The organism is Moorena sp. SIO3E8 (genome assembly GCF_010692445.1).
In the GTDB taxonomy this organism is placed as follows: domain Bacteria; phylum Cyanobacteriota; class Cyanobacteriia; order Cyanobacteriales; family Coleofasciculaceae; genus Moorena; species Moorena bouillonii.
The window spans coordinates 1-40,682 of the sequence record NZ_JAAHHM010000065.1 but is presented as its reverse complement, the minus strand read 5'-3'; the positions used below and the strand labels follow the sequence as shown (position 1 = coordinate 40,682).

Genomic DNA, 40,682 nt, shown 5'->3' with positions numbered 1-40,682 from the left:
CTACCATCGTTACCCCAAAAGCATCTATTAGCGGAACCGGAAGGACGGGATACAGCACCAGCAGTGGCTTGGGCAACTCTAGAAATTGCCAAGGCTTACGGAGAAGATGCGGTAGTGGGCTTTTTCCCTGCTGACCACTGGATTGAAGATGAGCAAGGGTTTCAGCAAACTATCAAGGCGGCTGCTCAATTGGCTGCCGCTGAGTCATCGATTGTGACCTTAGGCATCACGCCCCAATACCCTTCCACGGGCTACGGTTACATTGAGCAAGGTGAGAAGACTGGCACGTTTGAGGGATTGCCAGTGTATCAGGTCAGTCGGTTCACCGAAAAGCCAAACCAGGAGACCGCTGAGGAATTTTTGTCTACTGGTCGATTCAGCTGGAACAGTGGGATGTTCATTTTCCGGGCTGGGGTAGTTTTAGATGAATTGCGCACCTATGCACCAGAAATTATTGCCCCTTTAGAAGAAAAAGGTGTGGCGGCTTATGCTGAGCTAGAGAAGAAAAGTATTGACTACGCTTTGATGGAAAAAACACAGCTAGCTTATGTTTTACCAGCCTCCTTTGGTTGGGATGATTTGGGAGATTGGAATGCTTTAGAACGCCTGCATAATGGCGATGCTAAAAATGTGGCAATGGCTAATCATGTGGAACTGGATACTCAAGGAGCAATTGTCTACTCCAGTAGTGATGATGAGGTGATTGTTACTATTGGTTTAGACGATGTGCTGGTGGTACGCGATCGCAATGCTACGTTAATTGCCAAAAAAGACCGTACCCAGGACATAAAACAAGCGATAAAAATTCTCAAAGATAATTCACTTTTACAAGATTTTTTGTGATTAATTCCTTGTAATAATTCCTAGCTTGAGCCACATTATAATTACGATTAAGGTCAGAGTGCTTCAGAATATATAGTTCAGAGTTTGATCATTATTTATGAGTCAGTGGTGCTCTTAATTTCCTGACTAATTTATCTAATCTGAACTAGAAAAAAACTATAAATTAAAAATATACAAAGTTAGGCGATCATCAATAAAGTGTATAAACAGCGGATCTGGGAACAGCGGATCTGGGAACAGCGGATCTGGGAACAGCGGATCTGGGAACAGGGAATAGGGAACAGCGGATCTGGGAACAGCGGATCTGGGAACAGGGAACCGAAAAAGTATGGATTTTTAGGAAATAGTTAACAGCTCCTATAAATACCTAACAAACTATAACCAATAATCATCTATTCTTGTAAAGAATATCAACGCAATCAATAAAAGTAAGTATTTAATTTTTTTTGATTGAGGTTTTTTTGCGGCATAGGTTAATAAATTTTATGTCTGCTTATTTTAAATTATGTGTTTTGAATAGCGGAAGGTCTCTGGCTAGATTACTAACGCCTTTTTTATTTAAAAAAGGTTATCCCACTGTCAATCCTTAGCCATACACCTTAGTCATACAGATTTTTGTTTATTTGTTAATGATTAATAGAAAGTATTAATAGATAGTAAACAAAAGAATGCGATGCTCGGTACGAGCCGCTACGGTATGAAGCGTTTCGGCAAAGCCGACGCTACGCGAACGCGTAGCGTGGCCAACGGCCTCAGCTTCCGCGCTTATGCGAACGCAAAAACCTTGGAACACAACTAACCCTGAACATAAAGTAATCTTGACAAAAACAGAAATAATGCTTTGGTATTGTGGCAGGCTGGAAAACTTGTCCGGCGGTTAAACCTTACCCCAATCTAACCTAAGGTAAAAAAAGAATAATGTTATCGTAATTGAGCGCACTGACGTAGACTAGAGAATGGCTGCATCTCAATCCATGCAATTAGGGGAAAATTACCGCGCAAATTCCCACGCCAGTGCCCGACACTTGCCACACTTGCCACACTTGCCACACTCCCCACACTTCCCCTTCTTTTTTACAAATATCAGATGCACCCCATCTCCCCATCTCCCCATCTCCCCATCTCCCCATCTCCCCATCAGCCCCTATTCACAATTTAAATGTGTGAGATAGGGGTTATGCGATGAAGCGAAGCTTCTGCTAAAAGCGATGAAGCGAAGCTTCCGCTAAAAGCGAACGCATCTAGTCACTTTTCTCCCTGCAACAGAAAATTGCCAATATGAGGATACTGTGAAGCCATTGCCCACTATAATAAAGTCTTGTTAAAGAGCAACTCCTATAAAAAATGGCAATTTGAGGCTCAATCCTGATTTAGATATGCAAACCGGGAATATTCCTTTGCTAAACCCAATAGCAAGCCATTATCCTGCCATTGGTTGCTAAATTGAGCAAGAGAAGTAGTTCTGCTAAGACTAAAATCAACTGTAAAATCTATGCCAACTTTTCGTTATATATTAGCTGTAGGTGTGGGGACGGCAATTGCCTTGAGCGGCATGGAATCCGGAGCCTCAGAAGATTTACCATCACTTACTAAGCCTCAGAATAACTCAGTAGCTACACCTAACCAAGAATCCTTAACAGAAGCAGCCCCAAACCCAGAGGGAGGGGAGCTAGTGCTAGAAGTCATCAATAACACTACCCCAGCTCCCAAGCAACCAGAGCAACAGGAGTCTATTTCCTCTGTAGATTCCTCACCTTCAGAAGCAGAATTAGTCCAAGAAATTATTGATCAAACCATCCTGCCTAGTGATCAGGCAAACCAAGAGGAGTCGATTCCTGCTGTGGCTGAGCTGGCAGCGCCATCGGAATCCGTAGACGTTGGTGAGGATACGGTAGTTGAATCTGCCACAGGGGAAAACCCTGAGTTAATGTCACAAACCTCTGGAAGCTCAGGAACCTCTGGAACCTCAGCGCCAGAGTTTCTTGATCCTGACCCCAATCCGTTATCATTTCCCACCCAAAGCCAGGAAGTGCAGATAGATGTCACACAGCCAATTACCCTCCAACAGACCATAGAATTGGCAAAGCGTAATAATCAGGAATTACAGCAAGCGCAACTGAACTTGGAACGTAATCAGTTTGTTCTTCAAGAAGCCTTAACTGCTTGGTATCCCAGTTTGTCAACAAGTGCACGAATTGATTATGGACAGGGTGCAAGAGGCCAGATAAGTGCTCAGGCAACACGTGACGCTCAAGGTCAAGAGACTGTGCCACCAGCTCAGCGTACGCCAAACCCTGGGCCGTCAGGAAGTTTCACTGCAACCCTAAGTTTAAATTATAACCTATACACTGGTGGGCAACGACCAGCACAAGTCCGTCTAGCTGAGGAACAGCTAAACTTACAGCAGCTGGAGGTAGAACGCCTCTCTGAAGAGATTCGACTTCAGGTCACCCTTGCCTATTACAATTTGCAAGAAGCTGATGCTCGAGTTGAGATTTCCCAAGCGGCAGTCACCGAATCCGCTCAGATTCTACGGGATACCGAGTTACTGGAACAAGCTGGTTTAGGAACCCGATTTGAGGTCTTGCAACAGCAGGTTGAGCTAGCCAATGACTCTCAAGGGTTGACCAACGCTCTGAGTGACCAACGTATAGCCCGACGTCAGCTGGCGGAGTTATTAAACTTATCTCAATCCGCAGAAATTACCGCAGCCGATCCCATCGAAATTGCTGGAAGTTGGGATTTATCTCTAGAACAGAGCCTGATCCTGTCTTATAAAAACCGATCTGAGTTAGAACAGCAACTGGTACAACGAAAGATCAACAAGGAACAGCGCACCATTGCTCTGGCTGCGGTCAGGCCCCAGTTGAGTGTATTTGGTCAAATCGACCTATTGGATGACTTAAATGATACTTTGGGTTTTGGTGATGGTTACTCGGTAGGGGCACAATTCCAGTGGAATTTCTTTGATGGCGGAGCAGCCATGGCCAGAGCAAAGCAGGAAGATATTGATGTTGCCGTAGCTGAAAGCAGTTTTGCTAACCAACGGGATCAAATACGCTTTGAGATCGAACAAGCTTATTCTCAATTAAACTCCAATGAAGAGAGTATTGAAACCGCATCCTTTGCCCTAGAAGTAGCAGAAGAGAGTCTCCGGCTAGCTCGGTTACGATTTCAGGCAGGGGTTGGTACCCAAACCGACGTAATTAACCAGCAAACTGCCCTTACCCGGGCTAGGATTAACCAACTTACTGCAATTCTGGGCTACAACCGCGCTTTGGCCAACTTGCAACGGGCAGTGAGTAATCTACCAGACAGTAAAGTTACTGATATTCCGTAGTATTCCATCAAAATTGAATGAAGGGGTAAACTAGACTCCTCCCAATTAGACACTAGGTATTAGATCCTAAGGATTAGGCACTAGGTATTAGACCTTAGGTATGAGAGCCTAAGTATTAGACCTTAGGTATGAGAGCCTAAGTATTAGACCTTAGGTATGAGAGCCTAAGTATTAGACCTTAGGTATTAGCCATTAAGGACTAACCTTTAACATCTAATACCATTAACCATGCCCTAACTCTCACAACTCAATTGACAGAGTACCTCATCTGGTTTAAGGTTAATGGTTTATGGCCAACTTAGCCATGAACCATTAACCAGGGATGCTTATTTTTTTAACATTCCTTAATAAAATAGAAATACTATCAGAAAATAAGATCAGACTTGGGACAAATCATGGCTAATATCAAATTTGTCAAGGAAGACCAAGAAGTCATTGCTGCCAATGGAGCGAACTTACGAGAGAAAATGCTGCAAAATCGCATAGATCTCTACACGTTTCGGGGCAAACTGGTGAACTGTGGCGGCTATGGTCAATGTGGTACCTGTATTGTGGAAATTGTGGCAGGGATAGAAAATTTATCCCCTAGAACTGAGGTGGAAAATCGGAAACTAAAGAAAAAGCCAGATACTTACCGATTAGCCTGTCAAGTCTTGGTGAATGGACCGGTGAGTGTTAAAACTAAACCAACCCTGAAGAGCAAATCCCCATCTGCTGCCATCTAACCATAGCAAGAGATTTTAAGGGCTAGCTGGCGAGAGATTGTCAGTTGAATTCCCACTCCTTGTATAGAAGCTTACATAGGGTTTATAACAGGGTTTATAACATTTATCAATTGGGTGAGGTGGTTTCTTCTTGGGTTTGTTCCCGTAGCGTAGCCCAAAGGGCAGGGAGTAGGGAGTAGGGACTAGGGAATAAAGCTAAGACAATGGAATGTATCTCACCAGGATTTTCAACCCGCTTATCTACCATGAGCCGGATTTCCTCTTGCCAGGCTTATATTTCAATCTTCTATTTCGATTCGCCGAAGGCGACGCTTCGCGAACAGCCGTGTTAATGGTATCCTATAGGGCGTGGGTTAAAAACGATTTAGAGGAACTAATAATCATGCAAGTTAACGATCTAGGGTTTGTTGCCAGCATTTTGTTTGTGCTGGTGCCTGCGGTTTTCCTGCTAATTCTTTATATCCAAACCGCGAGCCGTGAAGGCTCAGGAAACTAGTTAGCTTCATCCGCCAGAAGCCCCACTTCCGAATCGTTCGAGCCGCACGGCGACCTAGGAGCAAGATCGGCGTGGGATGAATGGCGGAGGCGGAACTTTGATACTTTGCTATCGTCTATAATCGTCTATAATGGAAGTAGTAGGGAAATAAATTAAGAGCTAACCGCCACCTACTAATTAAAAAAAAAGAACCTTTTGTATTGTTCCGGTGCGGAGGGGCATCCCGTGTCGTTAATAAAGCTTGCCGTTCGCGTAGCGTGGCCTACGGCCTTGTATCCTAACCGTTGGGTGGAGTTGGCAAGAAGCCTACACTGAAATCGTTCCCGTAGCGTCTGGCACTGCCAGTAACAGTCAGTGTAGGAGTATGTCACCTAAAGGTCAGCGTGGGATTCTTACCAGGATGAAAGTCCAAGGGGTTTTTTGTCTAACGTTGTCTAACGTTGTCTAATTAATTTCAATTAAATAACGGTGAAGTTGACTTATCACGCCACTAAAGTAGGCGGGATAAGTCAGCTATTGTTACTCGATTTATGACTCTCCCTCCCACCACTAAAGTATGTGAAATCTCAAGTAGGTGGAAGTTTAAATAATTAGTCATTAACCCTTTGTCATTAAGCCTTGATCATGAACCCTTTTTAAGCAAGTTGTAACCAAAAAGAGGTTTACTAGCAATACTAATCACTAATGACTAATGACTAATGACTAATGGCTAATGGCTAATAACTTACTGCTTCTTACTGCTTCAAGTAGTTGTGCGTGATAACAACACTGGGCAATTGGCTTTGACTCTGACGTAGTCTGATAAAGAATTCCCCAGTAATCGATCTAAATCTACTAAACTCTTGGCGATAGAAGGGCGACGGTCAGGAGAACCGAGAATCAGCAAGTCGATGTTCTTGTCCTCTGCTAACTCGCAGATTCCTGGTCCGGCCTTACCGCCACTTAGAACACAACGGTAAGAAACACCTAGCCTTTTGGCTTTTGCTGCTGCGTCTGCCAGAACTGGGTCTGCTTCTGCATTGCTCATCAGTTGGTCAGGTTTGGCTTCGGGGATGACACGAGCTAGATATAGTTGAGCATTCTTCATATCTCGCACTAGGGATAGAGCCAACTCGAAGGAATTTTGAGCAGCATCAGATTTATCCATTGCGACCATAACCCGTCTGATTTGTTTGACGTAGACATCGTCTTTGACCAACAACATTGGGCGGGAGGACAATTGGAACACATATTGGCTAACGGAGTTTTCTAAAATCGCTTCTAGGCGAGTTAGTCCTCTCGAACCCATAATAATCAGGTCGGTTTCTTCTTCGTCTGCCACTTGGGTAACGATATTTTTAGGGTCTCCTTGTTTCAGTCTGGGAGTGATTTTGCTGGGGTCAACCTTTAACGACTTGACCGCATCTGCTAAAATTTTACCCCCCTCTTCTAACTTAGCTGACATGGCTTCTGCTGTGACTTGAGGAGGCACTACATGTAGGACTGTGACCGATGCCTGTTGTATGGCAGGAATTTCGGCCAACATGTTGAACATTTCTTCACACAGTCCCCGACCAGCTACAGATATTAAAATTTTTCTTATCATTGGGCAATTCTTGCTGGAGTTACTAAATTATGATTGGTTACTGACCATTGAGATGAAAAATTGAGTTGCAAAATTGACTTGCAAAATTGACTTGCAAAATCTAACAATTAACCCTTAAAAATTTTGGGTAAATTGTCTGGCACTTACTTAAAACTCAACTCAATGGTATTAAGCTGTGGTACATCTAATTGCCACAGCCCGAATCATGATTTTCTGTTAATTGTTAACCACCAAAAGTTAACGAACAGAAATCAAGTTTAGATATGCCAGTTCAATCCCCAGCAACCCGTGACATCAGATAGTTGTCCGGTAGGGGTTGGGGGTTTGACTTTACCTGGTATATACTGACCAGGATACTGATAATGAGGCTAGAAAATTTTGAAAATTTATTAACGGCGCTCAGAAGACAGCACTCCTTGATAAGTGAGGACTATCACGCCTAGCTTCAGTATTAGCTTCAGATCTATTAAGCTAGGTAAGTAGCTTGGAGACTCGAAAGTCTCAGAGGTGTTAGGGCAACAGGGTGTATAGCGCTTTGTCTTCGTGATACCTAACCCACCGGAACCATGGGGAAAAAGCGATACGCCGTCCGAAGCCCGGTGGGGAGTAGTAAACCTACTCTTCGTCTTCTTCTTCCTGTGTTGGATAAACAAAGCTAGAACGCCCACTCAGGACTGCTTTACCGAGAGAGAGGGCTTTTTGTGCTTCCAGATGCGCTTTGCGCTTCCAGTTAGCTTTACGTTTATCCCGTTTGGATTTTGAGGTTTTCTTCTTAGGAACAGCCATAAGTATAAATTATTTAATTTGTTAGACAGCTTTTCTATCTTATTTTATTGTCTTGTATCTCGGTCTTCTATCTCGTTGTCAGGTGATGATGACTCAGGAGCCTGGTTGTTGGCTGGCGGCTCAGGAGCCTGGTTGTTGGCTGGTGGTGGCTCAGGAGCCTGGTTGTTGGCTGGCGGCTCAGGAGCCTGGTTGTTGGCTGGTGGTTCCTGAGGACTTGGGGAAGCTGGTTCCAGTGACTGTGGTTGACTTTGAGGGGAAAAATCAGGTTCCTCAACTCGCAGTAGGAACTGGGTATTGGGAAAATAAGTTGCCCAATACTTGGCATCCGGTCGTCTTTGCCAGGATGGACGGCTGACTTCTAACAACAAGACTGGGGCAATTTCTCCTTGATTTTGCCCTAGAATAGTAATCGCTACCTTTGTAGTCAAAATATCACTATCGAAGCTGCGTTGAGCTGCTGCTCTAGCAACTACTTCAGCACGGCGCATAAAGCCTTGGTAAGTTTCATCAGGCTCACGATTCAGGGTAACATTAATACGGGCTGTCTTGGCTTCGGCGCTTTGGGGAACAATGGCAACTGTCGTCAACCAACTAACCCCTACTAAGCCGGGTAACACCAATAGCCGGATTACTTTGGATAACATAGTCTTGTATCCTCTGATTAGGCTGAAAAAAGGTCAATTCTTATCATGAAGGAAAATCTTTACATCCACTAGATTGACAGAAAGTACTTCGAGAGCCTTGAAAGGTGGACTAGGTTCGATAGTGTTATAATTAATTAATTAATAAAGTTAAGCCGTTAGGTTAAGCTAAACAGGGTTAAATTAGAATTTGCCTGTAAGGGGAAACTAAAGCAATAGTAATAAATTTAGGCATACCTAAAATTAGGTATAAAATTTACGAGTTTCAGGCGCTAGGGTATGGGGTAAATGGCAAATTACGCTGGTATAGCAATTGGCATCAACCACTATCAGTTCTTACAACCTCTAAACTATGGTCAAGCAGATGCTCAAAGACTACAAGGTTTTTTTGTAGACCAAGCTCATCTGCAACCCAGTGAGTTTCTTTTATTAACTGATACTTCACCACCGATTGATGATGTTTTAACCTACCCCAACCGAGAAAATATTTTAAGATGTCTCGACAGGATTCGCCAGAGTCCAGCTTCCCGAGAAAGTTGGCGTTGGTTCTTGTTCAGTGGCTGCGGGGTCAGTTGGGATAACGTTGACTACCTCATGCCGATTGATGGCAACCCAGATGACATTCCAGGAACAGGTATACCAATAGAATGCCTGTTTTCCTCTCTCAAGACTATGGGGAGCAATAAAATCCTGGTATTGTTAGACATAAACCGATCACCGGGAATGCCATCTGGTGAACCGGTTGGTGCTGAAACAGTGGAATTAGCCTACCAAATGGGTATTTCCCTGATACTTTCTAGTCAACTCAACCAGTTTTCTCACGAAGCTTCGGCTCTAGGGAATGGCTTATTCACCTCAGCACTTCTAGAAGCACTGCGTTACTATCATACTGACATTACCCTTGAGAATCTTGAAGAGTATCTCAGGGAGCGCTTACCGGAGTTGAGCCAACACCATTGGCGACCAGTTCAGATTCCTCTTACGGTGATTCCTTTACAGGAGTATCGACAACAACACATTTGGCCTGAAGGGGCAAGCTCACCACCAGAAAATCAATGGGCTGACCCGATCACTGACTCAAAAGCTACTAAGGTCGTTTTTTCGGAAGATGGCAATAATCTTGAGGTGCCACCCAAGGCGGGGTTCCCCGGCCTTGGAGGCGCGCACCTTGAGAGTGAATTTACAAAAAAACCTTTATCGGTGGTAACGCAAAACCCGAATAGTTATTCACCCACTAACACTGACAGCTCAAACCAAACCTTATCTGACTCAGTAGCTTTAGTTTCTTATTCAGACAGTCAGCCTCAAACTGATACAGAAGAGTTATCCTCATGGCGAGAATGGTTGTTTTGGGGTAGTGGTATAGCTTTGTTGTTAGGACTAGTGAGCTTAACTGTTGTCCGTAACCAGGAAGGCTTGATTACTCAGCAGGTTATCAAAAACACAGAGACTACCAGATTAACTACCACAGTACCAGAGACTAATCAGGTCAGGAATTCCCCAGTAACATTGCCTACAGCGTCAAAATCCCAGGCAACTCCAGCTCCCTTGCCAAATTCTAAGAGTAAACCCCTGGAAACTAAACCACAGAAATCCCTGGAACCGAGTCTGATCAAGGCGAATCAAGCAGCTTTGGACCAGGCAAGACAATTAGTTGAACCGAAACAGGCATCTGTGTATAGCGATGCGATCGCAATTGCCCGTCAGGTAAAACCTGGGGATCCTCTTTATGAGCAGACACAAAAATATATCACTCGTTGGAGTCAGTCAATTTTGGCTCTAGCCACGAAACGGGCAAAAAAAAGTGATTTTGAAGGAGCGATCGCAGCTGCCCAGCTAGTTCCTGAAGATAACCCTTCTGTTTATGCTTTGGCTAACAATGCTATTAAACAGTGGCAGATTCTCTCTCAACAGAAGTCCCAGAATCAACAGATTATCCAAACAGCCATCAAACAAGTGCAACGTAATCAAGCATCTAGTTATAATCGTGCGATCGCAACCCTGCGTAAGATTCCACCGGGTCAACCGAAGTATGCCACAGCACAAGCGTTAATTGCTCAAGCTAGCGATAAGATTTATGGGATTGCTAAGTCCCGTGCCTCGCGAGGCAAGTTTCTCTCCGCAATTAACACAGCAAAATTAGTCCCAAAAGATACCCCTTACTATGGGGCTGCCCAAGAAGCGATCGCTAGATGGCAGCAAGGTAGACCTTGATAGTCATTTGGGTTGAAGGTTTAAGGTTGGTTGAAGGTTACAGGTTGGTTGAAGGTTACAGGTTGAAGGTTACAGGTTGAAGGTTACAGGTTGAAGGTTACAGGTTGAAGGTTACAGGTTGAAGGTTACAGGTTGAAGGTTACAGGTTGAAGGTTACAGGTTGAAGGTTACAGGTTGAACGCGCACGGGTGGCCGAAAGGCCAAGGTTGTTCGCCTTTGGCGTTCCCGTAGGGTAGGTTGAAGGTTACAGCTTGCCAGTTATAGGTTGCAAATTATACATCCGGCTTTGAGTTGTTAAGGCTCTAATGTTCAACCTACCCTACACCGGACCCCTAGGGCGAACAACCATCTAACCTTCAACCAACTAACCTTCAACCATCTAACCTTCAACCAACTAACCTTCAACCAACTAACCTTCAACCTTCAACCTTCAACCTTCAACCTTCAACCTTCAACCTTCAACCTTCAACCTTCAACCAACTAACCTTATAACTGTCAAAGGTTACTCTATGGTATAATCTCAAATAACTAAGCCAGAGCGGAGGGCACGGACAGCTGCTTGGGTACGGTCATCCGCACAGAGTTTATTCAAGATATTTCGGACATGAGTTTTGACAGTTCCCACAGTGATATATAACCTTTCTGCAATCACAGCATTGCTGCAACCTTCTACAATCAACTGCAAAACCTCTAATTCCCTTTCCGTTAAAGGATAAGCTTCAATCATTTGATTGTATTCATTGGGAGCAGCATGGATAGCGATCGTTTCACTAGCGTCAGCATGCTGAGTATGTTTACTTGGTTTGATCTGCTCAAGTACAATTCTGGCAATGGCTGGATCAATCCAAGCATTACCTTCATAGGTCACTTTCAGAGCTTCTACCAATTGATCAAAAGTTATATTTTTCATGCAGTAAGAGTCAGCTCCAGCAGCGAAAGCTGCTAGTACAGCTTCTTGATCATCCTGCAAGGTCAGTACCATAATCTTGGTGGGGAAATCATCCTGTTTAGAATCATCCTGTTTAGCTTGAAACTCTTTGAATTGTCTAGTTAATTCAGTTCCATCCATGTCAGGAAGACCAATATCGACAATTCCGATATCTGGTCTAGATTCCGCGAGTAACTTTAGTCCTTCAGTAGCATTGGCTGCTTCGCCCACCAATTCAATTTCACCGTTTTGTTGGAGGGCTGTTCGCAGACCCATCCGAGTCAGATCATGGTCTTCAATGAGAGCCACACGAATTTTACCCATCATTAACGTCTAGGGGGGTGAGATTTATAGTTTATTGATTTTTAGAGTAACTTTGTAAAGTTTTGGTAAAAATCCTCATTATCTCCACCTATTGGTAGTTGTAGATATTTATGAGTTTGGGATAGAGTTTCCAAAAGAGCATCTCTTGGCAACGATCACTTAAAGTTAGCTGGAATGAAAGCATTTGTCAAAAACTATTACGGTATCAGATATAAAGTTCTTGAGAAGTTACAGGAGGTGCGACCCGTGGCGAATTTAATTCGCCAAGTAAGAGCGCACCTATGGGTAGTTACTTATTATAATCTTTACACTTTATGAGTATAAGGGGTTAGTGGTGCCAAAACCACTTGTCATAGGGGTTGGCACGATTTCCCATTCCAACGGTTAGAGGAAATTCTCAACAGGTGCGCGCCCGTTCGCGCCCCGGGTCGGCTTTGCCGAAAGGCGCACCGACCCGGGAATTTGATTCTTAATGCAGAAGCGGTGCGACCCCGGCGAGGTTTCCTCGCCAAGGGAACGCGCACCAAGAGAAGCGCACAAACAGCGGAAAGCTCACCTATCACGTAGCGTAGCCATTTGCTTAGCATGGCCCACAGGCGGATCAAATGCGCTTATTAAGTAACGCGCGGTAGCCTCACCAGCAGAAAATGACTAATTCCCATAAATCCTACTCTTTATGGTCATCTGCAGAGCATCCTACGAACCGTGATCCAACAGCAGGATAGAATAGGCGGTAAAACCCCATAAAAAATCTATCTCAGGGAGTTTGTTTCTCAGGAAATACCATTGGAAAATTAGCATTGATTCATTGCAATCGGATTGCTTCATCCCCTAGGTCAGTGAAATTACTAATCAAGGCAGTTTTTAGACAAGTATACTCATGGGTAGTCGATTATCATCGACTAGTCAGATGTTCTGGTGATACTAAACAACCTTGGGATTTCCTCTACCTAGTCAGATCAGTATTTTTACTGAAGCCCTCTGACTAGTACGGAGGTAAGGTAGAAGCCTACAATTTAAAGCGACGTGGAGACATTGTCAAGTCCTAATGGTTGACTAAATTTGGGGAATACCTAAACTGAATCAATATAGTCGGCTAAATATAATTAATTAGCATCTTCAGGTGTCGGTTGTCAGTCAAGAACTGTTACTACCAACTATCCACTAATCATTAGCCAATAATCAATCACAACAGCTCAACCGCTAAATCATGGACGAGATTATCAGACTACTTATCGTAGAGGATGATCAAGTTAACTGCAAAGCCATCATTAAAGCTCTTAACAGAGGGGGTATACCCGTAAAAATAGCTGTTGCAGTTGACAGCAAAAGCGCCTTGTCGATCATCGCATCACGCTGCGCCAACTCTACCCTTACCCAACCGAGTTTGGACTGCATTCTATTGGACTATAACTTACCGGATGGCGACGGATTGACTCTGGTTCAACAAATCCGTGATGCTGGCATTGAAGTGCCTGTGATTGTTTTGAGTAACCAGGGGAACGAGCAAATTAACGAGCAAATTGCGGTTGAGCTGATCAAATCTGGAGCATCGGACTATCTGACCAAAAGCCAAATCTCACCCGAAAAGCTTTTACGTAGTATCTCTAATGCGGTTCGCCTCTACCGCGCAGAACGGGAAGCGCTCATAGCTCATCAGCGGCTCAAAGAAAGCGAAGAACGCTACCGCTTGGTGCTAGAAGGTTCCAATGACGGGATCTGGGACTGGAACCTGATCACTAAACAACTGTATTGTAATGACCGCTTCTATGAAATTACTGGCTTGTCGGCTGAACAGATAGGGAAGTACCACCATAACTTTTCTCCTGATCTGTTATTTAAGTTACTAAATTCCTCAGATCTACTCAAAGTTACTAAGGCGGTAGCTAGTTACCAACAAGATTATCTTGAACTGGATGTAGAATTTCACCTACCCTTTGCTTTTGGAGAAGATCGCTACTGTACTGCTCGTGGCAAAGCCCAGTTGAATGATCAAGGAGTACCATTCCGGATGTCTGGTGTAATTACTGATATTACTCAGCAGAAGCGAGCAGAACAATCCCAGCGATTTCTGGCGGAGGCTTCTGCTGTACTTTCAGCTTCCCTCGATTACCAGACTACATTGGACAATGTAGTGCAGCTGGTAATCCCTCGCTTTGCTGATTGGTGTGCCATTGATGTAGTATCGCCAATTGATAGCTATGATACTCCCGAGTCTTACCAGCGTCTTGCGGTTGCCCATGTTAACCCAGAGCAAGAGGAGTTGATTTGGAAACTGCACCGTTGCTACCCTCCCCAGGGGGATGAAGAGTATGGCAATGGCAAGGTTTTACGTACAGGTTGTACGGATACCTATTTTGAGGTTTCTGATCAATTCCTAAGTGCTGCTGCTGAGGATCCTGACCATCTCAGGATGTTACAGGCATTGAAAATTAAGTCTTACATTTGTGTACCTTTACGAATGGGTTCACAAATCTTGGGCTCAATTTGGTTTGTCAGGAGTGACTCAGGTCGCCGCTACAATGAGCTCGATGTCAAGTTGGCTGAGGATTTAGCTAGTCGCGCTGCCCTAGCCACTGAAAATTCGCGGTTATACCGAGAGGCAAACCAGGCGAGTGATGATCTCAGGCAGGTAATTAGAATTCTCAATGAACAGCAAAACCAATTGAGAACCCTACACCAGTTGACTAATCTCCTCAATCAACGGCTGACTAACCTTCCAAATCTATTGCAAGAGATCGTATCGGAGGTAGTTAAAGCGATTGCTGGGGTTGAATTTTGTTTCATCATTCTCAATAATTCCGTCGGTAACCCTGAGGTTTTAAGGGTTACCGACGGAATGGATACACAAAATTTCCTCTGGGAAGACATCTTGCCCCTTGAGGAAGGGTTACTCTCTCAAGTCTTTTTAACTGGAAAATCTCAGTTAATTCAGCGCAAGAGTTGGGATTACCGGCATCCGGAAGAGGAAGTACCTACAGCTATTTACGCTGTGGCGATTGAGTCTGTGCAAGCAGGACGCTTGGGAGTACTAGCTATTGGCAATTGGGAAGACCCAGAGGCATTAGACCAATCAGGTCGGAATCTGCTAGGAGCAGTGGGTGAACAAGCTGCGATCGCAATTGATAATGCTCGCATGATTAATGAACAAGCCGCGATCGCAATTGATAATGCTCGTATGATTGAAGCCTTAGAGGAGCAAGAAGCACGTTTAGAGTTTCAGAACACTATGCTGGCTCGCCAGAATCGGGAACTCGAAAGGAGAGATGCATCCCTCAAGCTACAGAACCTGCAATTGTTGGAAGCAGCACGATTGAAATCCCAGTTTGTTTCTACGATATCCCATGAGTTACGAACTCCCATGAATGCCATTATTGGCTTTTCTCAGCTGCTATTGCGTCAGCGTCAGGGATCCTTGACCCACCAACAAGCAGATATAATCGAGCGCATTGTGAATAATGCTCAACATCTACTGACTCTAATCAAGGATATGATTGACCTGTCCAAAATTGAGGCAGTTTGTCTGGAGTTAACCTTGGAAAGTTTGCATTTGGACAGGTTGATCAAAGAAACTATTAATGAATTCCGTTGCCTAGCCGATCAGAAGGATTTAGGGTTATATATCCAAACCAATTTACAAAATCCCATCGTAATCAATGATAGCCTCCGCCTGCGGCAGATTTTGGCCAATCTGGTTTCCAATGCCATTAAGTTTACCGAAATTGGCAGGATAGAGGTGGTAGTCAAGGAAATTTCCACCGACTGGCTGATTCTCACTGTTAGGGATACAGGAATTGGAATTGCCCAGGATAACTTAGAGCATATTTTTGAGGAGTTCCAACAAATTGATCAAACCACAACTCGCAAATACTCGGGTACCGGCTTAGGACTGGCAATTACAGAATCTTTAGTCAAGTTGATGCAAGGAACGATTACGGTAGAGAGTAAGGTGGGTAAGGGGTCTACCTTCCATGTCAAGTTTCCTCGACGAGTAAAAGTTTCTACTCCCGATTGTCTTGATTGCGATCTACCACAATCTAAACCCCTAGGTTGTTCGTTTTTGCCCCAGACTCTTAAAGGATTTCGTGCTGGAAGGGTAATTTATTAGGTTGCAGGTTGCAGGTTGCAGGTTGCAGGTTGCAGGTTGCAGGTTTCAGGTTGCAGGTTGCAGTCAGATTATAGCGGTTCTGTTGTTGGATGAGGTAGACCCAAATTTCTTCAACCTCCTCCCCCTATTGCCACTCTCCCGGTAGTAGCGCTGATCCTGATGTAGGTTACTCATGGAACCGCTATATTTAGAATCGCTATATTTATCAGTGGGATCAGGAACATGATCAGCGACTCAACCAAGCGATCGCTTCTCGAATCCAATCTTCCGCATTCTTACTTTTAGCTACCTGAGCATCCTCACTAATAGCATGGAGTGCTTGAGCGATTTCATCATTTTCATATCCCAAAGCTAACAGGGTCATCTCCACATCTTCCTGAATTCCTGGTGAGAGTCTATTAGCAGATAGTGGGGACTCTACTTCCGATACCTTATGCCATTGAGCCAACTTCGTTTTCAGTTCTAGAGCAATGCGTTCAGCGGTTTTGCTACCCACACCAGGGGTTTTGGATAAGGCACGAATATTACCTGTGACAATCGCTTGGACTAAATTAGGCAGTCCCAAGGTGTCCAGTAGTGCGATCGCTAATTGAGCACCAATACCGTTGACACTAACTAACTGACGAAACAAATCCCGCTCAGCGGCTGAAGCAAAACCGTATAGCACCTGTTGCTCCTCCCGGATTTGCAAATGGGTGAAGATTTGCACGGTTTTTTCCGATAAAGCTACGGGCAACTCCTGGGACAAACGGCGAGTGATTTGTATTTCATACCCAATGTAGTTGACATCTAGAATCAGAGTGACGCGATTACCAGTGCTTTTTTGAATGCTAGCTACTGTCCCCTTGAGATAGCTGATCATTAGTTGAAGGTTGAAGGTTAGTTGAAGGTTGAAGGTTGGTTGAAGGTTGAAGGTTGGTTGAAGGTTGAAGGTTGGTTGAAGGTTGAAGGTTGGTTGAAGGTTGGTTGAAGGTTGGTTGAAGGTTGGTTGAAGGTTGGTTGAAGGTTGGTTGAAGGTTGAAGGTTGGTTGAAGTCCCGCAATCGAGCGATCGCGTGGCCTATTGGCCAAGGTTTAAGGTTTAAGGTGATTTGGTTGTTCGCCTTTGGCGTCCGAAGTAGGGGAGGTTATTTGGTTGAACGCGATCGCGTGGCCTATTGGCCAAGGTTGGTTTAAGGTTTTACTCCACCACGAAAATAGTGAAGGATAGTTGAGAGCATAACCTGCAACTTACCAACCTGCAACTTGTAACTTGATTAATCTGCAACCTACCAACCTGCAAGTTGTTAACTCGATTAACCTGCAACTTGTAACTCGATTAACCTGCAACCTACCAACCTGCAACTTGTAACTCTAACAACCAGCAACTTGTAACTACTTCTTAATTATTGGCGACCATTACTGACACAAAAAGCTAAAATAATTCAAACCTTCGATTATACCACCTGCACAGTTAGCTTTAGCCAGGTAATGGTAATCGGCTGAGTTGTTTTCGTACCACTGGCGAAGTTCTGGTCGGGCGTTACCCACTATAATTCCTCGGGAAAAGCCAACGCTAAATAAGGCAATGTCATTTCCTGAATCGCCACAAACCACTGTCCGTTCGGACTCAATTCCCCACTGTTGTCGTAAAAACTCTACTGCTAGACCTTTATCGCTATTGCTGGGTAGAATGTCTAAGTCTTTCCCACCACTATAGATCAACTTGAAATTAACACCCCTTCCTTGAAGCTGAGAGTCCAGTTGAGGTAGCACCCTCAAAGCTGCTTCTTCGGTCAGGTGATAGCTGACTTTAAAGGGACGTTGTTCTGATTCTACTTGGGGAATTAAGTCAGGATACTGGGCAGCCGTTTCCACAATCATGTCCCGATCCCAGCCTTCAGATAACTTGGACCACCAGTCTGGATTGGGCGTATCTTGGCCATCATTATCATAAATTTCTGTACCCACAGAGGTGATCAGAGCATCTGGATCAATAAGTGGCTTCTCGGCTTTCAGCTGGTGGTAGGAACTATGGGATCGCCCTGTAGCATAAACGATTCTTGTACCATGTTCTTGGCGATGCTGACTTAGCAGAGGGTTCAGTTTAAGCAGAGCCTCATCATCCCCTACTAGAGTATTGTCAAGGTCAGTTACAAACAGAAATTTAGTCACGAGATGCTAAGAGGTTCGGGTATTGCCTTATTGTCCTACATAGTTGGGTTAAAAATCATAGTTGGGTTAAAAATGCGCTTTGGTTAATCCCGTTTTGGCTACAATTGAAATAGCTATATCCCCTGGTACCAAGCGCAATCCCTATGACCTAGACAGTTATGGCTAATCTCAACCAACGCCGCGCTCAAAATATCACTGGTGACTTTTACGTGGATAGCAGCTGTATTGATTGTGATGCCTGCCGTTGGATGACTGCGGAAGTGTTTCATCGTGCTGATCAGCAGTCTGCGGTTTATCATCAACCTGCTAATGATACAGAACGATTGAGAGCTCTTCAAGCCCTATTATCTTGTCCTACCTCTTCTATTGGTACTGTTGAGAAACCTATAGAGATTAAAGACGCTCAGCAGAGTTTCCCGATACCAGTGGCAGACAAAGTCTACCATTGCGGCTACCATTCAGAAAACTCCTACGGTGCGGCTAGCTACCTGATCAAACGCCCCCAAGGCAATATTTTAATCGATTCTCCCCGCTTTACACCACCACTGGTCAAACGTCTAGAGGCAATGGGTGGGATTCGTTACATTTACCTGACCCATCGCGATGATGTGGCAGATCATCACAAATACAGACAGCATTTCCAGTGCGAACGCATTTTGCATAGAGATGACATTACCACTGATACCCGTGATGTGGAAATTCAGCTCACTGGTTCTGAGCCTTATCCCTTAGACAAAGACCTGTTGATTATCCCAGTTCCTGGTCACACCAAAGGTCACACTGTTCTACTGTACAACAACAAATTTCTCTTCACCGGTGACCATCTTGCTTGGTCTGATCAACTTCAGCAACTGATTGCCTTTCGTCGCCACTGCTGGTACTCCTGGGAGGAATTAATCAAGTCAATGGAGACGTTAACCAACTACTCCTTCGAGTGGGTATTACCAGGACATGGACGCCGGTATCATACTGATCTTCAGACTATGCAAGATCAGCTGAACCAGTGTCTTGTCTGGATGAAGCATCAAGGATGAAGCATCAAGAATGAAATTAAGTCACCACCTAAAATCTTCCCCCTGATCTCCTTGATGCCCCTACTTTGGGAAAACATACCCAAGTCTTGGGTTGATCCCTGATTACCATCACATTTCAGCCATCCAATCAATCACTCTAGCTCAACACTTTTGCCAAAAGGTTTTTGATCTCGTCCCCACCTTGGTTTTGAACGAAAGACAGGACAATCGGTAGAAATTTGGAAATCATACCACTATCCATTTTTAGTTGAGAAAAACCTCCTACGAGGCTAGCTAGAGTGCCTAATTGTCCAACCTCACCACCCATTGATGCTGCTAATCCTCCCAAGGCTCCCATCATGCCACCACTTTTTGGTGCTGCTTGGAGCAAATCATTTATCCCTGGAATATATTGCGCTACTTGGGCAAAACTCTCATCTCCCAGCTTGTCCTTTGCCAGTTGGAAAATAAGTCCAGCTCCGCCTTGGGCTTGATTTTCTTGCACTCCCAGGCTTTCAGTTAACAGTTGAATAAGTTCCATAGATGCTCTCTTATTGGATTGCGATATCGTTGCCGCCTTAATTTAACATCCGATAGCAAAAATAATCATTTATTTACATTTTTTTAACATAGTTATCTATTACTATTTATAGTTTATAGTTTTTAACACAACCCATAAAATTTATACACAACTAGTGACTTAGAGCAGTAAGTTCCTTTTTGCGCTATAAGCTAGGTGAATTTAAGGGTTAAGGAAATTAACAAAAAATTAATCATTAATCTATAACAATCCGATTCGATTCGTAAACAGTAACAGCTTTTAATCAGGATTGCTGGAGCTATCGGAGTCAGGGCGATTTTCAAGAAAAAATTGCTAGATTACATTTGTTAGATTACATTTGATTACAGGAAACCGCTGCAATCTTAACTAAATTACTAAAAAATCTAAAGTATTGATAATATAAATAAAATATCGCGCTTAAGCTGAATAATTGTTTTCCAAGTTACGTAAAATAAAATCCAGATAAAAGACTTTGACCTATCTGGAGGTTTCTATGGTCAGCTACGCATCACCAATGGGAATGGGAGTTAAGTTAACAGCTAACCCAGGGGATAGAATTGCCACTGAACCCCAAACTATTGAGGAAAAAGCGAAGCAGGTTGCTGTCGATACGATTGATATTACAGGGGATCACATCAAAGTTCCCACTTACTTCGTAGTGAAATACCCTGATGGTGACACCAAGGCACTACACCATGTCAAGGATGCTGAAGCAATTTCCGATGTGATTCGGCAGATGCAACTGCAGCAAGAAGAATGGTCTCAAGGATCACAGGAAGTTAAACATTGGTTGAACCTACCTGGTATGGTTCTGATATTGGCTGGTTTCTTAATGACTTCCATTGTTCTAGTCGGTATTTTCTAACTGCACTAATCCTGCACGAGTAATGATGGATAATGAGTGATGAATGATGAACCTTAGAGAATAGCTAGGGTTGTATCATTCATCCTTCATGGTTCATGATTTGCAGATTAGATTCGATTAGATGCCATGGGTTCCATTTTTAACTTACCTAACCATCATTTGAGGCGGTGTTGTGCGCCACAATTGCTCTAAACCAACTGCTGGCATAGTTAGATACAAAAGATCACCAGCGGCTAGGTTAATTTCCAATAAATCCCAGCCATGAATCGTTTGATACTTAGTTTCTAGATACAGTGGTACAAAGTCAGCGGACCTGGCAGCATCTTTAACACGGCGTCCACAGAACGGATGTTCGATGGTAATTTTAGTGGCTAAGGCAACCCAAAGCGTATCACCAATCATACCATTGCCTAACACTTGTCCACCTAATGCGGCAGCTGCAAAGGAAGGGGTGGCTAATTCTGTGGGAGACAATACTGCTTCAAATTCAAACACTTGCTGTACCATGTGGGAAAAGTGCGGGTCTTGATTGCGGACAACCACTGACAATTTTGAAGCTAGACTTTTGGCACTAAGAGCAATTTCTAAATTGGCTGTATCATCACTAGTAACTGCTAAAAGGGCTTCTGCTCGTTGGATGTGTGCTGCGGTGAGTGTAGCAGGTAAACTGGCATCTCCGTGAATGACTGCAATACCAAGAGAACGAACAATGTTCAGGAAACGATTGTTGGGGTTACTTTCAATCACCACCAATTCATGGCCTTGGGCATGAAGTTGGTAGAGGATTTGGACTCCTACATTTCCCAGTCCACATACAACATAGTGATTTTTGTAGGGAACTCTCGCAGCATCCCAAAACTGTTTGAGTCGGGTACCTAAGACAAAATCGTTTAGTAGAGCATAGCAAATCCCAATCACACCAGCCCCTACTAACATCATCACAGCAGTAAATACCTTAATAGTGTCCGGGGACTTTTCTGCTACTTCTTCTTGACCACCAGCACCCGTAATCATACCCACAGAAAAATATAGAGCATCAACAATAGAGGTTTCTAAGTTGACACACACATAAGTCAATGTGGCTGTAAAAATTATCAGGAGTAGGAAAAGGGTCACTACTAACATTGGTTGAGCATGATGCTGAAACTGTTGTAAGTTTGTGAAAACTTTCAGCAGTTTCTGTAGCCAGGATTGGCGTTTAGGACGAAACCGAGGCTGAGTACCAATAATTAAGCGATCGCCAGGTTGTAACTGTTTGCCCTGAGCTACTGCGGAAACTAGATCTAAGTTCGAGTCCATCGGTAGGTAGTAGATCAACATTCGCGTACGCTCATCCCACAGGTCACTCAACTGTGTTCCCATCCAAGGGTGGCTTTCGGTGATAATCTCTTCGTGTATCGGCCAGGTTTGATTGTGTAGCTTGAGTTGCCCAATGGCTCGATTCCCCATTGCTGCGAAGGCAAATACCGGTGCTGCTAGAGAAGAAACACTCATGCTGACATGATCCGGTAGGGTCTGATCTAAACGAGTACCCAAGCTGCTATTAAACAATCGGTTAACGATCCGAATCCGGGGATTAATCACTCGTGCCTGAGTCAGGATTGCCAGATTGAGAGCATCGTCATTACAGGCGAGAACTAGGGTTTGGGAATATTCGAGTCCAGCGGCAAGTAGGGTAGAAACAGCCCGCAAGTCTCCAATAATAATATTGTTTTCGTCACCAGGCATTACTCTGTTGCTGATTCCAACAACAGCTACTCCCTGCTGCTTCAGTAAGCGGAATATTTTGTATCCAGTGCGACCCAAGCCACAGATAATAATGCGGGGTTTCATGTGTCAACCTTGTTGACCGAAATAATTGTTGTCGTTTTGCATCTAGCTAAGTGTTCTTTTACAATTCTTATCCAAGATAGCTCAAAGAACTGTAGCCGAAGACACTGCTGCTGGGAAAGAAAGGGTAAAATCTCGCCCTGTAAGCCATAGAGGTTAGCTCGAAATACCGATTAACCTTATCCCCTGCTCCTCTGCGTGCCTGCTTCGCAAGCCGATTCAATATATAAATTAAAATAAAATCAATAAATTAGATATATAAATTAGATGATGTAGATGCCTCAGAGCTTATCACTCCCTCGACCCATCACCCCCTGATCACTTCATCTTCACAGGAACTGGCTATAAATATCTACCAAGGTTTACTAGGAAAGGGGTAGCCTCTCAATGGCTGGAACCGTGTATTGACTTAATAGGGCAACCTCCTGCTCGTATATGAACTCGCTGTAGTCAGCTAGATTGTCCAGCCCCAGAAAGTTGAGGATGATCTCAGCTGCTAGCCAAATTGTTATTCTAACCAATAATTGCCGCCATCGTATTATCATTGCATCAGACCTCCTGAGTATAGGTGAGGGAGGTTAGGTTTATAGTTGTAATAATCTGTTCAATTAAGTTATCAGCCTCAATTTTGTCTTTTATGCGCGCGGTATGGAGCAATTCCGTCCCGGTGTGCTTACAGTCGTCGAATTAAATTCGCCACGGGTCCGGTCCGCGTGGGTGTTCGATTCAATTGAAACTTGATAGGGCACGCTTCGGCAATTTTAGGACTACAGTAGTAGTCAAACATAGCGTTATAAGCTATTTTGGGGCAGATAAACTAGGATTTAGGAAAGAGGCAGCAATGGGATATCACGTTATTTACGATGGCGACTGTAATCTTTGTGTGACTCTGGTACAGCTATTAGAAAATCTGGATCAGGGCAAGCTATTTAATTACATACCCATGCAGGATAAAGAAGCTTGCGGCAAATTACGGGTAACACCTCTTGAGTGTGAGATGGGTATGATTTTGATCGATGCTTCTTCTGATGATTGCCGATGGCAAGGAAGTGATGCCGCTGAAGAGATTGGGCGTCTATTGCCATTGGGGAATATCTTTGTATCGGCTTATCGGGCAATGCCTGGGGTGAAGTCGTTAGGCGATCAGGTTTACGAGCAGATTCGGGATAATCGTTACACTTGGTTTGGTAAGCGTTCTACTACGTATAAATCGGTTTACCCAGTAGGTTGCAAGGCTAATCCCAGTTGAGGCTAGACTAGAGACTCAATAAACCTTTATCCACACTTCTTGTAGGAATAAACACATCATCCCCTATTATAAACTGTGGGGATAAGCTTAACCTATAGGAAAGTTCAATGTAATGTATTAGAATACTTATTTTCCTGGACTGATCATCTGATCGTGATGGGTTTTCCATCACGGATATTGTTCCATAGGAATAGTTATATCAATACCATAAACGGCAATTGAGTGATATTCAGCCATGTCGATCGAAAAACTTAAGCCTGCCGACAAAGGAGCTGTCGGGATTTATGTTCCCTACTACCAGGGTAATAAACGCAATCTTTTACCTATAGCAATTAGCCTCTACCAACAAGGGTCTTTGGAAGGTCGTCGCCAGATAGAAGGCGGTGATAGTATTCCCTTCGTTGCTACTTGGTTTGTATCTAATCTTCCTTCGGAACTAACTCGTTGCCGATTACAATTTGATGGTAACGCGGATCTCAGTTACGAACTGACTATGCAAAATTCTGAGTTTGTGAATTATTTAATCGAAGTAATTATGAACTTTAAGCGATTGCGTATAACGGATTTTTCCAAGGCATTCTACCGCAAACTGCTACGCATTGATGAATAAACAACCAGTTCTCTAGTTATAGGAGTGTAAATAAGGGGTGGCAAAATCCGCTAAGTATTTACTAATTGGGTCAACAGAAGCTTACAGCGGTAAGTCAGCAACGATCCTGGGAATTGCCGATCAACTGCAAGCAAAAGGGATAACGATTGCCTACTGTAAACCACTGGGTAACTTTTTGAGTAGCAATCAAGGGTCAACCATAGAGGAAGATGTCCAGTTTATCACTGACATACTTAAGTTGCCAGAGAACATGGTGCGATCGCCTTTGCTGTTTATGGATGCTGAAACCATTGAAAAACGTTTGGGAGGACAAGACTCAACCGATTACCGTCAGTCTCTTCAAGACTATCTCCAACCACTAAATAGTGATGTAGTTTTGGTGGAAGGAGCAGCAACCTTGAGTGCAGGAACTCTGTTTAACTTATCATTACCAAAAGTTGCTCAGACAATTGATGCTGCTGTCTTATTGGTGGCTCGTTTTCACTCAGTTTTACTAGCAGATGCGTTGTTATTTGCTAAGCAACGTCTGGGAGAAAGCTTACTGGGAGTTTTAATTAATGATATTCCCCAAGACAAGCTATCAAGGGTAAAAACAACATTGAAACCGTTTCTGGAACGGCAAGAAATCCCAGTATTGGGAATGCTGCCTAGAAATAATCTGTTGCGCAGTGTTAGTGTTCGGGAACTAGTAGATCAGTTGCAAGCTAAAGTGCTATGCTGCCCTGACCGTTTGGATTTGATGGTGGAAACCTTGACCATTGGGGCGATGAATGTCAATGCTGCTCTGAAGTATCTACGCAAGGGCGTTAATATGGCGGTGGTGACGGGAGGGGATCGCCCAGACCTTCAGATGGCTGCTCTAGAAACCTCAACCCACTGTTTAATCCTCACCGGTCAAGTTCAGCCTCAATCGGTTATTCTCAGACGTGCTGAAGAGTTTGAAATTCCAGTACTTTCCGTTGATTTAGACACCCTAACTACTGTTGAGATTATTGACAAGTCTTTTGGTCAAGTACATCTCCATGAAGCAATTAAGGTGGAGTGTATGCAACAGATGATGAATGAATATTTCGACATTGAGCGGTTGCTCAAGCTACTTGGTTTGAACCCAGCTTTATAGATGCAAGATGCATTAGTTGAAGGTTCAAAGGTTAGAAGGTTCTTCGCCCCGTATTCGGTGTAGGGTAGGTTGGTAGGTTGGCAGGTTGGCAGGTTGGCAGGTTGGCAGGTTGGTAGGTTGGCAGGTTGGCAGGTTGGCAGGTTGGCAGGTTGTTCGGGTAGCGTGGCCTATTGGCCAAGGTTGGCAGGTTGGCAGGTTGGCAGGTTGGCAGGTTGGCAGGTTGGCAGGTTGGCAGATTGGCAGCTTGTTCGGGTAGCGTGGCCTATTGGCCAACGTTTGAACCTTCAACTTTAAACTTACTAAATAAATTCTAACTCTGTTAAAGGTAACTCTATTCAACTAAATATGAAACCAATTCTGGTTTTTGTCACCATTAATTTTGAAGGTTGTCAGGTTATAATGTTTAAGGTTAAAAGGTTCAACCTTGGCCTATGGCCACGCTACGCGAACAACTTAAGCTTCCTTGCCTTGTAACTCTTTTAAACTTTCAACTTGCTAACTTTTAATTCTGTTAACGATGAAACCAGTTATTGTTTTCGGCAGTATCAATATGGATTTGGTAGCCAAAACTCCCCGGTTACCAGTTCTAGGTGAAACACTACAAGGCCATGAATTTTTTACTGCCCCTGGTGGGAAAGGGGCAAATCAAGCTGTGGCGGTGGCAAGGTTGGGTATCCCCACTAAAATGGTGGGGCGCGTTGGTAGTGATGATTTTGGAACTCAGCTAGGCCACAGTCTAGGCGTAACCGGTGTTGACACTGATAGTGTTTTGGTTGAGGAGGGGGTGAGTTCTGGGATTGCAGTGATTTCGGTGGATGAGGCTGGGGAGAATACCATTATTTTCGTGGCTGGTGCTAATGGGCATGTTAATGAAACTGATGTGGAACGCCTCAGTAATTTGTTGCCAGGAGCCGCTGTTTTATTGATACAGTTGGAGATTCCCATGTCCGTGGTGCTCTTAGCAGCAGCGGCAGCTCAGAAAGTGGGTTGTCCAGTGATTCTTGACCCAGCACCAGCTCAGGAGTTGCCAGAGGAACTGTATGGCATGGTGGATATTATGACACCGAATCAGTTGGAAGCCTCTGTACTAGTGGATTTTCCTGTCGATACCATAGAGTCAGCCAAGAACGCATCAGAAGTACTGTTGCAACGAGGTGTGGATACGGTGATTGTGACCTTAGGGGAGCAGGGGGTTTTCTGTGCCACTGGTTCTGAATCGTTCTTCGTCCCCGCTTTTTCTGTTGAGGCTGTGGATACTGTGGCGGCTGGAGATGCGTTTAATGGTGCAATGGCTGTGGCAATAGCCAAAGGGTTACCCTTGCGGCAAGCGGTAGTATGGGGAGCTGCAGCTGGGGCGCTTGCTGTGACTAAGGCTGGGGCTCAGCCTTCTTTGCCTGATCAAGAGACATTCAATGCCTTTCTCACAGAATTAGGTATTAGCTATTAGCTATGATAGCATGATAGTCTTAGATATTAGATATTAGATATTAATTCTTAGATATTAGTGATTGCTAATAGATCATTTACCCGGAATTTGCTACTACTGGAAATCCTGATGGTGGACGTACTAATTAGTACTAATTAATCCAATTGGAGCAAATTATTTAATTTTGGTAGTACGTTTATATAAAAACTCAGCCCTTAAGCACTCACTACTATACAGTAACTAGACTGTAACATTCTCATAAATTAAGGAGATGGGACAACTAAAATCAATGCTGGTCAAGTGAATTTCTTCTCCTTCTGTGTAGGGATTGAGTTCCCATTTGCCTTGTGGATTGCGCCGGAAGCACTCGATAGTGATCTGTTGAGTATCAATCAAAAGGTATTCTTGTAAGGTTTTGATACGGCGATAGTTAGCAAATTTGCGACCTCGATCAAAGGCTTCAGTGGAGGGAGAGAGGACTTCTGCAATCAGACAGGGATGATAAATGACTTTGAGGGCATTGCTGTCTCGTTGGTCGCAGGTTACCATGACATCGGGGTAGTGAAAGGGGCCTTTTTCCGATACACCCACTTTTACACTAAAGATAAAAGGACGACACGAACCTCCCCCCAAATGGCTTTTTAAGGCAGTCGCAAGATTCAGAGCAATGGTTCCATGGGGAATAGTTCCCCCAGTCATAGCATAGACTTCGCCGTCGATGTATTCATAGTTGAGTTCTTGCTTTTCCTCCCAGTCTAGATAAGCTTCGGGAGTCATGTACTCTCTGTGATAAGAAGCAACCATAACCACCTCACCTATTAAGTGATGTCTTTTATGTCCTGTTTTGGAGCTAGTTGAGCTTATTTTCAACTATAGCGCGAAACTCCCCCTGACCGAAACCGCGACATATGATAAGACAAAATATTTTTGCTTTCATACGTGCTCGCTTTCGACAGGGCTTTCAGTGTTGTTTTTTCTAAAAACGGGTATTGTAACCGTAAACGTTGTGCCTTGGTTGAGAGTGCTTTCAACTTTGATTTGACCGTGGTGATTCTCAACTATTGTTTTAGCGATCGCTAAACCTAGCCCAGCTCCTTTTGCTGTATCATAGGGTCTAGCTGGATCAGCTCGATAAAAGCGATCAAAAATGTGAGGTAATGCTGATGCACAGATGCCTTGACCGGAATCAGTTACCTTAACTTGAAGGAGGTAGCGCGGTCTTGGCAGTCCCCCCCATGAGGGACTACCAGTGAGGAATTGCAGGTTTGTTGGCCTACGTTTGCTGGGAGGTTCTAACTGTTGTAATTCCACTTGAATAAATGCTTCCCCTGGAGTTTTGGTAGAGGCGGGTATGTATTGCACAGCATTATTCACTAGATTGGTAAATAAACGTACCAATTGATTCCAATCCCCCTCAAGGGTAAAGGCATCTTCGTCGAATGTTGGATTTTGGAATTCCTTACTAGGGCAGGGTGGCAGAAATACCTCACCAGCCCCCATCTCTTCCTCTGTCTGCTCTGTCTGCTGTGTGCTCTGTCCATGATCGGGATTGGGGATTTCAATCAAGTACAGGGAAATACCTTTGTCTGTAGCAATCAGTTGTTGCTCCTCGATCACTTCCATTAGCAAAGCATCTAGGTGGACTAATTGCCACTGGGGTTTTACCATACCGCTATCAGCACGAGCCAAAAACAGCAGGTCATTGACCAGTTTTCCTAAGCGCTGGGTTAATCGCTCTATCACTTCGAGTTGGTGCCGTTGCAACTCAGATGCCAAATCGGGATCCCCCAGAGCAACTTGCACGTTAGTCTGAATCGTAGCAATTGGGTTTCTCAGTTCGTGGGAAGCATCAGCAGTGAATTGTTTAAGCCGTTGGTAGGACTCTCTTACTGGCTTCATAGCCATACCAGATAGTAACCAACCAATAGCACCAGTAGAGATAATCATCACCACTGTACCTAGAGTCAGATCAAATATCAGTTGGTGGCTGGGTTTGGTGACTTCAAACCATGGGTGGCTCACCCGTAAATAACCCAAGATATAATCCTCGATTTGCACCGGTTGGGTTAACTGTCGCAGGAGATGCTCTGCTGATAAATGAACGGTTGCCCTAGTGGTGTTGGTCTTTAAGGGAATAGTTAAGGGCTCAGAGAAGGTTGACCACAGCAAATCCCCCTTCGGAGTAAACCACTCCAGGTCAATGTGGTCATCTTCTACCCGATCACTATTGTCTCGAAAACTGGCTTCAATGTTGAATTGGTAGGGCATCTCGCCATGATCCACAGGTTGAATCACCAGTGATCGCTCTACCACTTCTACGACATGTTTGAGGGTGTCATCAACCCGTTCAATCAGGGTGTGGCGGACATAAAGATAGACACCAGTTGCAAATAATAACAGTAACACTGCTGTGACCGTAGTATACCACAGAGCAAGGCGTCGGCGAGTAGTTTGAAACATGCTTATTTAACAAATAGGGGAGTTTGAGGGGTCGAAATTCCCGATTCCTCTTAGGGTGGGGATGGATAGACCCCTGGCCTATGGCCACGCTACGCGAACAAAAATATTTAGCGATGGGTTGAGGACGTACCACAAAATATATATAATGGTACATAAGGTCGAGAGATGAGGTGAAAGTAGTGAGACATCAGGCAGTCAAGGTCAGAATATATCCAACTCAAGAACAAGTTCAGATACTTGCTCAGCACTTTGGTTGCGCCCGCTGGTGGTGGAACTATGCACTGAATCAATGCATAGAAACTTACCAAGAAACTGGCAAAGGATTGTCTCGTGCTGCCCTCAATTCTATGTTGCCAAAACTCAAAACAGACAAGGAAACCGAATGGCTGAAAGATTGTTATTCTCAGGTGTTACAGGCTGTGAGTCTAAATCTTAGCCGTGCGTATCAAAACTTTTTTGAGGGTAGAGCTAAGTATCCCAGATTTAAGTCATACCATCACCGTCAATCAATCCAGTATCCACAGCGCGTCAAGCAAGTAGGTGATTGTCTTAAATTCCCTGGGAAATTGGGCGTTGTCAAGGCTAAGATTCACAGGGAATTAGACGGAGAAATCAAGACTGTTACAGTCAGTAAAACTCCGTCTGGCAAATACTACGCTTCGGTGCTGATGGAGTATGAATTAGATGGCGTAAAGCCTTCCACGGATGGGAAAGTGATTGGGATTGATTTGGGTATCAAGGATTTTGCTATTACCTACGATGGCGAAAAGACCTCTAAATTTGGAAACCCAAAGCATTTAGCTAAGTACGAACGAAAATTAGCCAAAAAACAGCATATTGCTGCCCGAAAGAAGAAGGGGAGCAATGGGCGAAATAAAGCCAGAAAAATTGTAGCTAAGGTATACGAACGGATTGGAAATGTCCGCCAAGACTATCTGCATAAGCTATCCAGAAAGATAGTTTTTCAGAATCAAGTAGTGGTAGTCGAAAACCTAAATGTCAAGGGCATGGTTTGTAACCATAAACTAGCTAAAGCAATATCTGATCTAGGTTGGGGAACCTTTGTCAATTTCCTTTCTTATAAGTGTGAAAAAGAAGGAAAGGTATTGGTTGAGATAAACCGGTGGTTCCCCAGCTCTAAAACCTGCTCTAATTGTCATTACCAAATCAAGGAGTTGCCGCTTGATGTAAGGGCTTGGACTTGTCCAAGTTGTGGAACTCATCACGACAGAGATGGTAATGCGGCAAAAAATATTAGAGCAGAAGGTATCAGAATGCTATCCTCCTCTGGAACGGGGGAGGTCAACGCCAGTGGAGAAGAAGTAAGACCAAGACGTGGACGCCCGTCCAGGTTAAGGCATTCTTCCGTGAAGCTGGAAGCCCCAACCTCTACGTTCCCGTAGCGTGGCCTACGGCCAAGTAGGTTGGGGTAGTTCACATCGTTCTGGTTTGTAGGGATGTTGTCTGGAACGTCTCTACAAGGAAGGTTTGATTGATTGTTCCTTGTCCGACTTGTCTGCCAAAAGAATGACCCTTCAAAAAAGCGATCGCATACCAGCAAAACCATCTCTAAGCTCTCGGGAATACCTGTTTCAGTCCCTAGTGGACAATTCTCCCGAGTGTATAGGGGTATTTGACCGGGAATTTCGTTATGTCTATGCTAATCCGTCCCTGTCCAAGGCCATTGGGATCGCCCAGTCAGAATTGATCGGCAAAACCCATCGTGACCTGCAGATGCCAGAAGACTTTATCCATTTATGGGATAGAGCCATGGAAAAGGTGTTTGCTACAGGTCAAGAAAAGAGCATTGAATTCCAGTGGATCAAAGAGAATGGGCGACAGTTTTATCAATCCTTTCTGGTGCCAGAGTTGGCCAGTGATGGTTCAGTAGAATTTGTCTTGGGGTTTAGCTGCGGGATTAGCGATCGCATAACCAATACAGAATTTTCAAGGTGGATTGAGCAGTTACAGAACTCTAACCGAGAACTGGAACAGTTTGCTTATGTGGCTTCCCACGATTTACAAGAACCCCTGCGGAAGGTCAAGAGTTTCACAGAATTGCTGGTGGAAGAGTACCAGGGGAAATTGGATCACGAAGCAGACAAATACATGGCTTACATTGTTGATGGTGTTTTCCGCATGCAGAGTCTGATTAAAGATCTGCTCGCCTACTCCCGTTTGGGTCGGTCTGAACTGACCTTTGAACCCACAGATATCGCTGAAGTGCTTGAACAGGTTCTTGAAAACTTGAGTGTTACCATTAAAGAAAATCATGCTGTCATCACCCATGATCCACTGCCAACTATCTCAGCTAATCCCCAACACATGGTGGAATTGTTCCAGAATCTAATCAGTAATGGCATCAAATTCCGTTCCGAGGCAACTCCTGAGATTCACATTGAAGCTAAGTTGCAGGAATCCAAATGGTTAATAGGGGTTCGAGATAATGGTATTGGTATTCCAACCAAGTATGCTGAACGAATTTTTTCCATATTCCAACGACTACATGGTAGGAGCAAGTATCCCGGTACCGGGATTGGTTTAGCCATTTGTCAGAAAATCGTCCAGTGTCACGGTGGAAATATTTGGGTCGAATCCGAGTCTGGTGTTGGCTCAAGATTCTATTTCACCTTGCCAATTCATCAGAGTTGGTAGCCAAAGATGGCTGATGGGTTTGTGGATAAAAAATCAATAATAAATGATATGATAGCCAAGTTCAACTAACCCAATGTCTTGATGCAGTCGCTCATGGGGGAAACCACGGCAGTCGCTCATGGGGGGGACCCCCAAGACCGCGCTGCCTTCCCAAGACCGCGCTGCATCGCTTTCAATTAACTATGATATGTACAGTAAATTCCCTGAAATTCTGCTAATAGAAGACGATCCTGGAGATATAGAACTCACCAGGAAAGCACTCAACAAAGCGAAACTGGGGATTAACCTCCATGTGGTTATGGATGGTACTCAAGCCCTCGCTTATCTCTACAGAGAGGGGGAGTATTCTGATTCCCAGCAACCTGACTTAATTTTGCTAGACCTAAACCTGCCTGGGATGAATGGACAAGAGATTCTCCAGCATATCAAAGGTGATGATAACCTCAAGCAAATCCCCGTTGTGATGCTGACCACTTCAGATGCTCAGGAAGATATTGTAAAAAGCTATGACTTGGGAGCTAACTGTTATCTTAAAAAACCAATTAGCTTAAAAGAATTTGACAATATTATCGAAGCCCTAGAAAATTTCTGGTTTAGTGTTGTGAAGCTACCGCCGCCAGAAACTAGCTAGTGCCGCTGTGGGAAATTAAAAATTAAAAATTAAAAATTAATTAAAAATTAAAAATTAAAAATTAAAAATTAAAAATTATTAGATGTTTAGGTAGTGGTAAAAATGTAGTGGTTTTCCTAAGGTCTGATCAAGGTTTCGGCTGTTAATATCGCTACTTGTGTATCACTACCCTTGTTACCTTTCCCCTCTCCCCACACTCTTCCCCCGATTCCCGATTCCCGATTCCCGATTCCCGATTCCCGGTGCGTAGCGCTATAGCTCAGAAACCATTAGCCTCAAACCTAATCTGATCATCCCTAATGCCTTCAAGGATACACCTAATTTTTGAAATCTTACTAAGTAGGTGTGCATAAATAAACGCAACTAAGGCCGGGCGGGTTTTGACGGTTAAATCGCTTATGTAGCAAGACTTTCGGATAAACCCGCCCCTACAATTTTTTTACGTTTAAGACCGACCTACTTACGATTACAGCTCCTCATATAGCATTTCTCTTTGAGTTGTAAACAGAATCTCTTAAGGCAAGGCAAGAGGCTTGCATACAAAAAGCAAAAGGGGAAAGAGATCCTCAGTTTTATTGGACAATAAAAAAAGACCATACAGGTTTACATCTCATTTATAAAAGTTATAGCGTTTCTAGGACTCATGAGGTACACAGAATTGTTTGACTATTGGCTCTTGCCTCTTCTGTGTTACCTGCTCCCGTCTTGATGCAGTCGCTCATGGGGGAAACCCCCAAGACCGCGCTGCATCGCTGCTCCCTGCTCCCTGCTCCCTACTCTCTGCTCCCTAAAACCCAGATATTTGTACCTCACAAGTCGTAGAATTGCTATATATTGCTATATTTAAGATTAATTTTATAATTCGAGGCTAAATTACCCATCGAATACCCATCGAAGACCATAAATGGGTATACTTTTTAGTATTTTCATCCCCTTAATCTCAAGGATTATACGGATTTTATGTCCATTTTTTAGTAAATTATCCGTATAATTACTGAGATAACGACTAGTGAAATCACGGTGGAAACAGTTTTTTTTTTAAGTCAATATTAACATATTAGATTTAAATCTAATCTAACCGATGTTTTTTGATTAGTTAACGGTATTGCCATGTCATCAACTTACCTACCAATAACTTCTCCTTCAGCTGATCAAAGGAATTTCCCTGTCCCTTCACCAGTCCCTGCTTCAGTCATTTATTTTCAGAATAAACTCCCCACAGAAAGACCAGACCATTCTGATTGTACCCGAATCCTCTTAATTGAGGACGATATCCAGGATGTTGAGCTGATTAAAGCATTACTCAAAAAGGCCAAACATTTTCCAGCAACACTCACCCATGTAGAGACCTTAGAGCAAGGTCTCGAATGCCTAAAGTATGGAAATATTGATATCGTACTCTGTGACCTGTTCTTACCCGATCAGCAAGGCTTAGAGACATTTTGTGAAATTTATGCCCAGTTTCCCGAAGTGCCTATAATCATTCTGAGTGGACTGACTGATGAGAATTTAGCCATAGAAGCGCTACAAGAAGGAGCACAAGATTACTTAGTTAAAGGAGAATTTGATCGGAACCTATTGATACGAGCGATGCGCTATGGCATTGAGAGGCAACGACTGCTGTTAGCACTGAAGCGAAAAACTGAAGCCCTACGAGCCAGTGAAGAACAATTTCGCACCATGATTACCAGAAATGCTGATGGTGTTGTCATTATTGATCACAATCGAGTGATTCAATTTGTTAATCCCGCAGCAGAATACCTGATGAACTGTAAAGCGGAAAAACTCCAAGGAGAACTATGGTGCAGTTCCTTAGTGGTTGGCCAATCTACAGAACTAGATATTCGCTCCTCCTATGGAAAAATTGTTATTGCCGAAATCCAGCTAGTAGAGATTCAATGGGAAGGAAAAAAAGCCTATATGGCATCACTGCGAGATATCACCACTCGCAAGGAAATAGAAATTGCTCAGAAGGAACTGAATGATGAGTTAGAACGTCGGGTTGAGGAGCGCACAGTTGAACTAAGAGTAGCTAATGCTCAGCTCCAAGTTTTGGAACTTAAACTACGTCAATCACTGGTTAAAGAGAAAGAATTGAGCAATTTTAAATCTCGGATTATCTCTAGCATTTCCCATGAGTACCGCACTCCATTAACTACAATTTCTTCATCAGCAGCAATCCTGGAACGGTACGGTCATAAAATCAATCCGACTCAGCAAGTGAAACATTGTAGACGTATTCAATCCATGGTTCAGCACCTGACTGGTTTAGTAGATGATGTGCTATTTATTAACAAGACAGAATTTGACCAACTAGATTTCCAAGCAGCACCTATAGACTTAGTTATATTTTGTAATAAATTAGTTGATGAAATCCAATCTAAAACCACAGATAAACACCAGATATTGTTTAGCCATGAAGGTGACTATAAGGACTTCAAATCAGATCCTAAGCTGTTACGGCAAATGCTAACTAATCTCCTCTCTAATGCTATTAAATATTCTCCTCAAGGAGGCAAAGTTGAACTTAACGCTAAATGTGAAACTAATCAAGTAATACTGGAAGTTAAAGATGAAGGGATTGGCATTCCTAAGCACGATCAAGGTGAGTTATTTAATTCCTTTAGTCGCGGGAGTAATATCGGTTCCATAGGGGGAATTGGATTGGGATTATCAATTGTAAAAAGTTATGTGGAACAGCATCAAGGAGAGATAGTTATGGCAAGTAAAATAGGTGTAGGTACTCGTGTCACAGTCTCTTTACCATTTCTTCCTTAGTGGTTAGTATGACTAAAAAAAAATGATTTATTTAACTGCAAATTTTCATAAAATGCGAATACTAATATAGTTTGTACAACCTATTTTTAAGCTATGATACAACCTTAAGTTAAATACGCTTTATTAACTACTTATTATCACTATTTGGTTTTAGTTAATGGAAACTGGAAACTGGAAAATTCCCAATTCCCAATTCCCAATTAACAGCCATAGGTAAAAATTATCGCCTCATCACAAATTCTTAGACTTATGTTAGGTTTTGTCTTTCAACTGCTTCGTAACGGATTTGGCTTTATCCTGTAAGTGTGCGGTGGTAGCTTTGGCTGTGTCTTTCAACTGCTCAGTCACTGATTGAGCTTTATCTTTCAACTGTTCGGTGGTAGCATTGGCTTTATCCTTCAACTGTTCAGTGACTGATTGGGCTTTATCTTTCAACTGTTCTGGTATATGTTGAGCTTTTCGTTTGACAGCTTGAAATTCCTGCACAGTTTTTTGATAATCTTCCTTGATCAGGTCTGTAGCTTGACCAATTTTTTTATTAAGTCCTTCCCCATACGGTTTACTATTTTGAGCAACTGTCTCCAGTACAATAACCCGCTTGCTGCCAATACTCGAAATTGCTACGGGTGGGAGTAGATACATACCATCCATAACCCCATGCCAGCCACTGTCGGAGAAGAGATAGTTAACGACACTACCGCTTTTAGGTTTGAGTAAGTAGTCCACTAGCTTACCAATTTTGTTACCCGCATCTGTCCACACCTCATGTCCGATCAGTGAATCCCAAGACTCGGTTTTCTGTTGAGCTTTGTGATTTTTGCTAGTGTTGACGAGAATACTATCGGTGCCAATACTCTCTACTTGACTCCAAGCAAAGTACCGTTTTTTCGTCCCAAGTAATCCAGACTTACACCTTAAGGCAACAACTCGATGAGCTTGATAGTCCAACAATAGTTGATCGACATGACCAATTTCTTCGGTGGTCTGACGCTCTAATACTAGACGATTGAGTAACTGGCTCTGCCTGATCGGTTTGGGTTGGATAAATAGTAAAGACATCTGTTCATGTCTCCAATAGTTAAGAACTGGCGGTCGGAAAAAGACACAGAAGGCTCAGCAACGGTAAGCTATCAGGTAAGCCTATGCCCTACAGATGGTGCTACTTGAGGTGCCGTTAGCGGTCAGCAGTCAGCTATCAGCTTATGGGCTATGGGCAGGCTACTGTTTGCCCAGCGTGCGCGTAGCGCAATCGGTGCTTTTGAATAAGCGATGCAGCGCGGTCTTGGGGGTCCCCCCCATGAGCGACTGCATCAAGAAAACAGGTAAACATTATTCAATGCTCCGGTTCAAGGTTTATTTTAAACTGACGGCTGACCGCTGACCGCTGAATGCTAAATGCTTGTGTACTCCTCTGTGATTTTTTCCATCTAGATTTTAGCTTACAATAATTGAGTCAAGTCTGATCTAGGGGATTACCAAGGAGTGAGTTGAGACTATGCGCTTATTGTTTTTGATTTCAGGCTTCGTGATCGGCTTAGCTATAGCAGCTATTTTATTCGCCCTCCAAAATAAAGCAATTGTGGCGGTAAACTTTGGGGTTTGGACTGTAGAAGAACCTTTATCTCTAGTGATTCTTTTAACTCTTTCTATGGGCTGTTTAGCCGGTTTATTAATCTCCACACCTACTCTAATTAACCAAAGTCGTAAACTAGCTCGGCAACGGAAACGGATTAATGAATTAGAGCAGGATTATAATGAAACAATAGGAAATATTGAGAATCAACGCAAAAGGATAGAGTACTTAGAAGATAGTTTAAAAAGTAAGATAGGTGCTTCATCAGCAGAATCTGAGCCGCAATAGCTGGAAAACTGTTAAGCATTTAGGGGTCAGCGGTCAGCGGTCAGCGGTCAGCGGTCAGCGGTCAGCGGTCAGCGGTCAGCGGTCAGCGGTCAGCTAAAATCAACCCTGCGTAGGGTGCGCCTATGGGCAATGGGCAATGGGCAAACGGTAGAATTTAATAGTTCGAGATTAATGAGAATTGAAAGTCAACATAAAAGTAGATCAGCATAAGTAAAATAGATTAAACGAATAGTTACCTCTTTTTTTTAAAAGCTGTTCGCGTAGCGTGGCCAAAGGCCTTTAGCTGATAGCTGATAGCTGATAGCTGATAGCTGTTCGCGTAGCGTGCGCGTAGCGCTTAAGCTGATAGCTGATAGCTTACCTATTTGAACTACTGATCAAGGATTCAAACTCAGCTTTTAATGATTCAAAATCTGCCACCCTTGACACTAGTAAATTATCCTTACCAGCATCATTTAATCGTTGTTTCCAATAACTGATGATTTCTGGGTGATTCATCCAGAATTCAATCACACTGTCTACAGCTTGATCTATACCCCAATCTGCCTGGGAGGGAAGGGTTTCAGCTGATTCAATTAAAGCATCCAGGGTACAGTGATAAGTACCTAAGTATTTCAGCCGGGGTGGGACTTTTCTCTGACTCAACGTCTGTTGATGATTGAAAAAGTCTAGGACAGGAGATACTCCTAAGATTTCAAAGGTGTATTTCATAGGTTAAATACCTTCCTTTTTACCAGTTATCCTTTTCACCAGTTACCTCAACCTTTCCAGCCAAGGTGATCGAGATTAGTAGATTTTGATGAGTTTTGTGTTCTGTGTTCTGGATCAGAACTCTGACTGTTTACTAATCCTATAGAACTGCTATGCACTAAATACTAAAGGAATTGTTAAATTGGTTTTGTAGTAATTGTAACACAATGCTATAGGCTGTAACACAGGGAACAGGGAACAGGGAACAGGGAACAGGGAACAGGGAACAGGGAGTCGGGAATCGGGAATCGGGAATCGGGAAGAGTGAAAAAATCTTGTGTATCTGATTAGACTAGAAAGTGCTATAATTCCCTAATATCCCTATCTACCTATCTCCCCACCTCCCCATCTCCCTATCTCCCCACCTCCCCATCTCCCCATCTCCCTATCTCCCTATCTCCCTATCTCCCCATCTCCCTATCTCCCCATCACCGGATTACTGGGCATCTTGCCATTCTGGGGTCAGGGTGCGGTAATCATAGTTTGCGACACCGGGATGACAAGTCACACAGGTTTTAACCCCAAAGGGCCGAGGGATTTTGACTCGGGGATGCAGGGCATTGAAATAACGGGATTGGGTCATACGATAAGGGACTTCTTCGTCTTTGTTATGGGGACGGGAGAAATCTCGCAAGTATTGCCAGGTGAGCAATAAACTTGGACCAAGCAATCTTGGTAGTTGGGTACCATAATGTTCGTTTGGCTCTAACAATAACCGACGCCAGGTTTCGGTAGGCAATACTTCTGGTGGTAAAGCAATGTGACAAGCGGAACAGTTTTCTAGGTAAAGGTCTTTGCCTAATTTGTAGCGTTTGGACACTGGGTCCATGGATGCGATTACTTCGGTGGGGTTGGAGCTAACTGTTTCTGGCTCAATCGTATATCCTACGGCTCGCTCCAGTCCCCATCCGATGCTAATACTCCAAAAAATTAGCAATAACAATAGAACCCAAGGTGAACGTCTACGGTTTCGCCTTGGGTTTCTTGACTTAAAAAATTTGGACATACCTCACACACAACACTCTTTAAGGGATTGGTACAGAGCGCAACAATTGCTCAACAATGGGCTGAGCACGACGCCCCCCCGACGTAATGAGACGATGGGACAGTACATAAGGTGCCAGGAACTTGATATCATCTGGAATGGCATAATCTCGACCTTCCACAAAGGCTAGTGCCTGGGTTGCCCGTTGTAAAGCAATGGTACCGCGAGGACTGACTCCTAAGGTGACATCTTCGGCGGAACGGGATGCTCTGACTAAATTGAGCATATACTCTTGTAGTGACTGTTCTACTTTGACCTGGTGACAAAGATTCCGTAATTCTAATACTTCATCGGTGGTGATACAGGGGGTGAGCTCGGAAACCATCATTCCTTCTAGATGGCGTTGCAACATCTGGAGTTCTTCTTGTTCTGTGGGATAACCTAGGGATAAGGATAATAGGAATCGATCCATTTGGGCTTCTGGCAAGGGGAAGGTACCTTGATATTCCACTGGATTTTGGGTGGCAATCACGAAAAAGGGCTGAGGTACGGGACGCGATCGCCCATCTACGGTGACCTGCTGCTCTTCCATTACTTCCAATAAGGCTGACTGGGTCCGGGGTGTGGCTCGATTAATTTCATCAGTTAGCAAGACATGGGTAAATACTGGACCTGGCAGAAATTCAAATTCACCACTGCGCTGATTCCAGATATTGGTTCCGGTGATATCGGTAGGTAAGAGGTCAGGGGTACATTGAATACGTTGAAATTTGCCATCTATGGAACGGGCTAGGGATTTTGCTAGGAGTGTCTTGCCCACACCAGGGACATCTTCCAGCAAGGCATGACCCCCAGCCAATAGGGCCACAATCACTAGACGAATGGCATCTGCTTTACCAACAATCACACGACCGAGATTTTCCTGGAGCTGTTGAATTCGTTGTCTCATATAGCAGTGTTCAATTGGGTGAGGGACAAATTATTGGAGGGAGCAGGGAACAGCGGATCTGGGAACAGCGGATCTGGGAACAGGGAGCAGGGAGCAGGGAGCAGGGCAAACATCGGTTTGTGTACTTCATTAATATGAAAACCGCTATCAGTTTTAGAACATGCCCTATCTCCTATAAGCTAGCAAGGCTTTTGGGAAAATGGGAATTCACAAGAGTGTGGGGAGATGGGGAGATGGGGAGATAGGGAGATGGGGAGATGGGGAGATGGGGAGATGGGGTTTATCATACTTATGAGGTTGATGCAAGTTTCTTACCCCGATTCCCGATTCCCGATTCCCGACTCCCGATTCCCGATTCCCGATTCCCGACTCCCGATTCCCGTGAACAGAAACCCCTAAGATTCAGAGTCTTCTTCCTCCATGGGCAGACTTTTATCAAGAAAAATTAAAAACTTCCCATCAGGCATGAGCTGTTTCAGGGTATGGGAATACCTCCTAGCATCAGAAGGGTTCCAGAACCGAGCGAAAACTAATGGTGGCCTGCCTCGCAATAGGCGAATCATGACCCACGGGTGTAAGCTGGGACTATAAGACATAATTTAGGTATCTCCTTGAAAGGGGAGCCAGAGCCAGCCTTGGGCGTGTACATCTTCGGGCTGGCTCTTACTTTGTCGGGTAAGGTAGGAGATGTTACCATCTCCTCCTCCCCTAAGAACCGGACTTGAGACTTTCGCACTCATCCGGCTCAAGCCTATTCAGTCCACCCGGGAATGTAGATGCTTGTGCTTGGCTTTA

40 protein-coding genes are annotated in these 40,682 nt (G+C 43.9%); 20 read left to right on the top strand and 20 right to left on the bottom strand.

The features are described 5' to 3' along the window. A partial coding sequence (locus F6K46_RS23785) for a sugar phosphate nucleotidyltransferase (protein ID WP_293117410.1) occupies positions 1-843 on the top strand: 843 nt, incomplete at its 5' end. Between the two features lie 980 nt (positions 844-1,823). On the opposite strand, the gene F6K46_RS23780 is transcribed toward F6K46_RS23785, so the two are convergent. After that, complete coding sequence (locus F6K46_RS23780) at positions 1,824-1,973, bottom strand: hypothetical protein (protein WP_158069587.1); 150 nt, start codon at positions 1,971-1,973, stop codon at positions 1,824-1,826. Between the two features lie 362 nt (positions 1,974-2,335). On the opposite strand from F6K46_RS23780, the gene F6K46_RS23775 reads away from it, so the two are divergent. Both F6K46_RS23775 and F6K46_RS23770 read left to right on the top strand, forming a co-directional pair. Next, on the top strand, positions 2,336-4,183 hold the full coding sequence (locus F6K46_RS23775; protein ID WP_293060769.1) for a TolC family protein: 1,848 nt from the start codon (positions 2,336-2,338) through the stop codon (positions 4,181-4,183). A gap of 395 nt (positions 4,184-4,578) precedes the next feature. Beyond that, a complete protein-coding gene (locus F6K46_RS23770) occupies positions 4,579-4,908 on the top strand; it encodes a 2Fe-2S iron-sulfur cluster-binding protein (RefSeq protein ID WP_008191595.1) in 330 nt (109 codons plus the stop codon). A 106-nt stretch (positions 4,909-5,014) separates the two neighbouring features. Here F6K46_RS23770 and F6K46_RS23765 read toward each other — a convergent pair whose 3' ends face one another. Then, positions 5,015-5,155, bottom strand: coding sequence for a hypothetical protein (locus F6K46_RS23765; protein WP_158069586.1), 141 nt, complete (start codon positions 5,153-5,155; stop codon positions 5,015-5,017). 135 nt (positions 5,156-5,290) lie between these two features. Between F6K46_RS23765 and psbM the strand changes: the two genes are divergently transcribed. Continuing rightward, positions 5,291-5,404, top strand: a complete 114-nt coding sequence (gene psbM / locus F6K46_RS23760; RefSeq protein ID WP_044495836.1) for a photosystem II reaction center protein PsbM — start codon at positions 5,291-5,293, stop codon at positions 5,402-5,404. A gap of 173 nt (positions 5,405-5,577) precedes the next feature. Here the strand turns inward: psbM and F6K46_RS23755 are convergent, their stop codons facing one another. From F6K46_RS23755 to F6K46_RS23740, 4 genes are all read right to left on the bottom strand, one after another. Further along, on the bottom strand, positions 5,578-5,775 hold the full coding sequence (locus F6K46_RS23755) for a hypothetical protein (protein ID WP_293060772.1): 198 nt from the start codon (positions 5,773-5,775) through the stop codon (positions 5,578-5,580). Positions 5,776-6,146: 371 nt separating this feature from the next. After that, on the bottom strand, positions 6,147-6,989 hold the full coding sequence (locus F6K46_RS23750) for a universal stress protein (RefSeq protein WP_075899757.1): 843 nt from the start codon (positions 6,987-6,989) through the stop codon (positions 6,147-6,149). Between the two features lie 615 nt (positions 6,990-7,604). Further along, on the bottom strand, positions 7,605-7,775 hold the full coding sequence (rpmF, locus tag F6K46_RS23745) for a 50S ribosomal protein L32 (RefSeq protein ID WP_075899755.1): 171 nt from the start codon (positions 7,773-7,775) through the stop codon (positions 7,605-7,607). Between the two features lie 44 nt (positions 7,776-7,819). Continuing rightward, positions 7,820-8,419, bottom strand: coding sequence for a hypothetical protein (locus tag F6K46_RS23740; RefSeq protein ID WP_293060776.1), 600 nt, complete (start codon positions 8,417-8,419; stop codon positions 7,820-7,822). Between the two features lie 285 nt (positions 8,420-8,704). On the opposite strand from F6K46_RS23740, the gene F6K46_RS23735 reads away from it, so the two are divergent. Beyond that, complete coding sequence (locus F6K46_RS23735) at positions 8,705-10,630, top strand: caspase family protein (RefSeq protein WP_293060777.1); 1,926 nt, start codon at positions 8,705-8,707, stop codon at positions 10,628-10,630. Between the two features lie 520 nt (positions 10,631-11,150). On the opposite strand, the gene F6K46_RS23730 is transcribed toward F6K46_RS23735, so the two are convergent. Next, the gene (locus tag F6K46_RS23730) at positions 11,151-11,882 is read right to left on the bottom strand and encodes a response regulator transcription factor (RefSeq protein ID WP_293060811.1); all 732 of its coding nucleotides are present in this window, start codon (positions 11,880-11,882) and stop codon (positions 11,151-11,153) included. A gap of 1,210 nt (positions 11,883-13,092) precedes the next feature. Here F6K46_RS23730 and F6K46_RS23725 point away from each other — a divergent pair. After that, the gene (locus tag F6K46_RS23725) at positions 13,093-15,990 is read left to right on the top strand and encodes an ATP-binding protein (RefSeq protein ID WP_293060778.1); all 2,898 of its coding nucleotides are present in this window, start codon (positions 13,093-13,095) and stop codon (positions 15,988-15,990) included. A gap of 226 nt (positions 15,991-16,216) precedes the next feature. On the opposite strand, the gene ruvA is transcribed toward F6K46_RS23725, so the two are convergent. From ruvA to F6K46_RS23710, 3 genes are all read right to left on the bottom strand, one after another. Continuing rightward, a complete protein-coding gene (gene ruvA / locus F6K46_RS23720; RefSeq protein ID WP_293060779.1) occupies positions 16,217-16,852 on the bottom strand; it encodes a Holliday junction branch migration protein RuvA in 636 nt (211 codons plus the stop codon). Then, the gene (locus F6K46_RS23715) at positions 16,821-17,060 is read right to left on the bottom strand and encodes a hypothetical protein (protein ID WP_293060781.1); all 240 of its coding nucleotides are present in this window, start codon (positions 17,058-17,060) and stop codon (positions 16,821-16,823) included. Before F6K46_RS23715 ends, ruvA begins: the two co-directional genes overlap by 32 nt. 327 nt (positions 17,061-17,387) lie before the next feature. After that, positions 17,388-18,143 (bottom strand): sucrose-phosphate phosphatase, encoded by a 756-nt coding sequence (locus F6K46_RS23710; protein ID WP_293060783.1) that lies wholly within the window; start codon positions 18,141-18,143, stop codon positions 17,388-17,390. Positions 18,144-18,301: 158 nt separating this feature from the next. Here F6K46_RS23710 and F6K46_RS23705 point away from each other — a divergent pair, with 158 nt between their 5' ends. After that, entirely contained in the window at positions 18,302-19,177 is an 876-nt protein-coding gene (locus tag F6K46_RS23705) for an MBL fold metallo-hydrolase (RefSeq protein WP_293060785.1), read from the top strand. 136 nt (positions 19,178-19,313) lie between these two features. Here the strand turns inward: F6K46_RS23705 and F6K46_RS23700 are convergent, their stop codons facing one another. Next, a complete protein-coding gene (locus F6K46_RS23700) occupies positions 19,314-19,724 on the bottom strand; it encodes a DUF2780 domain-containing protein (RefSeq protein ID WP_293060813.1) in 411 nt (136 codons plus the stop codon). Between the two features lie 466 nt (positions 19,725-20,190). On the opposite strand from F6K46_RS23700, the gene F6K46_RS23695 reads away from it, so the two are divergent. Then, positions 20,191-20,583, top strand: a complete 393-nt coding sequence (locus F6K46_RS23695) for a hypothetical protein (protein ID WP_366510739.1) — start codon at positions 20,191-20,193, stop codon at positions 20,581-20,583. Between the two features lie 144 nt (positions 20,584-20,727). On the opposite strand, the gene F6K46_RS23690 is transcribed toward F6K46_RS23695, so the two are convergent. Further along, positions 20,728-22,416, bottom strand: a complete 1,689-nt coding sequence (locus F6K46_RS23690) for an NAD-binding protein (protein WP_293060787.1) — start codon at positions 22,414-22,416, stop codon at positions 20,728-20,730. An 838-nt stretch (positions 22,417-23,254) separates the two neighbouring features. Here F6K46_RS23690 and F6K46_RS23685 point away from each other — a divergent pair. The 3 genes from F6K46_RS23685 (at position 23,255) to F6K46_RS23675 (ending at position 25,392) form a co-directional block, all read left to right on the top strand. Next, on the top strand, positions 23,255-23,662 hold the full coding sequence (locus F6K46_RS23685) for a DCC1-like thiol-disulfide oxidoreductase family protein (RefSeq protein WP_075899731.1): 408 nt from the start codon (positions 23,255-23,257) through the stop codon (positions 23,660-23,662). Positions 23,663-23,897: 235 nt separating this feature from the next. Beyond that, a complete protein-coding gene (gene ebsA, locus F6K46_RS23680) occupies positions 23,898-24,272 on the top strand; it encodes a type IV pilus biogenesis protein EbsA (protein WP_070393077.1) in 375 nt (124 codons plus the stop codon). A gap of 37 nt (positions 24,273-24,309) precedes the next feature. Continuing rightward, positions 24,310-25,392 carry a phosphotransacetylase family protein gene (locus F6K46_RS23675; RefSeq protein WP_293060789.1) on the top strand — a complete coding sequence of 361 codons (1,083 nt, stop codon included), beginning with the start codon at positions 24,310-24,312 and terminating at the stop codon, positions 25,390-25,392. Positions 25,393-25,416: 24 nt separating this feature from the next. Here the strand turns inward: F6K46_RS23675 and F6K46_RS23670 are convergent, their stop codons facing one another. Then, the gene (locus F6K46_RS23670) at positions 25,417-25,524 is read right to left on the bottom strand and encodes a PT domain-containing protein (RefSeq protein ID WP_293060815.1); all 108 of its coding nucleotides are present in this window, start codon (positions 25,522-25,524) and stop codon (positions 25,417-25,419) included. On the opposite strand from F6K46_RS23670, the gene F6K46_RS23665 reads away from it, so the two are divergent. Beyond that, the gene (locus F6K46_RS23665) at positions 25,486-25,686 is read left to right on the top strand and encodes a hypothetical protein (protein WP_293060817.1); all 201 of its coding nucleotides are present in this window, start codon (positions 25,486-25,488) and stop codon (positions 25,684-25,686) included. The genes F6K46_RS23670 and F6K46_RS23665 overlap by 39 nt on opposite strands. A gap of 223 nt (positions 25,687-25,909) precedes the next feature. Continuing rightward, complete coding sequence (rbsK, locus tag F6K46_RS23660; RefSeq protein WP_293060791.1) at positions 25,910-26,839, top strand: ribokinase; 930 nt, start codon at positions 25,910-25,912, stop codon at positions 26,837-26,839. 219 nt (positions 26,840-27,058) lie between these two features. On the opposite strand, the gene F6K46_RS23655 is transcribed toward rbsK, so the two are convergent. Together F6K46_RS23655 and F6K46_RS23650 are read right to left on the bottom strand one after the other, a co-directional pair. Next, positions 27,059-27,622, bottom strand: a complete 564-nt coding sequence (locus F6K46_RS23655) for a Uma2 family endonuclease (protein WP_293060793.1) — start codon at positions 27,620-27,622, stop codon at positions 27,059-27,061. 129 nt (positions 27,623-27,751) lie between these two features. Further along, on the bottom strand, positions 27,752-29,278 hold the full coding sequence (locus F6K46_RS23650) for a HAMP domain-containing sensor histidine kinase (protein WP_293060795.1): 1,527 nt from the start codon (positions 29,276-29,278) through the stop codon (positions 27,752-27,754). A gap of 179 nt (positions 29,279-29,457) precedes the next feature. Here F6K46_RS23650 and F6K46_RS23645 point away from each other — a divergent pair, with 179 nt between their 5' ends. The 5 genes from F6K46_RS23645 to F6K46_RS23625 all read left to right on the top strand — a co-directional run bounded on the left by F6K46_RS23645 (position 29,458) and on the right by F6K46_RS23625 (position 35,342). After that, positions 29,458-30,681, top strand: a complete 1,224-nt coding sequence (locus F6K46_RS23645) for an RNA-guided endonuclease TnpB family protein (protein WP_293060797.1) — start codon at positions 29,458-29,460, stop codon at positions 30,679-30,681. A 124-nt stretch (positions 30,682-30,805) separates the two neighbouring features. Further along, positions 30,806-31,933, top strand: coding sequence for an ATP-binding protein (locus tag F6K46_RS23640; RefSeq protein ID WP_293060799.1), 1,128 nt, complete (start codon positions 30,806-30,808; stop codon positions 31,931-31,933). A gap of 187 nt (positions 31,934-32,120) precedes the next feature. Further along, the gene (locus tag F6K46_RS23635) at positions 32,121-32,564 is read left to right on the top strand and encodes a response regulator (RefSeq protein ID WP_293060801.1); all 444 of its coding nucleotides are present in this window, start codon (positions 32,121-32,123) and stop codon (positions 32,562-32,564) included. 155 nt (positions 32,565-32,719) lie between these two features. Continuing rightward, positions 32,720-32,854 carry a hypothetical protein gene (locus F6K46_RS23630; RefSeq protein WP_293060803.1) on the top strand — a complete coding sequence of 45 codons (135 nt, stop codon included), beginning with the start codon at positions 32,720-32,722 and terminating at the stop codon, positions 32,852-32,854. A gap of 820 nt (positions 32,855-33,674) precedes the next feature. Beyond that, positions 33,675-35,342, top strand: a complete 1,668-nt coding sequence (locus F6K46_RS23625) for an ATP-binding protein (protein WP_293060805.1) — start codon at positions 33,675-33,677, stop codon at positions 35,340-35,342. 252 nt (positions 35,343-35,594) lie between these two features. Here the strand turns inward: F6K46_RS23625 and F6K46_RS23620 are convergent, their stop codons facing one another. After that, positions 35,595-36,401, bottom strand: coding sequence for a PRC-barrel domain-containing protein (locus F6K46_RS23620; protein ID WP_293060807.1), 807 nt, complete (start codon positions 36,399-36,401; stop codon positions 35,595-35,597). A 148-nt stretch (positions 36,402-36,549) separates the two neighbouring features. Further along, positions 36,550-36,672, bottom strand: coding sequence for a hypothetical protein (locus F6K46_RS23615; RefSeq protein ID WP_293060809.1), 123 nt, complete (start codon positions 36,670-36,672; stop codon positions 36,550-36,552). A gap of 165 nt (positions 36,673-36,837) precedes the next feature. Between F6K46_RS23615 and F6K46_RS23610 the strand changes: the two genes are divergently transcribed. Then, positions 36,838-37,203 (top strand): lipopolysaccharide assembly LapA domain-containing protein, encoded by a 366-nt coding sequence (locus F6K46_RS23610; RefSeq protein ID WP_070393068.1) that lies wholly within the window; start codon positions 36,838-36,840, stop codon positions 37,201-37,203. Between the two features lie 357 nt (positions 37,204-37,560). Here F6K46_RS23610 and F6K46_RS23605 read toward each other — a convergent pair whose 3' ends face one another. The 3 genes from F6K46_RS23605 to F6K46_RS23595 all read right to left on the bottom strand — a co-directional run bounded on the left by F6K46_RS23605 (position 37,561) and on the right by F6K46_RS23595 (position 39,887). Beyond that, positions 37,561-37,914, bottom strand: coding sequence for a hypothetical protein (locus tag F6K46_RS23605; RefSeq protein WP_075899705.1), 354 nt, complete (start codon positions 37,912-37,914; stop codon positions 37,561-37,563). A gap of 475 nt (positions 37,915-38,389) precedes the next feature. After that, entirely contained in the window at positions 38,390-38,896 is a 507-nt protein-coding gene (locus F6K46_RS23600; protein ID WP_293117406.1) for a cytochrome C, read from the bottom strand. Positions 38,897-38,978: 82 nt separating this feature from the next. Further along, positions 38,979-39,887 carry a MoxR family ATPase gene (locus F6K46_RS23595; protein ID WP_293068475.1) on the bottom strand — a complete coding sequence of 303 codons (909 nt, stop codon included), beginning with the start codon at positions 39,885-39,887 and terminating at the stop codon, positions 38,979-38,981. Between the two features lie 257 nt (positions 39,888-40,144). Between F6K46_RS23595 and F6K46_RS23590 the strand changes: the two genes are divergently transcribed. Next, entirely contained in the window at positions 40,145-40,336 is a 192-nt protein-coding gene (locus tag F6K46_RS23590; protein WP_293068478.1) for a hypothetical protein, read from the top strand. The last annotated feature ends 346 nt before the right edge of the window (positions 40,337-40,682 follow it).

Coding starts and splice junctions, on each gene's coding strand:
- F6K46_RS23780 (WP_158069587.1), bottom strand. CDS start 1,973: ATGGGGAGATGGGGAGATGGGGAGATGGGGAGATGGGGTGCATCTGAT.
- F6K46_RS23775 (WP_293060769.1), top strand. CDS start 2,336: ATGCCAACTTTTCGTTATATATTAGCTGTAGGTGTGGGGACGGCAATT.
- F6K46_RS23770 (WP_008191595.1), top strand. CDS start 4,579: ATGGCTAATATCAAATTTGTCAAGGAAGACCAAGAAGTCATTGCTGCC.
- F6K46_RS23765 (WP_158069586.1), bottom strand. CDS start 5,155: ATGGTAGATAAGCGGGTTGAAAATCCTGGTGAGATACATTCCATTGTC.
- psbM (WP_044495836.1), top strand. CDS start 5,291: ATGCAAGTTAACGATCTAGGGTTTGTTGCCAGCATTTTGTTTGTGCTG.
- F6K46_RS23750 (WP_075899757.1), bottom strand. CDS start 6,989: ATGATAAGAAAAATTTTAATATCTGTAGCTGGTCGGGGACTGTGTGAA.
- rpmF (WP_075899755.1), bottom strand. CDS start 7,775: ATGGCTGTTCCTAAGAAGAAAACCTCAAAATCCAAACGGGATAAACGT.
- F6K46_RS23740 (WP_293060776.1), bottom strand. CDS start 8,419: ATGTTATCCAAAGTAATCCGGCTATTGGTGTTACCCGGCTTAGTAGGG.
- F6K46_RS23735 (WP_293060777.1), top strand. CDS start 8,705: ATGGCAAATTACGCTGGTATAGCAATTGGCATCAACCACTATCAGTTC.
- F6K46_RS23730 (WP_293060811.1), bottom strand. CDS start 11,882: ATGGGTAAAATTCGTGTGGCTCTCATTGAAGACCATGATCTGACTCGG.
- F6K46_RS23725 (WP_293060778.1), top strand. CDS start 13,093: ATGGACGAGATTATCAGACTACTTATCGTAGAGGATGATCAAGTTAAC.
- ruvA (WP_293060779.1), bottom strand. CDS start 16,852: ATGATCAGCTATCTCAAGGGGACAGTAGCTAGCATTCAAAAAAGCACT.
- F6K46_RS23705 (WP_293060785.1), top strand. CDS start 18,302: ATGGCTAATCTCAACCAACGCCGCGCTCAAAATATCACTGGTGACTTT.
- F6K46_RS23690 (WP_293060787.1), bottom strand. CDS start 22,416: ATGAAACCCCGCATTATTATCTGTGGCTTGGGTCGCACTGGATACAAA.
- F6K46_RS23685 (WP_075899731.1), top strand. CDS start 23,255: ATGGGATATCACGTTATTTACGATGGCGACTGTAATCTTTGTGTGACT.
- ebsA (WP_070393077.1), top strand. CDS start 23,898: ATGTCGATCGAAAAACTTAAGCCTGCCGACAAAGGAGCTGTCGGGATT.
- rbsK (WP_293060791.1), top strand. CDS start 25,910: ATGAAACCAGTTATTGTTTTCGGCAGTATCAATATGGATTTGGTAGCC.
- F6K46_RS23655 (WP_293060793.1), bottom strand. CDS start 27,622: ATGGTTGCTTCTTATCACAGAGAGTACATGACTCCCGAAGCTTATCTA.
- F6K46_RS23650 (WP_293060795.1), bottom strand. CDS start 29,278: ATGTTTCAAACTACTCGCCGACGCCTTGCTCTGTGGTATACTACGGTC.
- F6K46_RS23640 (WP_293060799.1), top strand. CDS start 30,806: ATGACCCTTCAAAAAAGCGATCGCATACCAGCAAAACCATCTCTAAGC.
- F6K46_RS23635 (WP_293060801.1), top strand. CDS start 32,121: ATGTACAGTAAATTCCCTGAAATTCTGCTAATAGAAGACGATCCTGGA.
- F6K46_RS23625 (WP_293060805.1), top strand. CDS start 33,675: ATGTCATCAACTTACCTACCAATAACTTCTCCTTCAGCTGATCAAAGG.
- F6K46_RS23620 (WP_293060807.1), bottom strand. CDS start 36,401: ATGTCTTTACTATTTATCCAACCCAAACCGATCAGGCAGAGCCAGTTA.
- F6K46_RS23615 (WP_293060809.1), bottom strand. CDS start 36,672: ATGTTTACCTGTTTTCTTGATGCAGTCGCTCATGGGGGGGACCCCCAA.
- F6K46_RS23610 (WP_070393068.1), top strand. CDS start 36,838: ATGCGCTTATTGTTTTTGATTTCAGGCTTCGTGATCGGCTTAGCTATA.
- F6K46_RS23605 (WP_075899705.1), bottom strand. CDS start 37,914: ATGAAATACACCTTTGAAATCTTAGGAGTATCTCCTGTCCTAGACTTT.
- F6K46_RS23595 (WP_293068475.1), bottom strand. CDS start 39,887: ATGAGACAACGAATTCAACAGCTCCAGGAAAATCTCGGTCGTGTGATT.
- F6K46_RS23590 (WP_293068478.1), top strand. CDS start 40,145: ATGGGGAGATGGGGAGATGGGGTTTATCATACTTATGAGGTTGATGCA.